At 41.9% G+C, this 57,671-nt stretch carries 44 protein-coding genes (1 of these 44 cut by a window edge); 18 read left to right on the top strand and 26 right to left on the bottom strand.

Annotated features, from left to right (window positions below; all coding sequences use genetic code 11):
* Positions 1-106 precede the first annotated feature (106 nt).
* Positions 107-616: a nicotinate-nucleotide adenylyltransferase gene (locus tag FG28_RS14235; RefSeq protein WP_036383863.1), complete on the top strand. Its 510-nt coding sequence runs from the start codon at positions 107-109 to the stop codon at positions 614-616.
* Positions 617-650: 34 nt separating this feature from the next.
* Positions 651-866 (top strand): dodecin family protein, encoded by a 216-nt coding sequence (locus FG28_RS14230; protein ID WP_036383861.1) that lies wholly within the window; start codon positions 651-653, stop codon positions 864-866.
* A 129-nt stretch (positions 867-995) separates the two neighbouring features.
* On the opposite strand, the gene FG28_RS14225 is transcribed toward FG28_RS14230, so the two are convergent.
* Positions 996-1,190, bottom strand: a complete 195-nt coding sequence (locus FG28_RS14225) for a hypothetical protein (RefSeq protein WP_036383859.1) — start codon at positions 1,188-1,190, stop codon at positions 996-998.
* A complete protein-coding gene (locus tag FG28_RS14220; RefSeq protein WP_036383856.1) occupies positions 1,187-2,371 on the bottom strand; it encodes a hypothetical protein in 1,185 nt (394 codons plus the stop codon). The genes FG28_RS14225 and FG28_RS14220 overlap by 4 nt, the downstream gene beginning before the upstream one ends.
* 160 nt (positions 2,372-2,531) lie before the next feature.
* Between FG28_RS14220 and FG28_RS14215 the strand changes: the two genes are divergently transcribed.
* On the top strand, positions 2,532-3,053 hold the full coding sequence (locus FG28_RS14215; RefSeq protein WP_036383853.1) for a flavodoxin domain-containing protein: 522 nt from the start codon (positions 2,532-2,534) through the stop codon (positions 3,051-3,053).
* 72 nt (positions 3,054-3,125) lie between these two features.
* On the top strand, positions 3,126-3,779 hold the full coding sequence (upp, locus tag FG28_RS14210) for a uracil phosphoribosyltransferase (RefSeq protein WP_036383851.1): 654 nt from the start codon (positions 3,126-3,128) through the stop codon (positions 3,777-3,779).
* Here upp and FG28_RS14205 read toward each other — a convergent pair.
* The 5 genes from FG28_RS14205 to FG28_RS14185 are packed head-to-tail and all read right to left on the bottom strand — an operon-like array spanning position 3,774 to position 8,601.
* Positions 3,774-5,144, bottom strand: coding sequence for an MBL fold metallo-hydrolase RNA specificity domain-containing protein (locus tag FG28_RS14205; protein ID WP_036383849.1), 1,371 nt, complete (start codon positions 5,142-5,144; stop codon positions 3,774-3,776). The two genes, upp and FG28_RS14205, sit on opposite strands and share 6 nt — an antisense overlap.
* A 9-nt stretch (positions 5,145-5,153) precedes the next feature.
* The gene (locus FG28_RS14200; RefSeq protein WP_036383846.1) at positions 5,154-5,996 is read right to left on the bottom strand and encodes an ATP cone domain-containing protein; all 843 of its coding nucleotides are present in this window, start codon (positions 5,994-5,996) and stop codon (positions 5,154-5,156) included.
* 58 nt (positions 5,997-6,054) lie between these two features.
* Positions 6,055-7,035, bottom strand: coding sequence for an MlaD family protein (locus FG28_RS14195; protein WP_036386677.1), 981 nt, complete (start codon positions 7,033-7,035; stop codon positions 6,055-6,057).
* Between the two features lie 4 nt (positions 7,036-7,039).
* Positions 7,040-7,822, bottom strand: a complete 783-nt coding sequence (locus tag FG28_RS14190; RefSeq protein ID WP_036383843.1) for an ABC transporter ATP-binding protein — start codon at positions 7,820-7,822, stop codon at positions 7,040-7,042.
* Positions 7,822-8,601, bottom strand: a complete 780-nt coding sequence (locus FG28_RS14185; protein ID WP_036383842.1) for an ABC transporter permease — start codon at positions 8,599-8,601, stop codon at positions 7,822-7,824. The genes FG28_RS14190 and FG28_RS14185 overlap by 1 nt, the downstream gene beginning before the upstream one ends.
* 143 nt (positions 8,602-8,744) lie before the next feature.
* Here FG28_RS14185 and FG28_RS14180 point away from each other — a divergent pair, with 143 nt between their 5' ends.
* The 10 genes from FG28_RS14180 (at position 8,745) to FG28_RS20195 (ending at position 26,729) form a co-directional block, all read left to right on the top strand.
* Complete coding sequence (locus tag FG28_RS14180; RefSeq protein WP_036383841.1) at positions 8,745-9,131, top strand: hypothetical protein; 387 nt, start codon at positions 8,745-8,747, stop codon at positions 9,129-9,131.
* A gap of 237 nt (positions 9,132-9,368) precedes the next feature.
* On the top strand, positions 9,369-10,445 hold the full coding sequence (locus FG28_RS14175) for an efflux RND transporter periplasmic adaptor subunit (protein WP_036383838.1): 1,077 nt from the start codon (positions 9,369-9,371) through the stop codon (positions 10,443-10,445).
* Entirely contained in the window at positions 10,442-13,528 is a 3,087-nt protein-coding gene (locus FG28_RS14170; RefSeq protein ID WP_036383836.1) for an efflux RND transporter permease subunit, read from the top strand. Before FG28_RS14175 ends, FG28_RS14170 begins: the two co-directional genes overlap by 4 nt.
* 1 nt (position 13,529) lies before the next feature.
* Positions 13,530-14,840, top strand: a complete 1,311-nt coding sequence (locus FG28_RS14165) for a TolC family protein (RefSeq protein ID WP_036383833.1) — start codon at positions 13,530-13,532, stop codon at positions 14,838-14,840.
* Between the two features lie 474 nt (positions 14,841-15,314).
* Complete coding sequence (locus FG28_RS14160; RefSeq protein ID WP_051947367.1) at positions 15,315-15,923, top strand: RNA polymerase sigma factor; 609 nt, start codon at positions 15,315-15,317, stop codon at positions 15,921-15,923.
* Positions 15,924-16,171: 248 nt separating this feature from the next.
* A complete protein-coding gene (locus FG28_RS20200; RefSeq protein ID WP_051947365.1) occupies positions 16,172-17,242 on the top strand; it encodes a FecR family protein in 1,071 nt (356 codons plus the stop codon).
* A gap of 124 nt (positions 17,243-17,366) precedes the next feature.
* Positions 17,367-20,738, top strand: coding sequence for a TonB-dependent receptor (locus tag FG28_RS14150; RefSeq protein WP_081894399.1), 3,372 nt, complete (start codon positions 17,367-17,369; stop codon positions 20,736-20,738).
* Positions 20,739-20,762: 24 nt separating this feature from the next.
* A complete protein-coding gene (locus tag FG28_RS14145) occupies positions 20,763-22,265 on the top strand; it encodes a RagB/SusD family nutrient uptake outer membrane protein (protein ID WP_036383829.1) in 1,503 nt (500 codons plus the stop codon).
* Positions 22,266-22,454: 189 nt separating this feature from the next.
* Positions 22,455-24,785, top strand: coding sequence for a PQQ-binding-like beta-propeller repeat protein (locus FG28_RS14140; RefSeq protein ID WP_051947360.1), 2,331 nt, complete (start codon positions 22,455-22,457; stop codon positions 24,783-24,785).
* A 27-nt stretch (positions 24,786-24,812) separates the two neighbouring features.
* The gene (locus FG28_RS20195; protein WP_197062605.1) at positions 24,813-26,729 is read left to right on the top strand and encodes an FG-GAP-like repeat-containing protein; all 1,917 of its coding nucleotides are present in this window, start codon (positions 24,813-24,815) and stop codon (positions 26,727-26,729) included.
* 109 nt (positions 26,730-26,838) lie between these two features.
* Here the strand turns inward: FG28_RS20195 and FG28_RS14130 are convergent, their stop codons facing one another.
* From FG28_RS14130 to FG28_RS14055, 15 genes are all read right to left on the bottom strand, one after another.
* A complete protein-coding gene (locus FG28_RS14130) occupies positions 26,839-27,219 on the bottom strand; it encodes a cupin domain-containing protein (protein WP_036383827.1) in 381 nt (126 codons plus the stop codon).
* Between the two features lie 6 nt (positions 27,220-27,225).
* A complete protein-coding gene (locus FG28_RS20190; protein WP_051947357.1) occupies positions 27,226-29,307 on the bottom strand; it encodes a transketolase C-terminal domain-containing protein in 2,082 nt (693 codons plus the stop codon).
* Positions 29,308-29,361: 54 nt separating this feature from the next.
* Entirely contained in the window at positions 29,362-30,117 is a 756-nt protein-coding gene (locus FG28_RS14120; protein WP_081894397.1) for an SDR family NAD(P)-dependent oxidoreductase, read from the bottom strand.
* Positions 30,118-30,142: 25 nt separating this feature from the next.
* Positions 30,143-31,213 (bottom strand): zinc-binding dehydrogenase, encoded by a 1,071-nt coding sequence (locus FG28_RS14115; protein ID WP_036383822.1) that lies wholly within the window; start codon positions 31,211-31,213, stop codon positions 30,143-30,145.
* Between the two features lie 17 nt (positions 31,214-31,230).
* Positions 31,231-32,262, bottom strand: a complete 1,032-nt coding sequence (locus FG28_RS14110; protein ID WP_036383820.1) for an SMP-30/gluconolactonase/LRE family protein — start codon at positions 32,260-32,262, stop codon at positions 31,231-31,233.
* Positions 32,263-32,272: 10 nt separating this feature from the next.
* Positions 32,273-33,745: a CoA-acylating methylmalonate-semialdehyde dehydrogenase gene (locus FG28_RS14105; protein ID WP_036383818.1), complete on the bottom strand. Its 1,473-nt coding sequence runs from the start codon at positions 33,743-33,745 to the stop codon at positions 32,273-32,275.
* 117 nt (positions 33,746-33,862) lie between these two features.
* Entirely contained in the window at positions 33,863-34,807 is a 945-nt protein-coding gene (locus FG28_RS14100) for a sugar phosphate isomerase/epimerase (protein ID WP_036383815.1), read from the bottom strand.
* A 24-nt stretch (positions 34,808-34,831) separates the two neighbouring features.
* Positions 34,832-35,281, bottom strand: coding sequence for a DMT family transporter (locus FG28_RS14095; RefSeq protein ID WP_081894395.1), 450 nt, complete (start codon positions 35,279-35,281; stop codon positions 34,832-34,834).
* Between the two features lie 313 nt (positions 35,282-35,594).
* Positions 35,595-36,116: a DUF5004 domain-containing protein gene (locus tag FG28_RS14085; protein WP_051947351.1), complete on the bottom strand. Its 522-nt coding sequence runs from the start codon at positions 36,114-36,116 to the stop codon at positions 35,595-35,597.
* Positions 36,117-36,230: 114 nt separating this feature from the next.
* The gene (locus FG28_RS14080; protein WP_036383808.1) at positions 36,231-36,449 is read right to left on the bottom strand and encodes a hypothetical protein; all 219 of its coding nucleotides are present in this window, start codon (positions 36,447-36,449) and stop codon (positions 36,231-36,233) included.
* 45 nt (positions 36,450-36,494) lie between these two features.
* On the bottom strand, positions 36,495-36,911 hold the full coding sequence (locus FG28_RS14075) for an SRPBCC family protein (protein WP_036383804.1): 417 nt from the start codon (positions 36,909-36,911) through the stop codon (positions 36,495-36,497).
* Between the two features lie 11 nt (positions 36,912-36,922).
* Positions 36,923-37,300: a DoxX family membrane protein gene (locus tag FG28_RS14070; RefSeq protein WP_036383800.1), complete on the bottom strand. Its 378-nt coding sequence runs from the start codon at positions 37,298-37,300 to the stop codon at positions 36,923-36,925.
* 21 nt (positions 37,301-37,321) lie between these two features.
* Positions 37,322-38,230 carry a VOC family protein gene (locus tag FG28_RS14065; protein WP_036383798.1) on the bottom strand — a complete coding sequence of 303 codons (909 nt, stop codon included), beginning with the start codon at positions 38,228-38,230 and terminating at the stop codon, positions 37,322-37,324.
* 36 nt (positions 38,231-38,266) lie between these two features.
* Positions 38,267-38,632: an iron chaperone gene (locus FG28_RS14060; RefSeq protein ID WP_036383795.1), complete on the bottom strand. Its 366-nt coding sequence runs from the start codon at positions 38,630-38,632 to the stop codon at positions 38,267-38,269.
* A 17-nt stretch (positions 38,633-38,649) separates the two neighbouring features.
* The gene (locus FG28_RS14055) at positions 38,650-39,054 is read right to left on the bottom strand and encodes a VOC family protein (RefSeq protein ID WP_036383792.1); all 405 of its coding nucleotides are present in this window, start codon (positions 39,052-39,054) and stop codon (positions 38,650-38,652) included.
* A gap of 111 nt (positions 39,055-39,165) precedes the next feature.
* Between FG28_RS14055 and FG28_RS14050 the strand changes: the two genes are divergently transcribed.
* The gene (locus tag FG28_RS14050) at positions 39,166-40,146 is read left to right on the top strand and encodes a GlxA family transcriptional regulator (protein WP_036383789.1); all 981 of its coding nucleotides are present in this window, start codon (positions 39,166-39,168) and stop codon (positions 40,144-40,146) included.
* A gap of 2 nt (positions 40,147-40,148) precedes the next feature.
* Here the strand turns inward: FG28_RS14050 and FG28_RS14045 are convergent, their stop codons facing one another.
* Positions 40,149-42,485, bottom strand: coding sequence for a TIM-barrel domain-containing protein (locus tag FG28_RS14045; RefSeq protein ID WP_051947350.1), 2,337 nt, complete (start codon positions 42,483-42,485; stop codon positions 40,149-40,151).
* A 231-nt stretch (positions 42,486-42,716) separates the two neighbouring features.
* Positions 42,717-42,860 carry a hypothetical protein gene (locus FG28_RS20830; protein ID WP_197062604.1) on the bottom strand — a complete coding sequence of 48 codons (144 nt, stop codon included), beginning with the start codon at positions 42,858-42,860 and terminating at the stop codon, positions 42,717-42,719.
* A 498-nt stretch (positions 42,861-43,358) separates the two neighbouring features.
* Here FG28_RS20830 and FG28_RS14040 point away from each other — a divergent pair, with 498 nt between their 5' ends.
* The 3 genes from FG28_RS14040 to FG28_RS14030 all read left to right on the top strand — a co-directional run bounded on the left by FG28_RS14040 (position 43,359) and on the right by FG28_RS14030 (position 51,290).
* Complete coding sequence (locus FG28_RS14040) at positions 43,359-46,367, top strand: TonB-dependent receptor (protein WP_036383786.1); 3,009 nt, start codon at positions 43,359-43,361, stop codon at positions 46,365-46,367.
* A 9-nt stretch (positions 46,368-46,376) separates the two neighbouring features.
* On the top strand, positions 46,377-47,864 hold the full coding sequence (locus FG28_RS14035; RefSeq protein WP_036383783.1) for a RagB/SusD family nutrient uptake outer membrane protein: 1,488 nt from the start codon (positions 46,377-46,379) through the stop codon (positions 47,862-47,864).
* 99 nt (positions 47,865-47,963) lie between these two features.
* A complete protein-coding gene (locus FG28_RS14030; RefSeq protein ID WP_036383780.1) occupies positions 47,964-51,290 on the top strand; it encodes an FG-GAP-like repeat-containing protein in 3,327 nt (1,108 codons plus the stop codon).
* Between the two features lie 9 nt (positions 51,291-51,299).
* On the opposite strand, the gene FG28_RS14025 is transcribed toward FG28_RS14030, so the two are convergent.
* Together FG28_RS14025 and FG28_RS14020 are read right to left on the bottom strand one after the other, a co-directional pair.
* The gene (locus FG28_RS14025; protein WP_036386660.1) at positions 51,300-55,409 is read right to left on the bottom strand and encodes a hybrid sensor histidine kinase/response regulator transcription factor; all 4,110 of its coding nucleotides are present in this window, start codon (positions 55,407-55,409) and stop codon (positions 51,300-51,302) included.
* A gap of 613 nt (positions 55,410-56,022) precedes the next feature.
* Positions 56,023-57,671, bottom strand: partial view of an ABC transporter permease gene (locus FG28_RS14020; RefSeq protein ID WP_036383777.1) — the 3' portion only. The gene runs 895 nt beyond the window's last position; the window shows 1,649 of its 2,544 coding nt (coding positions 896-2,544); the start codon falls outside the window, past its right edge — the gene reads right to left on this strand; the stop codon is at positions 56,023-56,025.

Genomic DNA, 57,671 nt, shown 5'->3' with positions numbered 1-57,671 from the left:
TGACATAAATCATTGTAAATGAATATAATACACAATACATTGAATCGTCTTGGGCAAAATGGTATTGTCCACGGATTCACTGAATTAATAATTAAAAATTTGTGCCATGAAAAAAGTATTCCTTGGTCTATTTTTGATGGGACTGACCATTCCGTCGTATTCCCAAATCATTAAAACTGAAGAGCTTTCAGAGGTAATTGTCTACGCTACCAACTACAAGTATCTCAGCAATGCAAACTCGCAAGAGGTTACGTCAATTCCAGTTACTGCATTGGAACGAAAAGTTGCGGCGTATGACATCAAGAACTCCGACATCTACATGGATGAGTATGATTATTATGAAGTGGCCTTCTACATCCCCGAAGGGAAAATTTTGGCTGCTTATGACAAAGACGGCAAGATTATTAGAACTGCCGAAAAATTCAAGGATATCAACCTCCCTGTTACCGTTAAGGAAGCCATATTGGAAAGATTTCCTGAATGGACCATTACCAAAGATATTTATTTGGTAACCTACCATGAAGACAAGGGCATCAACAAAAAGTACAAACTTAAGTTGGTCAACGGTGACAAAGTATTACGGGTAAAATTGGATGCTGGAGGAAACTTCCTGTAGTCTTTGCAAAACAATAACCTAAAAGGCGCAAACAATGTCAGTATTAAAAGTAATTGAAATCCTGGGAAACTCAACGGTGAGTTTTGAGGATGCCGTCCAGAACATTATCACGGAAGCATCAAAAACCGTGAGAGAGATCAAATCTGTCTATATCAAAGACATGCAAGTAACTGTGGATAAGAATAAAATTTCCCAATATCGTGTAAATGCGAAGGTCTCCTTCGCTATCTCTGAGGAGATGGATAATTAACCATTTTGGGCGCATTCTTTTTAGTTTGGAATGCGCCCCGATTTTTTTTCTGTGAATAAGCCCTATTATTTCTAATTGAGATTTCGCGATTCCTAAAAACACCGTATAAACACTTCATCCATTAATAAATCAAAGTGTGGCAAGGCCCTCTCTTTGTAATATCCCTACGACAAAGTTGTTTCTGGAACTGAACCTACCACTTCCGCTACCGTATGAAAAAATAACAATATCTGTGGCACCTTCTGAAATGCTGAGATTATCTTGCAGCACCAATCCATCCAACCTGATTGTCACGGAATATTTTTCTGTAGTTAGCGACATCATGCTACAACTGCTTTTCCATTACCTTTCTTCTGTACAAAGAGTAACATAATTCCTCCATAAGCAATGGCCAATACCACAACGGAAAGCAAAAACCCGAGGAAAGGCACCAATGTCAACAATCGTAGAACCATTGCAATGGCAAGAGAAAGGAATAAAACGCCCCAAAAACCCATGGAACCTTTGTTCACCAAATTCCAATAATGCGAAGCAATGGATGCGGCAACCAAATGTCCAAAAAAGATGCTGAACAAGTAGAATGACAATAAAAACAATCCAATGGGAATACCAATAATTAAGGCAAATGTAAGCCCTATCACTAATGGAAACCCAATAATGTAAATCAGTCCATACCCAAATCCTTTCCAAAAATTACCTTCCAAGCTGTCAGCAGCTCTTTTAAAATATTTTCTAAAGGCCAAGTGCAATACCAACAATACCAAGAATGCAGATAGCACATAAAAAATCCAGAAACCCAATGATGCAATTCCAAGTGCTTTCCAAGAAAATTCTTCGCGTTCTTTCATTAAGTCCTCATTGAAATTTGCAGTAGACCCGATCAATGCATTGCCAAAATCGATTTCCCCAGACTCTGTCCAGTAGTCCACATCTCCATAAAATTGGGCTCTGTCCCCTATCGTAACCTCATCGGCCACAATTTTGGATTTTCCATGTATTAGCCCATCAATACTGATATCTCCTCCGTAGACTTCCAAACCCTGACCAACCGAACCATTAAAATCCAAGTCCCCGCCATAGGCTTTTATCATACCGTCTACATCACCTTCCACAGTAATTTTTCCTGAGAAATTCACCAGATTTCCATGTATTTTGGCATTGTCCGTAACAAATACCTCTCCACCAAAAACAATGACATCGTCAGCCACGTCATTTGAAATGGTCAATTTTCCGGCCATGGCCCTGACATCATCCCCAATGGGTCCCATAATGAATACATCGCCCCCAGCCACCAAAAGGTCTTGTTGTAAGCTATCACGAACCCTGATTTCACTTCCGGCCACCACAAAATCACCATTGATTTTGGATTCCATGTTAATGATTTCGCCTGCTGCATAGAAATCATCATCCTGATTTTCTACAATGGTAATGGTTTCATCTGCCTTGAATTGCCCCCATAAGAACAATGGTGCAAAAACTGCCAAATAGACTAGTTGTGTTTTCATGAGTTTATTCTTTAGAATTCACCTTAAAGTTCCTGATAATGAGCTGTTAATGAAATGACCTGCATCAGTACAATGCTTTAATTATTCAATTGACGATTATCATTTCAGCAACAAACAACAGCTCTTACATTTACTATCATTCAATTAAAATCTTAACCCAATGAAAATTCTTATCGTTTACGCCACAAGTGAAGGACAGACCCGAAAAATTTCCCGTTTTATGGAAGAGGTCCTACAAGCAAAGAACCATAGCGTAGTGATTGCCGATGCCACCGAAGACCCACCATCTCCAGAAAAATTTGATGCTGTGCTAATTGGGAGTTCCATCCACATCCAGAAGTACCATTCCTCCATCAAGGATTACATCATGAAAAATCTGGATGAACTCAATATTAAGCATTCCGCTTTCTTTTCGGTTTCCATGGCCATAGCATCAGATATCGAAGAAGAACATAAGGAAGTGGAGAAAATAGCTCAGCACTTTTTGGACCAAACCGGATGGAAACCCAATGAAACCCATCATATTGCGGGTGCACTTAAATACACCCAATACGACTACTTTAAAAAGCTTATCATGCGTATGATTGCCAAAAAAGAAGGTGGGTCCACAGATACGTCCAAAGACCATGAGTACACCGATTGGGATGCGGTACGGTCTTTTGTCTTGGATTTTGCAAAATAAAGATGGTTTCCATTTTCTGATTACTTTTAGGGGCATTGTTCAATTTTTTGAACTTGCTTAAAACACCATTGCATGATAATCCATCGATTTGATCTTAAAAATTCCATATTAAACACCTTTATAGCTGAAATCCGGGACAAAACCGTTCAAAAAGATGGAATGCGGTTCCGAAGAAACATTGAGCGTATTGGTGAGGTATTGGGATATGAACTGAGCAAAACCTTGGATTATGAAGCTGTTGTGGTTGATACCCCTTTTGGTTCAAAAAAAAGTGCCAAAACCACAGATTCCTTGGTACTCTGCTCTGTACTTCGGGCGGGACTGCCGCTGCACCATGGACTTTTGAATTATTTTGATGGAGCTGAAAATGCATTCATCTCCGCGTATAGACACCATCCTGATGATGGTGATGCATTTGAGGTCATTGTTAAATATTTAGCCGCTCCTTCTCTGGAAGGCAAAACCTTGATTTTAACTGATCCCATGTTGGCAACGGGAAAAACCTTGGAAAACGTCCTTAAAGCACTTAGCGGCCACGGAACCCCAAAAAAAATCCATATTATTTCCGTAATCGGCTCAAAGGCAGGAGTGGCGCATGTGCAAGAAATTTTTCCGGATGAAACAGAATTATGGATAGCGTCGGTTGATGAAGAGCTCACCAGGAAGGGCTACATCATACCAGGTCTTGGTGATGCCGGAGACCTTTCGTACGGAGAGAAACTATAACAGGATTTCAACCATTTCGTGAAGTGAGGGAATATGGCAACGCCAGCCATACGTTTCGTGTATTTTGTCTTTGAAGGCATGCAATGCATCCGTTTCCCCATGTACCAAAAACACCTTTTCGGGAATATTCTTGATTTGCCCCATCCAATGTAGTAGTTCACTTTGGTCTGCATGCGCGGACAAACTTTCCAAGTGTTCAATTTTTGCGTTCACAGGTATATATTTTCCAAACATCTTCAATTCTTGGGCACCTTCCAATAACTTTCTGCCGCGGGTCTCTTCAGCCTGATACCCCACAAGCAAAACGGTAGTGGATTTTAAATCCATCAATTGCTTTAAATAGGTAAGCACCCTGCCCCCTGTGACCATACCACTTCCAGCAATCACAACCTTGGGCCTTGGGTCATCAATGGTTTCCCATGTTTCACGGTAGGAACTCACCAAGTTTACATGATTGCACATATTGTGATATTCGCTCATGGAAAGCTTGTGCCACTCTGGAAAACGTCCAAATACTTCCAAAACATTGGTGCCCATGGGACTGTCCACAAAAATTGGAATGTTGGGAATCTTGTTTTTGTCATACAGTTTCCAGAGCATATACATTAAGGATTGTAGTCGCTCCACCGCAAAGGATGGGATGATCAAAGTACCACGGTTTTGCAGCGTCCGCTCAACAAGATTCTTAAAAATACCCTCCAAATCTTCCACAGGATGATCTTTGTCCCCGTAGGTGCTTTCCACAAAAAGATAATCGGCCCATTCCGGTTGTAAAGGGGCATCCAACAAGTCATCTTTCAATCGGCCCACATCACCAGAAAAGACAAATACTTTCCCGTGCATGTTCATTTCAATAAAAGTAGACCCAATAATGTGTCCATTGTATTTAAAACATGCACTACAATCTGGAGCAAGTTCAATGTTCTCCCCTTCTTCTATACTCTTGAAATATCCCAAAGTCCGCTTTACATCCTCTTGATCGTATAGCGGCAATGCAGGATTATGTTTACTATATCCTTCCTCATTGGCCCGTTCAGCTTCTTCCTCATGTATTTTGGCGCTGTCCTTCAATATAATTTCTGCAATGGCCAAAGTAGGTGCCGTACCAAGAATATTTCCCTTAAAACCTTGTTTTACCAAAAGGGGTAGATACCCGCAATGATCCAAATGCCCGTGGGTCAATAATACCGCATCAATTTTGGGAACATCTATGGGAAGGGGCTGCCAATTTTGTTGCCGAAGCTCCTTTGCTCCTTGAAACACCCCGCAATCCACCAATATGTTAATGCCTTCTGTTTCTAAATAGAACTTGGATCCCGTTACGGTTTCCGACCCCCCTAAAAAATGGACTTTAAGTTTTTTCATAAAGCGCGTTTAAGCAATGCACAATGATTTCATTTCTTTTATAATTTTTTCCTTTCTTCCATTGGAAACGCCTAAATGATCCAGATAGAACATATCTTCCCATAATTGACGACAAAGCACCACATTTCTATCCAAAAGAAATTGCTTTTCCCTATTGGTCAGCAACGTGGAAACGGTTATTGGATAGAGCCCCAGTCGGTCAATCCGGTCCTTTAGCCCATCTTCTTCTGGATAGTCCCAACTCAATAGGTAAAGGCCAACACATTGACCATATTGTAAGGCATCAGCAGTGAATCGTGTATTGGTAACCACCCATCCCAAGGTATCTTCAAAATCCTTTTTCTTTTGGGCATGCAGGGGTCCTTTTACATCATTGTATCGAGAATTGATGTACAAAGGCACTTTAATATTACAGTTGAGGCTTTCTTCTCCATGGAATTTGCATTCAATGATGTTCAGGGTTCCATTTTTAATGGCCAGCACATCAATTTCATGGGAGACGCAATCTCCTTGGAGCACTTCGCCAACCTTGGTCCGGTACCCAGAATAATGCAAAATTCCAGCGACAAAACGTTCAAATGGAAAACCTGTGGGGCCTAACTCGTAGATAGCCTTTTTTAGTTTGTATTTGGATGCATAGACCGATTTGGCCTTTTTTAATAAGGCAAATGCCCTATTATAGATTTCGCGCGTGGTAATCTCTGGATATAATTCGTCCATTACTTGGTCCACAATATCGTTGACTACGTTATGGGTGGCGCCACTTGACTTTAGGGAGTTCCGCAGTTTTTCAACAGAAAATCGGGTCTTCTCCCCTGTGGATTTTATAATATCAAATTCCTTTTCTTTCATTCCTCTAAAATAGCATCAATTCCAATATGGTTTCAACAGCATGGCAATCCACAATGGTCTAATCTTTGTTTTCCTTGCTTGCCGCTTTTTCCTGCTTTCTAAAATACCTCCGGGTCAAAAAATTATGCTTTAGAGCTTCCATATTTTCATTAAAACGTGCTGTTCCTTCCTCAATGCTTTGCATGGTTCGTTCCAATTGGTCCACCAGAACGGTATCTGTAGCCAAGTAGTTTATGGTTCCTTTTCCCTTGGAAATCGTTGTGGAGAGACTGTCGAGCGTATGGGAAATTGATGCCATTTTTTGGCTCGAAGTCTCCAAGTTTAATAGGATACTTTTCATCTGCTGACCAGAAATGGAGTCACTCAGCAATACGTCGGCCACGCTATTTTCAAAATTAATGTCGGTTATGATGCCATTGAGTTTTTCAAGGGTAATGTTTGCTTCGGCACTTATCTTTTTTAAATTGATGGAAGTTTGCAAAAGGTTGTTGGACATCACCGAGTCATTGAGCAACCTTCCCAAGGTTCCCTTATTATGTTTTAACTTCTCTGTTATTTCCAATAAATCAGCTGTTAAAAGTGCCGCATTTTCGTTGGTAACGTTCAGGGTGCTCAACATATCATCCGCCCCTATCTTGCTATATGAAACAATTTGATCTCCGGATGCAATGGGCTCCCCTGCTCCACGTCCTGGTACAATGTTCACTATCATACTCCCCACCAAACCATCTGAACCAATACTGGCTATGGCATTCTTTCTAATATGCTGCAACATTTTCTCTTGAATGACCATTGTAACTACAATGGTGGTGTCATTAAACATTTCTATGGAATTTACCGTGCCAATATCAATACCAGAATATCTTACATTATTGCCTTTTTGAAGGCCGTTTACATTCTTAAAAACTGCATTGATGGTAAAGGTATTACCAAACAGATTTTGCCTATTCCCAATAAAGTAGGCTGCAAGAACCAGCAAAATGGTTCCCAAGGTGACAAAAACCCCTAGCCTTATTTTTTCTGTTGTTGTTTTATCCATTTCATTATTTTTTAAAGAATGCCTGCACTTTTGGGTCATTGGAATTGGTAAGATCCCGGAAAGTGCCCTCAGCATAATTAACGCCATCAACCAATAAAATCATCCGTTCAGAAATCACCCGGGCACAGTCCACATCGTGCGTGATGATCAATGAAGACGTGCCGTATTCCTTTTGGATGTTGCGCATGAGTTCAATGATTTCCTTTGAGGTGATGGGGTCCAAGCCACTTGTGGGCTCATCATATAAGATGATTTTAGGCCGCAATATGATGGCCCGGGCCAAGGCTACTCTCCTTTTCATACCGCCTGAAAGTTCTTCGGGCATTAAATCCATGGTATGTTCCAACCCAACACTTTTAAGAGCCTCCAGAACAAAGGGTGTAGTATCCGTAACCACACCCATTTTCTTTTGGTGCCTTCTCATGGGGAATTCCAGGTTTTCCCTAACAGTCATGGAATCGTATAGCGCGCTTCCCTGAAACAAAAATCCGATATCCGCCCTTAGAACATCAAGTGCTTCTTGGTTGAGTGCGCTGATATCCTGCCCCATGACAATGATTTTACCAGCATCAGGCTTTACCAGACCAACAAGACATTTAATCATTACAGATTTGCCTGAGCCCGATTTGCCCATGACCACCAAATTTTCCCCTTCATGCAGCTTCATGTTAAAACCATTGAGTACATGGTTGTCGCCAAAGCTTTTGTACAATCCCTCAATATGAATGACTTCTTTAAGAGGTTGCCCCGATTCAGTTGTTGTTGCTATTTTCTTTTCGCTTGACATCATAGTTCATAAAAAATATCGGATATAAACACGGCAATAAAGTCAATCACAAACAACAACATGGAAGTAAAGACCACGGCGGTATTTGCTGCCATACCTACCCCTGCAGTTCCCTTTTTGCTGTAATATCCTTTGTAACATCCTACAAGACCAATGGCAAAACCAAAAAAGAACGACTTTATGGTAGCAGGAATCAAATCTCCATAGGAAAGGGCACTGAAAACGGCATTAAAATACAGTTGAAAGGAGACATTGCCCTTAAAATTCTCCACAAGTGCCGAACCGTACAGTGCGACGGCATCACCCAAAATAACAAGAAGGGGAAGCATCAATGTAGTGGCCATGATTCTTGTAACGACCAAAAATTTGAAAGGATTGGTCCCTGAGACCTCCATGGCATCAATCTGTTCCGTTACCCGCATTGACCCTAATTCAGCTCCAATACCCGATGCAATACGTCCCGCGCAGACCAAGGCCGTAATCACAGGTCCAAGTTCCCTTACAATGGAAATGCCAACCATATTGGGCATCCACGAAACCGCTCCAAATTCAATAAGGGTGGGGCGCGATTGCAGGGTGAGTACCAAGCCAATGATAAATCCCGTGACCAACACCAAAATCAAGGACCGGTTCCCCATATTATAGCACTGCCGTAAAAACTCCTTGAACTCAAAGGGTGGCCTAAAACCAACTTTAAAGAAACGTCCGGCAAAATAAGACAGCTCCCCAATTTCCATGAAGAACTTTCGTATTCGAAAAGTAACCTGTGACGCATGCATGATTTCACCATTTGAAGCTAATCATTTTCAAATGTAAAACTTGAGATAGGTTATGGGAATGATTGAAATCATAATACTGACCGATATCATTTTGGCAAAAAGCTTTAGAAACTAACTTTAAGAATCCTATAAAAACGAGCAAGATGGAAACAAAAGCAATGTATAACTCTGATTTACACTTTGAGCACCAGCAATGGGAAAAAGAGCTTGAATTTTGGGAAGATGAGCTTAGATCTTTTCAAAATAGACTTGATGAATTGGTAAACCGCTGGACAGATGAAAAGGTCTTGGCGGAATTAAGTGAGTTCCAAAACCAATTTTTCATCCATAAATCCAAGATTGAAGAATTCAAGGAAAAAATTCAGGCCCATGAACTCAATATCTCCAGACATTTGGAAGCCCATGAGGATGTCATAAATCGATTGCATTTTGAGCACCATAAAAAAATCAGGGAGGGCATAGAAACAGAAAGGGGTATTTACCATGACCTGAAAAAACAATTCTTCCGTTTCCTTTCCAAATACCTGTAAAAAGAAGAAAATTTTCTGCAGAAGCATGCTATTTCCAGGGAATTTGACCTTGTGGTCATGTCACACCAAAATAGCTGCGGTTAAAGGCTTCCTTTTTGTCGTTGGCCCCAAACATTTGGCCGTTCGCCAAATTTTGGGAGTTTAATAACACTTCGTTTTTTAAGAAAATAATGCGTTCGGATTATATTTGCTGAAACCCGTTTTTGGCCCCAATGGTGTTTGCTTTTTTTCAACCGCATGAAAACAAAACATATCGTTTACACCCTAATGGGTATTGGAATTTTGGCCCTTATCGCCTACAGGATAAAATCCAATGCTGAAATTGGTAAAGTAGCGAATACTGGTCCTGTAATACCCACGGTCTCTGGGATTGTCCTAGAACCTCAAATATTTAAGGATAACATATCGCTTTCGGGTACTTTGGAAGCAGATGAACAAATAGATATCCGCAGCGAGGTTTCCGGTGTGATTGAAAGCATCAACTTTAAGGAAGGTGCCAAGGTATCGCAGGGACAAGTGCTTCTGAAGGTAAATGACATTGAACTGCAAGCACAGCTTTCCAAGGCGTTGACCGCAAAAAAGTTAGCTTCTGAAAATGAACGAAGAGCCAAATTGCTTTTGGAAAAACAGGCCATAAGCCAAGAAGAATACGATATTGCCAGTGCAGACTTTCAATCCGCTTCCGCAGAATCAGAACTGATTAATGCCCAACTGTCCAAAGCAACGGTTCGTGCGCCCTTTTCCGGTACCATAGGATTGCGTTCCATTTCAAAAGGAACCTATGTTACCCCCTCCACTACCATTGCCAAATTGGTGAACACTGATGAATTGAAAATCACCTTTTCCGTTCCCGAAAAATATGCTTCGCAAATTCGTGTGGGTACTGTCCTGACCTTTACCACCTCAGATTCGAACGAAGAATATGAAGCCACCATTTATGCCATTGACCCCGAGGTGGACATTGCCACCCGAACCCTAAGAATGAGGGCCGTAATGGATAACAGAAGCAAGGGGCTTTATCCGGGGGCTTATGCTAGTGTACAGTTACCCTTGGAAACTGTGGATGATGCTCTATTGGTACCCACCGAATCCTTGATTCCCGTACAGAATGGGAAGAAAATTTTCGTATACCGGAATGGGCTTGCCAAAGAAATCGATGTTGAAATTGGTGCCCGCACCGGCAGTGTTGTCCGGGTGTTGACCAACCTTCATTCTGGTGATACCGTATTGACCTATGGTGTAATGGCATTGAAGGACGGTGCACCTGTTGATGTAATACTAGAAGAGCTTGAACCCTTGACGGCAGTACAATGAATCTCTCAGCGATATGTATTAAGCGGCCCGTTCTTACCATAGTAATGAACATCACCATTATCCTATTCGGAATCATTGGATATACGTTTTTGGGTGTCAGGGAATTTCCCTCCATTGATCCCGCCATAGTTTCTGTCCGTACCAGCTATTCGGGTGCCAATGCGGATATTATTGAATCCCAGATTACCGAACCTCTGGAAAAGGCCATAAACTCCATTGATGGCATTCGCAATATTACCTCCAACAGTGTTCAAGGGTCAAGTTCCATAAACATTGAGTTTAATCTGGACAAAAATTTGGAGGACGCCGCGAACGATGTACGTGACAAGGTTTCCCAAGCGGTGCGGAGTCTACCCGATGATTTGGATGCTCCTCCCGTAGTATCCAAGGCAGATGCAGATGCCCAGCGAATCATTTCCATGACCGTTCAAAGCGATAATAAAAACATTTTGGAACTCTCCGACTATGCCGAAAATGTCATTGCGCAGCGTATTGAAACCATTCCGGGCGTAAGTGGGGTTCAAATATGGGGACAACGCAGGTATGCGATGCGATTATGGATAGATCCTATAAAACTCGCCTCTTATGGACTTACTGTTGCCGATGTGCGTGCGGCCCTTTTGGCCCAGAATGTAGAACTTCCGTCTGGAAAATTAACAGGTGATAATACCGAATTGACCGTAAAGACGATTGGAAACCTGAATACCGAGGAAGAATTCAACAATATTATTATTCTGGCCGATGGCGAAAAACTCGTTCAACTCCGTGATATAGGACAAGCTACTTTGGAGGGAGAGAACATGGAGACCAAAATGAGTGACTCAGGTCAACCCATGATTGCAGTGGCCGTAGTTCCACAACCCGGTACCAATTATCTTGAAATTGCAGATGCCTTTTATGAGGAATATGAAAAGCTTCAAAAAGACCTTCCCGAAGATTTTAAATTAAATGTGGTCATTGACGATACCGTTTTTGTAAAAAGAGCCGTCACCGAAGTGGCCGAGACCATATTAATTTCCATCATCTTGGTTATTCTGGTTATTTATCTCTTCTTCAGGAATTGGTCATTGGCCCTTCGTCCACTTTTGGATATTCCCGTCTCTTTAATTGCCACCTTCTTTTTTATGTGGTTGTTCGGTTTTTCCATCAACGTATTGACCCTTTTGGCCATCGTTTTGGCCACCGGGCTTGTGGTGGATGATGGAATTGTGGTCACGGAGAACATCTACAAAAAGATAGAAGAAGGGATGAGTCCTATTGAAGCGGCCATAAAAGGTTCCAAGGAAATCTTTTTTGCGGTCATCTCCATATCCGTTACACTCGCGGCTGTGTTCTTGCCCGTTATCTTTTTGGAAGGATTTGTAGGTCGCCTTTTCAGGGAATTCGGGGTTGTTCTGGGAGCTGCAGTAATGGTTTCCGCCTTTGTATCGCTAACGCTTACACCCATGCTCAATGCTTATTTGACCAAACCTGGCAAGCAAAGCAGATCGCGTTTTTATCAGGTTACCGAAAAATATTTTGTTGCCATGAACCAATCCTACGCCAGTGCCTTGGAAAAGTTCATGCAGAAGAAATGGCTGAGTTTGCCCATACTTTTTGGCTGTATTGGTCTAATAGTTTTATTCTATACCCTGCTTCAGAAAGAAACAGCCCCCTACGATGATAGAAGTTTTGTTAGACTGAACGTTACCGCCCCAGAGGGATCATCCTATGAATATATGGATCGTTTGATGACCGGAATCACAGAACTCATCAATGACTCCATTCCAGAAAAAAAGGTGAGTTTGGTCTTGACCTCTCCAGGATTTGGCTCCTCCTCCGTGAACAGTGGTCGGGCCAATATTGCATTGGTAGAACCTGGTGAAAGGGACCGTTCCCAACGCGAAATTGCCGATGACCTTGGAAGATGGGCCAAAGCCTTTGTGGGTGGAAAAACCAATGTATCGGAACGCCCCACCATCTCGGTGAACCGTCGTGGCGGACCTCCGATTCAATTTATCATACAGGCCAAAAATTTTCAAAAACTAGAAGAAAAAGTACCTGAGTTCATGGCCGAGGCCGAAAAAGACCCTACTTTTTCCTTTACAGATGTCAATCTAAAATTCAACAAACCGGAAATTTATGTCACCATTGATCGCGAAAAAGCGGAAAGCTTGGGCGTTTCTGTACGGGATGTGGCCCAAACGCTTCAACTGTCTTTAAGTGGCCAGCGCTTTGGCTATTTCTTGATGAACGGAAAACAATATCAGGTTATTGGTCAATTCGACAAGCAAGACCGTAACGAGCCTATGGACCTTACCTCCATATTTGTTAAAAACAAGGAGGGACGTCTTATTCAGTTGGATAATTTGGTGACGACCAGCGAGCACAGCAGTCCCCCGCAACTGTTCCATAACAATCGATATATGTCTGCCACAGTTTCGGCCAATTTGGCCCCCGGTATGAGCATTGGGGATGGAATAGATGCCATGAATGCCATAAAAGATAGAGTTCTCGACGATACCTTTACCACTGATCTTGGGGGTGAATCCCGTGATTTTGTGGAAAGTAGTTCCAACACCGCTTTTGCTTTTGCACTGGCCTTTTTGTTGATTTTCCTCATTCTGGCCGCTCAATTTGAAAGTTTCATCGACCCATTCATTATTATATTAACGGTGCCAATGGCCGTAGCAGGAGCTATGTTCTCGCTTTGGCTCTTTGGAGAAACATGGAATATTTTCAGTCAGATCGGAACCATTATGTTGATTGGACTGGTGACCAAAAATGGAATTTTGATTGTTGAGTTTGCCAATCAGTTGCAAGAAGAAGATGAAAGCATCTCAAAAATGGATGCCATTATGAAGGCATCCGTATCAAGGTTGCGACCCATCCTCATGACCAGTCTTACCGTTGCACTGGGTGCATTGCCCATCGCACTTTCACTTGGAGCCGCATCGGCAAGTAGAACTGGAATGGGAGTTGTGATCATTGGCGGAACACTGTTTTCATTAGTGCTTACCCTATTTGTTATCCCGGCATTGTATTTTATGTGGTCAAGGAAAAAAGTACAACGACCCGAATTCAAAATCCTCGAAGTTTCATAGTATGGGCAAATACCAACGTATCCTCATCCTATTGTTCAGTTTGGCAGGTATCATCTCTGGTGGTGCACAGAAACTTTTAACGGTTGAAGAAGCTGTTAAAATAGCTTTGGAAAACAATTATCAGATAAAAACGGCGCAAAACGAACTGAAAATAGATGAGTTGGGAGTTAGCCCAGGGCAAGCAGGGGTTCTCCCAAGACTAGGTGCCAATCTATCGGACAATAACAGCATTCAGAATTTATCCCAACTACGAAACGATGGCACCCTTCAGGAACGCGACAATGTAAAGAACAGTAGCTTAAATTATGGTGTAGCACTTGAATGGACAGTGTTTGATGGTCTTCGCATGTTTGCCAATTTTGAGCAGTTGAAGGAAACCAAAAAATTGGGAGAAGCTGAACTGAAACAGGCCATATTGACCACCGTGGGTGAAATCATGATTACCTACTACGACCTAGTTCAACAGCAACAACAATTATCGGCCTTGGACAGTACCCTCATCATTTCGGAACAGCGGGTGGAACTTGCACAGAACAGATTTACGATTGGAAAAGCGTCCAAACTGGAGGTATTGAATGCGCAAGTGGACTTGAACACCGACCAAACTCTGATGCAACGGCAGCAAGAACTGTATAAGAACACCAAAATCCAGTTGAACGAACAATTGGCGCGAGACCTGAAGGTTGATTTTAGTGTGATTCCTGACATCTTTGTGGACCATGAACTGACATTGGACGAACTTGAAAACATGGTAGCTTCGGAAAATCCCCAGTTACAGGCCGAAAAAATCAACAAGCGTATCAGTGAACTGGAACTCAAACAAATAAAGGCCGCTCGTTACCCTTCCGTATTTGTGTCCTCGGGGTACAATATAGGTAGTTCCAAATCCGAGTTGGGGTTTGCCATAAGTTCTGAATCAAAAGGTTTCAATTATGGATTTGGTGCCACGCTCAACCTATTTGATGGTTTTAACCAGAACAGGAGGGAGAAAATGGGAAAAGTAGCCTTGGAAAATGCAGAAATAGCCATTGCCCAACAGGAACAGGCCTTGAATTCGTTGGTAAACACCACTTATCAGACCTATCTGACCAATATCAGCCTAATGGAACTTGAGGAAAGAAACGAAGCCATAGCTAAGGAAAACTTGGACATTACGGTTGAAAAATATAGGATTGGAATTATTCCCACTATCGAGTTTAGAACGGCACAGTTGAACTACATCAATGCCAGGGTACGGCACAGCAATGCAAAATTTCAGGCCAAACTCTCCGAAATCATCTTAAAACAGTTGGCCGGTAATCTGGATCTCTGATTTTGTTTATAACAGAAACGACAAAACCACTGTTTGGCCATTTTACTATTACAACAAAAATCATTCATTTTGTGATATTTTTTGATGTATTCCACCTCACTCAAACGTTATAGTAAAGTCTTTTGTTTATAAAGTCCATCTATTTAAGGAATGCTATTTTTCCGATTTGACACAGCTACTTTAATGGTATTGTCTTATTCCACAAACACGGAATAAATGCTTTGACTAACAGCAACTTACTCAGGAATCAAGTTTTTGATTTACTGGAGTGATGGTACATTTTCTTGCAACTTTTAAGGCTATTTTATGGGTCAAAATAAGTTTGGAATGTAGTTGAAAACGGACAAAATTGTTCCCTTTAATTCGTCTTGTTGACGGTATTTGAAAAAAATTCAACCAAATAGACCTGCATTGCGTTATTGATAAAATATTGTATAATTGATGAAGATTTGCTAAAAAAACCCCGTAATATTTGTGCAGTTAAAATTCCAAAACAAGAATCAGTCCGAAATCCTAGGCAGTGATGCTTTGGGAAGTCTTTCAAAAGAAGACAACCAGATTATCTGGAAAGACTTCAAAGCTGGTGACGAAAAAGCCTTCATGCTTTTATATGAGCAGTACGCCAATTTGCTCTACGGATATGGTTGCAGATTTACCTCGGACAATGAGCTTGTAAAAGACTGCCTCCAAGATTTTTTTGTCTACCTGCGTGAAAAGAGAGAAGGTTTGGGAAATCCGGCATCCGTTAAATTTTACCTGCTAAAAGCGTTCAAAAGACGAGTCGTGGATTATTTGCGCAAGGGCAAAAAAGAAAAAGAGAAGAGCCAAGAAGTAATCAAGGATGGTTTCTACAGCAATAGAATGCATGAAACAGTGTTTATCCAACAACAGGATGAAACCAAACTGCTCAATCTTGAAAAAGCGCTTAAATCCTTAAATGCCAAAGAAAGGGAAGCCATCTATTATTTCTATTACCAGAATCTATCCTATGAACAAATCGCTGAGATTTTGGATTTTTCCTATATTTCTTCTGCACGTAGACTTATTTATAGGTCGCTGAAAAAAATGAAGGCCATCCTGTAAGTTTCAAGCCCAATAACACTCACCATTTTTTAAGATAAGGAGAGAATCCTCCCTCCTATTCTTGGATCACTTTTATTTTTCCTTTAAGTCGACATCCCATAGAATTCAAATCCATAGAACGGTTTCTTATGGTTCAAAGAGCACTTAAAAAACGCCTTTTTGAGATATTGATAATTTTTTCTGTTAAAAAATAACATTGTCGGTATCATTTGCGACATTTTCCCCTATTTATATATAAAAGGCTTTACGTGGCAGAACAAGATCAGAACATTTTCAACCATCTAATTCTCAATAAGGGCTTCATTGAATGGGTAAGAAATCCCAATGAGGCCAGCGATTTCTTTTGGGAAAAGTGGCTAAGGGAAAAACCGGCCCACACTCAGGAATTTTACAGGGCTAAAGCCTTTGTTGAAAAAATGTGGCATGAAGATGATAAACTCACCGATACGGAATTGGACGATTTGTTGGGCAAAATAATACAACAAGAGGCCACATCGAACTTAAAAAGAAGTAACTCGCGAAAAATTTTTAGCGCCCATGTAACCCCTGCTCTAAAAAAGTTTGCCAATTACGCAGCTGTTTTTGCCATTGTGATCACCACAGTTTTATTATACGATACCCTAACAAAAGAAACTGCAACTGAAGTTGCTGAAGTGGTTGAGTGGGAAATCATCTCCAATCCAAAGGGAAAAAGGTCTAAAGTGACCCTGCCCGATGGCACCTTGGTAGACCTCAACTATGAAAGTACATTAAAGTATCCGAAAAAATTTGATGCAAAAACCAGATTGGTGGAACTTCATGGAGAGGCATTTTTTGATGTGGTCCACATAGATGATCATCCCTTTGTGGTAAAGACCGGAATGCTGGAAACAGAGGTTTACGGAACCTCCTTTAACATAAACTCCTTCTCGTATTTGGATGAACTCGATATTTCATTGGTCACTGGTAAAGTAAAGGTGAGAAAGACCATTGAGGATGCACATGCTACGGACAGTATTTTTCTTAATCCGGGAGAACAGGTCCAGTTCAATAAAGTTTCCCAAGAAATGGTCAAGAATCAATTTGATGTAGAAAGTGCAATTGCTTGGAAAAATGGGACCTTAATCTTTGAGGAGGTAGGGTTTGAGGACTTTATAAGTAAGTTGGAGCGCTGGTACGGCGTAAACTTTTACATTGAAGGAACCCCTCCAAAAGACTGGTCTCTTAACGGTACCTATCAGAATGAAAAAATAGAAGATATTTTAAGAGGTGTAAAATTTATATATGGAATGAAATACAATTACGATCATGAAGGCAAAAACATAACAATAAGCTTTTGATCAAAGAAAAACGGCCAGCAATATAAATTGCCAGCCGCTGTAGTTAAATCAAAACCAAATTTCTGAATATGTGATGTGACGGTCAATATCCAGATTTAGTATTAATCAAAATCAACTCAAAATTATGAAAAAAAAATCAGTACTGCGCCAATCCAACATGCGTAGGTGGTTACTTTTGCTCATGGCATTTGTGTCCGTAACGCAAATGGCCTCAGGGCAAGACGATTTTACTGCTTTCAATGAAACGGAAGCGACCATCCAGAATGATGATGAACGACTGAATATCAGTCAGAAAAACATCGACACCAAAGAACTTTTAGAAAAATTGGAAGCCATTTCGGGCTACAAGTTCGTTTTTGACAAATCAATTCTTGATTACAAAAAACGGTTTACCCTAAAAGAAAAGGGTATTTCTTTTGATGCCCTGTTGAACAAAGTTTCCCAACAATCCAGATTACGGTTCAAAAAAGTCAATAACAACATTAATGTTAGACTGGCCGAACCTACTTCATCACAACCACAATCTTCCCCGGATGAGGCCCAAGCAGATGTAGTTGTCTCGGGACAAGTAACCGGAACAGACGGTGTGCCATTATTGGGCGTTTCTGTTGTGGTGCAAGGAGGCGATACGGGTACGGTTACCGATTTTGATGGAAATTATACCCTAACCGTTCCCGAAGGTTCCGTTTTGGTATTTTCCTTTATTGGGATGAGCTCCCAAAATATTCCCATTGGAAACAGGACGGTAATCAATGTGGTCATGGAAGAAGATGTTGCTGCACTTAATGAAGTTGTGGTTGTGGGTTATGGTAGCCAAAAAAGAAGTGATATCACAGGTGCCATCGGGGTGGTTTCTGCAGAGGAATTTGAAGATGAACCTGTTTTACAAGTGGGTCAGGCGCTTCAAGGTAAGGTTGCCGGTCTACAAGTATCCCAAAATTCCGGTGCTCCTGGGTCCGGCCTTTTGATTAGGGTACGGGGAACAGGTACCGTCAATAATTCGGAACCATTGTATGTGGTTGACGGAAATCCAAATGTGGATCCCATAGATTTGATTCCCGAACAGATTGAAAGTATCCAGGTACTGAAAAGTGCAAGTGCGGCTGCCATTTATGGTGCACAGGGTGCCAATGGTGTTATCTTGATCACTACCAAACAAGGTAGAGCGGGCAAGTCTACGTTGAACATCAACTTTTCGCAAGGATTCCAACAGCTTCAACGAAATATTCCCATGACCAATGCCACACAGTACGCCACCTTGTACAATGAGGGGTTGATCAATGCCGGGGATGATCCCATCTATCCCAATCCCGAATCTTTGGGTGAAGGTACTGATTGGCAGAAAGCTGTATTTAGAATGGCTCCCATGACCAACATTTCAGTTTCTGCCAGTGGCGGAAGCGAATCAAGTCGTTATTTTTTCTCAGGAGGTTATGTAGATCAGGAAGGGATTGTAAAAGGTTCTTCTTTTGATAGGGTCAATTTAAGGATCAACTCGTCACATGATATCACTCCTGCTATAAAAGTAGGTCAGAACCTATCTGCCAGCGTATCCACATACGATAACATATCGGAGTATAACTTTGGATCCATATTGGGCAGTACCCTAACGGCCAACCCAGAAATTCCAGTAAAGTTTCCAGATGGTTCTTGGGGCTATTCTGAAACTTCGTTGAACTCTACCAACCCTGCGGCAAATATTCATTTCACCAACAACGACACAAAAAGGTCTGTGGTGAATGGAAATGTGTATGCCGAAATCAAGTTCTTGAAGGATTTTGTGTTTCGTTCACAATATAATTTCAATTTGGGCTATTCCGAAAATGTTGTTTTTTTACCTGAATTCTTTATTTCCTCAAGAAACTTTAGGGATGTGGCAGATTTGACCGAGAACTCCACACGTTTTAACGATAACAGTTTTGCCAATACATTAACGTATGCCAAGACCTTTGGCAAACACAGTGTGGATGCACTTGCTGGTTTCACAACACAAGAATCAAACACCAAATTTGTGTCGGCATACGCAGCAGGTCTTCCTGCCAATGCCACGGACAATGAGGATCTGAGGTATTTGGACCTCGCTACCCAATCAGATAATGCGTCTGGTAATGCTGGTTCCTTTGGAATTTTATCTTATTTAGGGCGTATCAACTACAATTATGCCGGTAAATATTTTACTACCGTCAATTTTAGGGTTGATGGTTCATCAAGATTTGGTGAAAACAACAAGTGGGGGTATTTCCCTTCATTCTCCTTGGGATGGAAACTATCCGAAGAGAACTTTTTGGTGGACAAAGATTGGATCAACAACTTAATGCTTAGAGGAGGTTGGGGTTCTTTGGGTAACCAAGGATCTTTGCCCAACTATGCCTTTGCCAACCTGGTTACGCCAAACATCAACTATGTTTTTGGCGACACTCAGGTGGTATACAACGGTCAGGCCCCTACTGGTAAGGGTAACCCCGATTTGAAATGGGAATCCACGGAAGAAATAAACTTTGGGTTTGATTTCACCGGTTTTGACAGTAAGATAACGGCTTCCTTTGATTGGTATCGAAAAGAAACTTCAGACATGCTGTTGCAAGTACCTTTGGCAGGGTATTCCGGAATTCAGGAATCACCTTTTGTAAACGGGGGGAGTGTGCTTAATAAAGGTTTTGAGGTGATGCTTGGCTACAAGAACACTACACCAAGTGGGCTTACCTATAGTTTCTCAGGGAATTTGGCCCGTAACACCAATGAGGTTTTGGATTTAAGCAATGCAGGCTCTGCGTTGAATCAGTTTATTTCTTTTGTAGGTCTGGTAAATACAACCCAAGTTGGGGCACCTATAGCTTCTTTTTGGGGATGGAAGACTGATGGACTTTTCCAAACCCAGGAAGAAGTGGATAACCACGCATTCCAAAGTTCTGGAACAGCTCCTGGTGACATTAGGTTCGTAGACCTTAATGAAGATGGCGTTGTTGATGCAGAAGACCAGACCATTATAGGAAACCCTTGGCCAAAGTTCACCTATGGTTTCAATGGGTCTTTGTCCTATAAGAACTTAGATTTCAGTGTTCAAGTTCAAGGGGTGGCCGGAAACGACATCTTTATGGGATTGAAGTTCAGGACCGAGGGATCTAACTTCTTCAACTACACCAAAAATGTCTGGGACAATAGATGGACTGGGCCTGGAACCAGCAACACAGTTCCAAGAGTTAATACAAATGACCCCAACAATAACATGAGGTCATCTGAATATTACGTTGAGAGTGGCGATTATTTGAGGGTCAGAAACATTCAATTGGCCTATCGCTTCCCAGAAAATGTGTTCAAGGATGTGAATGTGAGCATTTACGGTTCGGTACAAAATGCCTTTACCATTACAAACTATCCTGGATTTGACCCTGAAATTGGTACCAATAATGCCAATAACCCACTGTACATTGGTATTGATGAGACCAATTATCCTGTTCCAAGAATTTACACCATAGGTTTAAAAGTAGGTTTATAACAAATCAATTATTAAAAGTAAATCATGAAAAATATATTGTCAATAATAACAGTTTTGTTAAGTCTGTTAACGATGGGCTGCTCAGACATCCTTGAAAAGGAACCACTGGCAGCAATTAGTACAAGCAGCGCCTATGTAACAGCTGAAGATGCAGAAAAAGCAGTTACGGCCGCTTATCACCCCTTGACCGGAAACAACTGGTGCTGCGGTAATTATGGAAATGGTGGGTATATGCACTGGGTTCTGGGAAATGTAGCTTCTGATGATACCGAAAAAGGAGGTGAGTCAGGATCAGACCAACTATATGCGCAACAAGTATCCCTATTTAACATTCCATCAGATAACGATGCAACACGTTTTGCATGGGAGAATCAATACATAGGAGTGCACAGGGCCAATCTAGTTTTGGATAACATTGGCGACATTGAAATGGATGAAGGATTAAAAAGTAGATACATGGCCGAAGCTAAATTCCTAAGAGCCTGGTATTACTTCAACCTTGTGAAGACATTTGGAGATGTGCCATTAATACTTAGTGATGATCTAGAAACGTATGACATGGCAAGAACTCCAAAAGCAGAGGTCTATGCACAGATCATTCAAGATTTGGAAGAAGCCAGCCAAGCACTCCCCAATAAAAGCGCATATAGCGATGCGGATAGAGGAAGAGCCACAAGAGGTGCCGCGTTGGCATATCTGGGTAAAGTATACCTGTATTTGGATGACTTTGTAAATGCTGAAAACTATTTTAAACAAGTCATAGACTCGGGAGAATATTCATTGGACCCTGACTATTTGGGCATGTTCCTTAGAGATGGCGAGAATAGTCCGGAGCATATTTTTCAGGTCCAGTTCTTGCATGACCAAGGAGCAACACCGGTTAGGAACATTTTAACCACTGTCTTTGGAAGTAGGGCCAGAAACGGCTGGGGCTTTAACCTGCCTACCCAAGATTTTGTGGATGCTTTTGAAGATGGTGATCCAAGGTTGGGACATACCGTGTATCAAAATGGTGATGTAATGCCCGATGGTGAAATAGCCAATGTAGGAAACAGCACAACGGGGTATATGAACAAAAAATACTATGTGCCAGGATATGAACGTGTGGGTGGTTCCATTCAAATTGGAAGGGACGATATCTATATGCGCCTTGGGAAAGTATTGCTTTGGTATGCTGAGGCTGCAAATGAAAACAACAAAACAGACGAAGCACTATGGGCACTGGAAGAAATTCGAGCCCGTGCAAGAGGCGGTGAAGCCGTGCTTCCAGAAATTACCGAAACTAATAAAGATGCTCTCAGACAGATTATTTGGCATGAGCAACGGGTTGAATTCGGACAGGAGTTTGAACGATTCTGGGAGCTTGTACGCCAAGGAAGAGCAGGACAAGTAATGCGAAACTACGCCGAAACATATGATACGGCCAAAGGAGCCGGTTTCCGTGATGGTGTCAATGAGATTTATCCCGTACCTCAGACTGAAATAAATTTGAGTGATGGAAAAATAACCCAAAATCCGGGATACTAAAATTAATAAAGGGTATGGAGGTTCACCTTTCATACCCTTTTTTACAACCAAAAACTAGTACGATCGAAGATTAACTTTCAACCCCTATGTTTCTGAGCTATATAGATGTAATTTTATCTACGACCCTTTAAACCAATACAGTAAAGTAAAGCATAAAACATAGTGTCATTCCTTGACCGGACAAAAACCATGAAGAAAAAAATCATCTTTATTCCATCTACAGTTGGGGATTGGCAAATCTCCTTCGCTTCCATAGGACCACTCGTTCTTTTAGCCCTCGTAAGTCTTTTCACAGCATGCACCGATTACGAAAAAGGTACAGCTACAATTAATCAACACAAAACATGGAGAAATTACGGTGGTGGAAATGACCAATCAAAATATACTGAGTTGAGCCAAATAAACAAATCTAATGTAAAGGATTTGGAAGTGGCTTGGTTCTATCCCAGTGGGGATAACAAAATTTACCAGTTCAACCCTATTGTGGTTGACACGGTGATGTACGTACTTGCCAAAAACAATTCTTTGGTGGCCCTCAATGCCAAAACTGGAGAAGAAATATGGATCCACGCCAATTTATCCCGAATTGCCCGAAGAGGTATCAACTATTGGGAAAGCGAGGATGGAAAAGATAAACGGTTGCTTTTTCAAATCAATAATTACCTGCAGGCCATCGATGCAACCACCGGAAAATCCATTCTCACCTTTGGGGATAATGGTTTGGTGGATTTAAGACAAGGTCTGGACAGGGACGCAAAAACCCTCAACAGGGCACAATCGGGTACACCAGGTCAAATCTTTGAAGATTTGATATTATTGGGAACAGGAACCGGGGAATCCTATCTTTCCACTCCCGGCTTTTTGCGCGCCTACAATGTTAGAACCGGTGAACTGGCTTGGACCTTTCATACCATTCCAAGACCGGGGGAGTTTGGGTATGATACTTGGCCAAAAGATGCTTACAAGTATGTAGGTGGTGTAAATGTTTGGGGAGAAATTACGGTGGATGCAAAAAATGGAATCGCATTCTATCCATTGGGTTCTCCCACCTTTGATTATTATGGAGCAGACCGAATTGGTAGCAACCTCTATGGTAATTCGCTATTGGCACTGGATGCCAGGACCGGTGAGCGTCTCTGGCATTTTCAAACGGTTCACCACGATATTTGGGATTATGATCTGACTTCTGCTCCACAATTACTTACGGTAAATCATGACGGTCAAGAAATTGAAGCTGTTGCCGTAGTCGGCAAAAATGGATTGGTCTATGTTTTCAACAGACATACCGGTGATCCTTTATTTCCCATAGAAGAAAAACCTGTACCTCCAAGTCATGTGGAAGGGGAAGAAGCTTGGCCCACACAGCCTATCCCTACGGTTCTGCCTCCTACAACGCGGTTAGCGGTTACTGAAGATGACCTCAGCGAAGTTTTCCTTACCAAAGAAGAACGTGCCGACTGGGCCCGAAAATTACGCGACAGTATTCAAACAGGATTGTTCACGCCTCTATCCAATAAATTTGAAACCTTGGCCATGCCAGGTGCTGTGGGCGGAGTAAATTGGGGAAATACAGCCGCAGACCCCAATAAAGGCATATTATATATCATAGCGCTGGATTATCCATCGGTCTATGACAAGCTGTTAACCTTGGAACAAATCGAGGCGAAAACAGCCAACATCGGTAGCTTTTTTGGAAATGCCCGATCCTACATTCAAAATTGTGCAGCGTGCCATGGACAAGAAGGTGAAGGACTCGTAGGTCCAGCATTGAGCAATATACAAGAACGAATGAATTTAAAAGACTTTACGGATATTATCGTGACAGGTCAAGGGGATATGCCTGCTTTTACAGATTTAACGAGTAAACAAATAGAGGATCTGTATGAATTTTTAGCCGAAGATGGTGCAAGTAGATATAGCTCACAGTTTGGAAGCAGTGAAGAGAGTCCAACAGAAGGCCCGGTGGTTGCTTCAGGTGGGGCTCCGGGAGGTCTTGAAGACAGGGTGCTTGAAGGTAATCCTGGAAGATATGGCGGACCATATCCTGAAGGTGTTGAAGTGGAGCATGAACGCCTATATCTATACCAGTGGGGTTTGGAATTTCCTTATATTATTAGCCCGCCCTGGTCCCAGATAATGGCGTATGACCTCAATGACGGTACCGTAAAATGGAAACGTCCCTTGGGTCAAGACCTTGAAGCCTTAAAAAAAGGCTTTGATAATACAGGTGTGCTAAGAGCTCAAAGAAATGGGATGATCATTACCTCAACAGGTTTGGTTTTCTCAACCTCAAAAGATGGCAGAGTCTATGCTTTTGATGCAGAAAATGGTGAGGAATTATGGAAATCCAAGCTTCCTAAAGGAAGTGAAGGCTTACCGGCCATGTATGAAGTGGATGGAAAACAATATTTGGCGGTAACGGCAGCAACTCCCATCAAATTTGGTCGAGAAGGTGTACCCGAGGAAGGTGAAGACCCAAATGCACAGGGTGGTTATGTAGTGTATGCTTTGCCTGACTAACTTTAAGAAGCAGTTAAAACAATGAAGATGAAAAAATACAGTATCCTTGGATGGTTCTTTTTCCTGATAGCGATTGTACATGCACAGGATTTGAGTAAACTACAAGACGTAAAAGCTATTACCTTTCTCCCAGACTACTTGTTTTCGGGTTCAACACTGGATCGATGGAAGTCTTATGGAGAAAATCAATGGTCGGCCAGCAATGGTGTAATTACCGGTAATGTCAATGGCACAAAACCCGGAATTTTATTGTTTGACCAATCTTTTCAGGATGTTTCTTTTCAGGCATCCATTAAACGGGAAAGCACTGTGGAAACTGGTTTTCTATTTCGTTTTGAGAAGAAAGGAGATAAAATTGATGCCGTCTTGGTTAGCATTTCAGCTGATGGGTCGGTAACTCCTTATAACATCAGTTTTGACACCCAAGGGAGTGAAACAAGTCGTACCAAACTGGCAAGAGCAGGAGGAATTTGGTACCGCGTAGCCCCTCCCATCAAAGAAGAAGAGGGGAACTCCTTTTCAGGTTATACAAGACCTGAACCCCCTAAAGACCTTCCGGTGACCCGACCCAACACAGACTTTGTTGAAGGAGAATGGAACCAGTTGGAAGCATATATGGACGTGAATGTCATCCGTTCCTTTTTAAATGATGGTGGTGAAGTGGGCGGAACCACGGGAGAAGAAACCAACAATGATGGTTATGGCCCTGTTGCACTTTATATTGGTGGCAAGGGTAAAGTGCAGTTCAAGAACATCATGCTCAAGGATGCATACGTCAAAAACACGCCGTTGGAAAAGGTTTCAGACCGATTTAAAATTCAACCTATTAGTGATATGTACTATTCATGGGGAACGGATACCGCCGATTTCAACAAAGATGGCGAAGTAGATATTGTAGCTGGCCCATATATTTATTTTGGACCTGACTTTACTGACCGTATTGAAATCTTTCCAGCTATTGCCGCAGGCCCTTCCAAGGAGTTTGCCTACAATCGTGTTCAGGATGCATACGATTTCAACAATGATGGCTGGCCCGATGTGGCTTCCAGTGCATTTGCCACTACCCTCTACATCAATCCAAAAGGAGCCCACAAGCGATGGGAAAGTTATAATGTCCTTCCAGATGGTGGCCAAAGTGAGATTACAGAGTTCACCGACATTGATAAAGATGGTAAACCCGAATTGGTTTATGGCGCCAAAGGCTTTGTGCGCTATGCCAAACCTGATAAAAATGACCCAACCAAACCGTGGACCGTGTACAATGTATCGGAGGCAGGACATGCTCTTGCACATGGCATTGGTACTGGAGACATTAATGGAGATGGTCGAGTGGACATTCTAAACGCATTGGGCTGGTGGGAACAACCTGAAATATTGGACAGCACCAAGACGTGGAAATATCACCCTGTAGCTTTTGGAAGATATGGCAAGCGAAGTACCAACATTGGAAGTAGCCACATGGCCGTTTACGATGTAAATGGAAATGGATTACTCGATGTGGTTGCCAATTTAAATTCCCATGGATTTGGGCTTGCATGGTATGAGCAAAAAAGAACCAATGGAGAAATTAGCTTTGTCCGCCATATGATAGCCGACGATTATGGCTTTGATAATGCAGGAGGTGTCACCTTTTCCCAACTTCATGGGGCCACCTCGGCCGATGTGGACAATGATGGACTTTTGGATTTTATTGTAGGAAAGCGGTTGTTTACACATTTAGACAATTATTATGATCCAGATACCTACGGTGCACCCGTTCTCTATTGGTACAAGACGGTACGGGATGCCAATGCTCCTGGAGGGGCAAGATTTGTTCCAGAATTGATTCACAATCGTTCTGGAGTGGGTTCGGAGGTGGATGCCGTTGATTTGGACAATAACGGAACTGTGGATATTCTTACGTCCACCAATACCGGAACCTATATATTTTGGAATAAGAAATAGAAAAGTAAAATTAACCCAGTAGGAGTTAGTTGAGTTAGTAGTTTTTTTAGTTCAAGTAAAAAAGAGAGGTGAAAACCTCTCTTTTTGTTTTGATTATTTGAACTTTTCTTTATTCAGGAAAATCAATCTCTTCGAACATCTTGTAGTTATCAATGGATGTGGCAGGCGCAAAAAAGCAAATGACTTTCATTTCAACATCGCCTGTATTTTTGAGCATGTGCACCTTTCCCTGTTCAAAAAGAATGGCGGAACCCGCTCTTACATCACCCACTTCGTTTTCAATCATTACTTTTCCTGAACCGGTGATAATGTATATCAATTCCTCACTTTTGGGATGGGAATGGGCCGGTCTAACCGCTTCTCCGGGCATTACCCGAATGACACACACCGAAAGATTATTGGCTTGCAAGGAGTCTTCATTGGCCAACCAACGCATAAACCGTCCTGGGTGTTTTACCTCTTCTACTTCACTTTCATGCAATATGGTCATGATTTCTTATTTTAATGTTTTTGATATCGTTTCACTGAGACTGGCCGCATCCAAACCAAAATGTGCTGCCAATTGTGGATATGTTCCGGAATGGACATAGTTTGTTTCTCCATTTTTGGACAAATTGATGGGATACAAATTAGCCGTATCAATAGTTGTCTTGGTTGAAAAAAGTACCCTTCTGAAATGTGTCCAAATAAAACCATTGTTCTGTTCTGCAATAAAAACAGGTTTTCCGGATTCATACAACGTATGGATGGTATCTGCATCAATAGAGGGCATATCGATGACCTCAACGCTCAAACCGTCTTTTTCCAAAAGTTTACTGGCTTCCAGAGCTTCTGATACTCCTCTCCCACTACTCACTATGTAGGCATCAATTTTTTTCTTAGGTGCTATGGTGTATGACTTTCCAAACTCGAAGGTAAAATCCTTATCATATAATACATTCGAAGGAGCTCGAAGGATTCGCAGGTAGATGATTCCCTTATTTCCTTCCATGATCCATTTCATGATGCCCAACAATTGCTGTGGACAGGACACATTGATGATTTTCACATGCGCTGTTTCATTCATGACCAACACGTCGTCGTTGCCCATGTGGGTAGCTCCATTGGATTGTGTTTCCAAATCCGCTGCGGTGGCCAACATGGTATAGTCAATACCGTGCCCTTCGGAGAGCCAGCCCTTTTCAGCAATGATTTCCAATCGTTCTTGGTGGCCAACGGCTATTCTCCGCAATACCTTCCAATCAAAGAAGGGACAAAAGGTGCTTACCCAAACATTGGAACCCAATATACCCAAGGCCTCCCCTATCAACATCATATTGGCTTCGGCAACTCCGGCATTATGCGCCCTTGCCTTATCCACAAATCCAATCCCCGCCTGAAGTCCACTGGTGGACGCCAAATCTGAATCCACGGAAAAAATCCGTGAGTCCTTGGCAAAAACCTTCATGGCACTCTCAATGACCTTATGGGCGGCGTGGGAACTTCCTTTTTCCAAAGTAGGAAGCGCACTGGAATCGTAGCTTATTTTCTTATCTCGTATAGGTGCCTTTTTGGTTTTGACTTTGGAAGGATTGGATTTCACCGCTTTGATTTCCTTGCCTCCAACCAACTCCAATCCCATGGAGGCAGCATGTTTTTTTATGACGGCTTGAATTCCACTTAGACCTTCCTCGGTTCCCAATGCATTAAAAAAATTGCAGAAATAGGCTACCCGCTCTTTTCGGACCTTTTCATGCTGGGTTGTTTCCTGATCAAGGATAACATTGTCGATTTTGGCCTTGTGGTTGTTCATCTGGTCCGAAAAACCACCATGTCCTTTGGTCGATTTACAGATAATTGCCGTGGGGCGACCATCCCTTGCACCGTATTTGAACAAATGCAAGGCATCGTACACGGCATGATAGCGTGTTGCATCCACCTCAATGACCCTCCAACCAAAACTTGCAAAACTTGCTCCTAAACCGTGGTAAGGGTAATGTAATCGAGAAACAGAATCCAATTGTCCACCATTGTTATCAACCATCACACAAAGATTCTCCAACTTTTGTGCACCAGCATACATGACCGCTTCCCAAATAGGCCCTTCCTGCAGTTCGCCGTCACCAGTAAGGGCAAACACATCAAACTTTTGCAAATGCTGCCCAGCGATGGCCATTCCTTGGGCAACTCCCATGCCTTGACCCATAGGACCTGTCGCTAAATGCACTCCAGGCAATAAAGGACCAGGATGCCCATTTAAAATACTTTCAATAGAACGGGAATTCTCCAATATCTTTTTGTCGAAATACCCCAAATCGGAATAGATGGAAGCCAATGTGGCCACTGCATGCCCTTTGCTCAACACAAATTGATCTTGTTGAATTGAGGTCGGGTTCTCCACATCAATATCTATGATTCCGCCATAAAAAAGGCCCACCATGGGAATGGTGGCCGAAAAAGCCCCTCCGATATGAATGGCATTGTCTATGGCATGCCTACATTGATACAGACTGAGCATCCGAATATCGGCATCTTTGATTTCCAGTAATTGTGTAATGCCCTTTCTAACAAGGGAATCTTTATCTTCTAAATACACCACGCGTTTCTTCTTCTTTAGATCTTTAGTTTATCCTTCTTTGGATTTGGTCAATTTTTAGAGCATGGACCATCCACCATCCACAAAATAGGTCGATCCCGTTACAAAGGAGGCTTCATCCGATGCCAAGAAATACATCACATTGGCCACCTCCCGCGAAGTACCCAATCTGTGGAACACACTCTTAGCGCCCAATACTTTTTCGGTTTCTTCCGGATCTGGTGAATCGTTGATGGAGCCTCTCAACAAAGGCGTATCAATAGCTCCCGGGGCCACACAATTGACTCTAATATTATTTTCGGCCAAGTCTAAGGCCATGCTTCTGGTTAGGGTATCAATCGCTCCTTTGGAAGATGAATAGGCAGCACGTTCCCCAACGGCCCTATACCCGAGAATAGAACCCGTATTCACAATGGCTCCTCCACCCTGCTCTACCATCATGGGAACAAAGGCATTGGACATGTAATAAATTCCTTTAAGGTTGATGTTGTACAATTTCACCCAATCTTCTTCGGTGCATTGCAGAATACTTCCGCGAACTTCCAACCCAGCATTGTTGATCAATACATCTGCCCTGCCAAATTTTTCTTTGGTCTTTTTGGCGGCATCCTGCACTTGTTCCTTGTTGGAAATGTCACAGTAGCAAAAAATGGCTTCTTTACCCAAAGCCGCTATTTTCTCGACCGCTATCTTCCCTTTTTCTTGATCAATATCAACAATCACAATATTGTATCCGTTTTCGGCAAATTTTTCAGCGGCGGCCAATCCTAGTCCGGATGCACCACCACTTACAATCATTACTTTACTATCCATGGGTATTGTTTTTTAATGTTCGTATTTATCCGTTTGGTTTTGTGGCAATCTTAATGGCTCCATCTTTTCGGTTTTCGAAAGTGTCCAGTGCCGTTGCAAAGTCTTTTAGGTCGAATCGATGCGTCATCAAAGACTTCAAATCAATTCTATTGTTCAGCAACATTTCTATGGTAGGTTGCGCCGTATTTGGGTTGGCCCTATTTCCCACCAGTTCCACTTCATCCAACACCATCCGTTTTATGGGGAGGGAAGGATCGGAATGCGGAATTCCAATCATGGAAACCACACCACCCTTACCAGCAGCCAAACAGGCCGTATTGATGGACTTTGCAGTTCCTGCACATTCCAGAACGGCTGGGACGCCTCTTCCGTTGGTCATATCTTTTACAACAGAAACTACATCATCGGTTCGGTAATCGATGGGAATGGCTCCCAACTCCTCAGCTTTTTTGAGTCGTTCACCGCTTCCGGCTGCAATAATTCTTCCAGCACCCAAAGCTTTGGCACAAAGAATGGCCATGAGTCCTTGAGGTCCCGTTCCCAATATCAGGATGTCGTCACCAGGTTTCAGCCTCGACCTTTCAACCGTATAGAGTGCAATACTCAATGGATCCACACAGGCGGCATATTCCAAGTCCATACCATCAGGTACTTTGAAGATGCTCTTTACCGAAGTCCGCATGAATTGTGCATAGGCTCCTGGGGTGTAGTGACCGTACTGCCGATGGCCCTTTTCTTCATGCCCATAATTAAGGCAGATGTTATATCGCCCTTTTTGACACATTTCACAATAACCACATCCGCAGTGCGATATCCCGCAGACCCTATCCCCTTCTTTCCAACCCAGTTCAGCGGATTTTTTACCCGTTTGTACAATCGTTCCTGACCATTCATGGCCGGGGATAAATGGAAATCCGGTAGGCCAAAATCCGGGGAAATCCCCATTGATAATGTGAGGGTCGGTTCCACAAATAAAAGTGGTATCCACTTTACAAATGACCTCATCCGCATCTGGTACGGGTACGGGAACAGTTTCTATTGAAAAATCTCTTACTCCCTTTAGGACAAGAGCGTTCATTTCTTTTGGTAGTTGCATAAATTTTCTTTTGTTTTTTATTTTTTCCAGTGAACCATGGGCAACCCTGGTACCGGAGATTTGAAATAGGGAATGTTCTTGCCTTTCAGGGAACCAATATAAACCGTGCTCAAATCTGGTCCCCCGAAGGTAACACTGGCCATCCAAGGTGCAATCCCTTGACCTGTGGCAAACAGCACATCTTCGGTAACATTATTGTTATAAAATGCCTTCTCCAATGCATCAACTTTTGTGGGATCTCCCTCATCCAATAGGGTTTTCATATCGCCCTCCGGGGTCAGCACAAATAACTTGTCTGAATACACCGTAGTTCCCCACAAATTTCCATAGGCGTCAAATGCGATACCATCGGGCCAAGCACCTTTTCCCAATTTGGAGGGTCCAAAAACTTCTCTATCCACCAAATCTCCATTTTCGGTAAGCCGCATTCTGGTAATACAGCCTCCAGTGGTTTCAACGATGTATAGGAATTCCTCATTCTTATCGAACCGGATTTCATTGGTAAAACCAAACCCATCGGCCATAATTCGGAAAGCGCCATCCTCATATCGGGCCACATACCCATCTTTTAGGTCATGCTTTAGGGCATGCATCCAATTCTTTGTTTTTGTGGAAATAGTTATCCAAATCCGGTTTTTTGAATCGCGTAACACAAAATTCACCTTTCCAATTTCCTCACCTTCAATAGTGTCAGCCAGAACTATTGTTTCTCCTGTTCGCGTCATACGCTCCAAACGGTCAGTTCCGAAATTTGAAATCAGGATGTCTCCGTTATCAGCGAATGCCAAGCCGTTGGGCAGGGTCCCTTCCAGATATCTGGTCGCTTCACTATCTGCTGCCTCAAAAAAATCAGACCCTGTTTGGGTAATCAATTCTTGGGTTCCATCAGATGCAATTTTCATCACTCCCCCTCTCGCATCAGCAGACCATAAGAATCCATCGGGCTCTGCCAAAATGCATTCGGGTCGTTGTAAATCGGTTCCTATGGTTTTTATATCTGATTTCAGTAATTCAAAATCATGAATGGGGTTTTCCTTGAATTTAGCCATGTAGTTGATTTTAAAATTTTCTGGACCATTCTTTGGGCCATCTCTCGATGACGATCTTGGTCTGTGTGAAAAACTCAATGGCATGCCTACCTTGTCCATGAAGATCCCCGAAGAAACTTTCATTCCATCCACTGAAAGGGAAAGGCGCCATAGGTGCAGCTACCCCTATATTGATTCCAATATTCCCTGCGTTGGCCTGATTCCTAAACTTACGTGCATTGGCCCCACTGCTCGTGAACATACAGGCCATGTTGCCGTATCTTCCACTATTGATAAAGTCGAGCGCGGCATCCACGGTGTCCAACTCCACCAAACTCATTACCGGCCCGAAGATTTCGGTCTTGATGACCTCTCCCCCTAAAGGAACATTCTCTAAGATAGTGGGTTTTATGAAGTTACCTTTTTCAAAACCTGAAATTTTGGCATCACGACCATCCAATAAGAGCTTGGCACCTTCTTTTACACCTTGATCGATCAATCCAGAAATACGGGCCTTACTTTCGGCGGTGATCACCGGACCCATTTCCACGCTTTCATCCAAACCATACCCTGTTGAACGGGACTTTGCTGCTTCATAAAGGGCTTCTTTTACTTTACCGTTATCCCCTACGGTGATGATGTTGGAGGCAGCCAAACAACGTTGCCCTGCACATCCGTAGACGCTATCCGCAATAATCTTAACAGACATGTCCAAATCAGCATCCGGGAGAATAATTACAGGATTCTTGGCACCACCCTGGGCCTGAACCCGTTTTCCGTTCGCGGCCCCTTTAGAGTAAATATATTTAGCAATATGGGTAGACCCCACAAAACTGATGGCCTTTACCTTTGAATGCTCCAAGAGTCCATCCACGGTTTCCTTGCCACCATGTACCAGATTGACCACACCTTCGGGAAGGTCCAATTGATCTATAAGTTCAAAAACCTTCATCATGGTCAATGGCACTTTCTCGGAAGGTTTTAGGATGAAGGTATTTCCACAAGCAATGGCATACGGAAGAAACCAAAACGGAATCATTCCTGGAAAATTAAATGGGGAAATACAGGCACAGACCCCTAATGGCTGACGAATCATAAACTCATCGATACCCCTCGCAATATTTTCGGAAAACTCACTCTGGCCAAGGGTAGGGATACCACAGGCCACCTCAACATTTTCAATGGCGCGTTGCAATTCTCCCCTGGACTCGCCAATGGTTTTACCACATTCCTTGGTAATGGTCTGTGCCAATTCTTCTCGGTGCTCCTCCAACAAGGCCTTAAGCTTATAAAGGGGCTGTACTCTTGTCATCACCGGAACCTCACGCCACTCTTTATACGCTTTTTCAGCAATTTCCACAGCGGTGTTCACATCCTTGGCCGTAGATGCCCCGTAGGGCACCTTTCCAAGAACCTCCTGTGATGCTGGGTTAATTACATCCGTGGTGTTTTTCTCCGCACTTGCCACCCAAGCTCCGCCTACATAATTCTTTAGTATTTCCATAAAGCATTAATTAATAAGGTTTCTAAATGCATATCTAGAAACCTTATATTTTCTATTGATTTTGATTTTGGTTTTTCGTCTATACTTATTTTTTCGGTCTATGATAACCTATCTATTTCAACTGAATTTATATCCAAGGTCCACCAAATAATCCCGGGATATTTTTGCGGCTTCAAAGGTGGAATATGCCGGCTTTATTTTGTTGTCATAATCCAACTCAAACATGATATCCCCTACCATCTTATCCCTGCCCCTTTCAAGCATTTTCAAGAGTTTCTTGATTTTAACCTGGCCTTCACCCAGAGGAGCATATCCCAAATAGCCATTATCTCCACCTTCATAGTCCTTAAGGTGTACATGTTCTATCAACGGCATAAAATCCCGGAAGATTTTAACCGGGTCCGCGCCCCCTTTTTCCAATTGCCCGGCATCAGGGCCGAATTTCATATAGGTGGTATCCACATTTTCCATTATGAAGTACACTTCCTCTTCGGTTTCAATGGGTGTTCCTGTATGTGGATGCAATGCGCACGTAAGACCAAGGTCTGTCACCGCCTTGGCATAATCGTTCATCGCCTCCACCATGGTTTTCTTGTGCTCCTTATAATCATAACCTTTTCGGTCTATGGATGATGGGCAGTATTCCACCAAGGTACCGCCTGCCCTTTTCAACAGCTTGGCCCAACTGGTCAATTTTGCCAACTCTTCCTTCCGTTTTGATGGGGATGGGTCAAGCACATCAGTCATACAAAAAGCAGAACGGATGGGAATATTGTTTTTGGCAATTACATCTTCCAACCGGATGCCCTTATCTTCCATTTCTTGAATGGTCCAACCGAAAGTCTCAAAACAATGGAAGCCCAATTGGTTCATTTCTTGTAAAGCAGGTTCCAAATTATCCAGACCATATCCCCAAAGAATAAAGGTGGCCCCTATCTGGAATCGCTCATTGATTTCCAAGCTATTGATGAAGTCCATATTGGGCAATGTCACCGCAGCAAGACCTACCGCACTGCTCTTTTTTATAAAATCCCGTCTGGAAAATTCATTCGATTTACGCATAACATTTTTTATTTGATATTTCTTCTATTTGGAGAAAGTAACCAATCCAGCACCTCCTATCAACATGAGTGCCCCCAAAATTTTGGTAATCGAGATGGGTTCAACCGGAGCACCCAAAAAACCATAGTGCGACATCACCATACCGGCAATGACCTGCCCTGCAATCATCAACAAAAATGCCGGGGCTGCACCTATCTGCGGAATGATCCATGCAATTCCAAAAACCAATGCTGCGCCAATGGCTCCTGCAGTCAATAGCCATAGGGGAACATCCTTTAATCGGGAAAATACTTCTGGCTCCCATTGGGTAAGGCCAATAATTACAGCGGTAACCGCGCCAATACACCAAAAGATGGCATTTCCCATCTGTGGGTTGTTCAAGGTTAATCCTACTTGTGAGTTCATCGCTAGGTGAACTGCCAACACAACGCCTAGTAGCAGCATTAAAACATATAGGTACATTTTTGCTTTCATTTTAGATTAATATTATTTGGTATCGATTCTAACTCGTGTTTCTAAAGCGTTTCTGTTTTGGCAAGTCACATTATAGCCTCAACCGCCTTCATTATATATAAGGGGGAAATCGTTAAAATGATACCGACATTCCTATTTTTTTTGGGCAATAATTATCAACTTTTTGATTTTGACTTCAAATTACTGAGGCAACGGCATAAGGATAAATATTGGAACCTACTTATTGGACAATTTAAAAGGTGGGGGATTTTGATAAAAAAAATGCTCCACTTTTGGGTGGAGCATCAGTATACTATTACTATTCTTTCTTAGGTTAAGGAGTCAAACTATAGGTGAAAGTGATGTTTACTTGGATGGTATTTCCGCTGATATCCGTAATATTAAAATCATCGGAAAACGAAAAGCTGGTTTCGCTCCCATTAAAAGTTAGGGTCAAATTTTGTTGAATGCATGCATCCACAAAACTCAAGGTGTTTGATGACAATTGCCAAGTACCATCAAAAGTACCTGAATTTTGGCAATTTGTTCCATTTAGTCCTTGTTCAAACGTGTATGTCCTGTTGGTATTAAAAGTATAAACTCCATCTTTTTGGCATTCTCCGTATTGTGCAAAAAGATCGGTACTTGGATTATCTTGGTCATCATCGGTAATATCCACAGCTTCATCTGCAAAAATAGCTGTAAGCACCCATTCCCCAACCAGTTTCTGTTCATTGGCCTCCAACGCTCCGGTAAAATCTTCGGGGCAATCAGAAGAACCATCATCTGTACTGCACGATGTCATAAATCCACCCATCATAAGCAATGTACCGATACTGAAAATTATTCGCTTCATAGTAAAAATCAAAATTTTAAGGTTTCTAGTTTGATGTAACAAACCCCAGAAGGTTGCATCAAATCTTCGGATTTTTTTTCAAATCTACCGTTTAGGGGTTGAACTTATCCAGAATCAATCAGGCAAAACCTTAATATGGTGGCCGTGGCCTTGAACCACCTCTATAATGGGTTCCGAATCAATACCACCCTTTGCGGATTCCACCCGTAAGATATTATCACAATCTTCCAAATCAAAATTAAAGGTAAAATCAGGAAACATAATATGGAGCTGTTCCAAAAGCTTTTTGGCCACCTTTCTTTTTGCTACACTCGTTTGGAAAACTTCAACCATTACCTATCTTAATTTAGTTGTCTCCCAAAAAAGCGGGATCTACGATCACAGATGTTCCACATACTTTTTAAAGTTGTTTAAAATGGCCTGCCAACCCTCTCTTTGCATGTCCAATGGGTTTTGGTCTTCGGGATCAAACGTTGTGGTGACTTGGGTGGTATCTCCCATTTCATCAAAAATGGTGATTGCCTGTCGCCCATCCGTCATGGTGTATGATATTTTTTCCAAAGGGATGATTTTATCATAGACTGCTTCAAAGTCAAATCCAAAACTGCCGTCTTTGGCTTCCATTCGGGCAACATACTTCCCGCCCACCCTTAGATCATTTTTAGCCTGCGGACAGCACCAATCTTCCGAGGCAAAGTTCCATTGGGTAATGTGTTCCGGCTGAGTCCAGCATTCCCAAACCTTTTCAAGGTTCGCATTTATTGTGGCGTCGATTTTAATCTTACTGTGTGCCATAGTATCATAATTTATCCAAAAATTGGTCTATACTTATCTCTATTCTCGTACATGATCCAGCCCAAAATGGCGGCCAGCACCAAGGCAATGATCAATCCACTGGTATTTACCACTGTGTTTACCAGTAAAATCCCCACCATGACCGGCAAAATAATAAGGGCTCCCAAAGCTCTGGTCTTGGGTATAATTATAAGGATGCCACCCACCAATTCTGCAAGAGCGACCAAGGGCAGTAACCAAGCTATCTCCATGAATGCCTGAAAATCACTGACCAACTCTTCTGGCATTTCCTCAGGCATGGGCATATAGTGGAAAAACTTGTCCAAACCTGCGTTGGTGAACATAAGCCCAAAAAGTAGGGCAAGAACGAATAAAATCTTTTTTTTCATTGTGATGATTTTAATGGTTATTTATTTGTTGTATGCTTCTTCAAGCTGTTGTACGTCCAGCTTTTGCATAGTGTACAGGGCAGCCATCATGTTTTGTACCCTAGACGGGTCACCATGGGCCACTTTTTCCAAAAGGAATTCTGGAACTATTTGCCAAGACACCCCATATTTGTCCTTTAGCCAACCACATTGGGACTCGCTTCCGCCATCTTTGATGAGTTCGTTCCAAAGATGGTCCACTTCTTTTTGATCTTTACAGTTTACAAATAATGAAATGGCCTCGTTGAAAGGAACATCCGTATCGGTCCCGTTGTCCATGGTCATAAAGGTTTGTCCTGCCAAGGTAAATTGGGCGTGCTTTACCATCCCTTCCGGGCCTGGTTCAGTGGCTTCATATCGTGATATTCCTTCCAAACTGGAATCTAAAAAAATGGAAATGTATTGCTCAATTGCTTTTTCGGCATTGCCCTGTTGGTCACCCGAAAACATGAGCAAGGGAACAACGGAATGATTTACGTCGTTGGGATTTCCCTGCATTATTTGCCAAGAAACTCCAAAGCGATCAGTGACCCATCCATAATGTTCACTCCAAGGATACGAATCCAAAGGCATCAACACCCTTCCGCCATCACTTAATCCTTCCCATATGGTATCAACTTCTTCTTTTGTTTCAAAAAGCGCAAAAAATGAAATGGATGGGTTAAGCTGAAATTGTGGTCCGGCATCAAAAGCATGAAAGGTTACCCCATTAAGATCAAAACTTCCGGTTTGGATTGTGTTTGATGGAAACGGACCGCCTTTGGGCCATCTCTTCATTGAATTGATCTTGGAATTGGGAAATAGGGACACGTAAAAGTTTATCGCTTTCTCCGCTTGATCATCAAACCATAAAAATGGCGTGATTTTCTGTTGTTTTTTGATTGTTTTCATGTTTGTTAATTTAATGATTTGTGTTGCTGGTCAACCTCAGGAGGCTAATTCGTCTTGTTTTTCCTTGTATCGATATGCTGTCATCCGCTTGATCAAATCCAACGGAAGCGGTTGGTCATTTGGAAATTGTACTGAGCCTTTTCCCGTTTTGTAGTTGGAAAGTTCTTTGCTGAAAGCTTTATGTGCTGATGGAATGGCGTAGAATCCGATATGTTTTTCATAAGCGGCATAATACACCAAGATTCCATGATATTTAAGCGCTGGCATGTTGTAGCTGATGACCTCTTGGGCCAAGGGAGCAATAGTTTTCAATGCTTGGCGAATAGTGTTCATCCGTTCCAATGCATGTGGTGGTACATTTTGAAAATAAGCATCCACCGCTTTATATTTCACTTTGTCCATATCATGAGTTTTAGTTGTTATTGTTTGCAGTGAAACAACCACTGATTTCCATATTTATCGACCAAGCCGCCAAAAAAATCTCCCCAGTGGGTTTTATCCAAAGGATACGTGCTTATTCCACCTTCCTTCAGATTATTATAATATTCTTGGATCTGGGCTGCATTGGGGACATCTACAAGAATTGAAATGGAATTTCCCCTGATCAATTCATCATTGGCCATATCGGTACCCATCAAAAGCATGTTGTCTTTTTTGAGCAAGGCCTGCACTACGTACTTTTTAAAATCCTTGGGAAGCTTTTTTGCTTCTGGAGTATCTTCAAGCGTTTCAATTTTTAAATCCCCTCCCAAGCATTCCTTGTAAAATTCCATCGCTTCTTTACAATTACCATTAAATGTAAGATATGTAATGATCTGATTCATCCTTTTAGTTTCATGCTTTACAAATTTGGTAATCCCAATACAGAATTATAGGGTGTAAAAACGGCGATTTCACGGGTTGATTCCGCCACTGTATTTTGTTACATTTGGATTGTGAAAACAATATCCATCTTAGTTCCCGAAACTGCTGTGGCCTCAGGGGTCACTGGTCCTCGCTATCTATTCACAACAGCCAATCAATTTTTACAGGCCGCCGGAAAAGACCCGCTGTTTAAAGTGCAAATGGTAGGGCAAACCAAAGAAGTCCGCATTCAGGATGGGGCCTATTCCATTACTGCGGATGTCCTCCTAAAAGATGCCCAACAAGCGGACTTGGTAATTGTTCCCCCTTTATTTGGGAGTATGGATACAGCTCTTTCCCTGAATAAGGCAACGATTCCCTGGATCATAGAACAACATGCCAAGGGTGCCGAAGTCGCCTCCCTATGTGTAGGTGCCTTTTTATTGGCTTCAACAGGACTTCTAAATGGTAAAAAATGCTCAACACATTGGGCTTTTTATTCTGAATTCAAAGCGCAATTTCCCGATGTTGAAGTGGTAGATGGTGGGGTTATAACAGAAGAAAATGGAATCTACTCCAGTGGCGGGGCCCACTCACTATGGAATCTACTACTTTACCTATTGGAAAAATACACGGACCGTGATACTGCCATCTTGGCTTCCAAATATTTTGCCATTGATATTGACAGGAACAGTCAGGCTGCTTTTATGATGTTCCGTGGGCAAAAGGACCATAACGACGAGGCCGTAAAACAGGCGCAGGAATACATTGAAAAAAACTATCAGGAAAAAATAACTGTGGATGACCTTGCACAACGAGTTGCCGTGAGCCGAAGAAGTTTTGAACGCCGGTTTAAACAAGCAACGGACAATACGGTGATCGAATACCTGCAACGGGTAAAGGTTGAAGCGGCCAAACGAAGTTTTGAGTCGACTCGAAAGAACATTTCAGAGGTTATGTTCGATGTGGGCTATACCGATTCCAAAGCTTTTAGAAACGTGTTTAAAAAAATAACCGGCCTCACCCCTGTTGAATACAGGAACAAATACAACAAAGACCTTATTTCCTATTAAATTTATTGGAATTTAACCTCTACTGCATCGCCAGAATAACTGACGGGCTTTTTTTCACCACTGGGCATCAATTCCACCATAAATTCTCTTTTTGGACTATTGTTCTGCTTGTCTTCTTTACCATCTTCAATGGTCAAAATTCTATCTGCATCGTTCCACTGAAACTTGGTGATCGCATATTCACCCTCAAGATAATCCAGACTTTTACCATCGTCGCTATATAGTTCAAATGTTCCATCGGCTCCTGTCCATATTTTTAAGGTTGTGGGTGCATCTACTTCCTCCTCAGTATATTGCCTGATGGGATCCATTGGTATAATGGCTCCAGCACTGACGTAAATTGGCATTGTGGCCAAGTCTACTTCTCTTTGGACGGTTTTTTCACCTTCTACCAATTTTCCGGTCCACCAATCGTACCAATGCCCTTCTGGAAGGTAAACCTCCCTTGACGTCGCCCCTTTTTCAAAAATGGGGGCTATAAGCATTTTTTCACCCCATAGATATTCATTCCCAACACTCTTTGCCTTGCTGTCATTTGGATAATGTAGCCAGAGCGATCTCATCATGGGCAGCCCTTTTTGCCGTGCCTCCCAAGCCAGGGTGTAATTGTAGGGCAACAATTGGTATCGAAGTTCGGAATACGCCTTGGTTATGGGTTCTATACTGTCATTGCTAAGTTCTGAAGCCAAAGGTGGTGTTTTCGTCTCCAACGGTCCCAATTCACTTAGTCCCCATCCCCATGGAAGATGTGTCCACCATGTTCTGCCATGCGACCTGAATGAGGGACAAAAAGCACCAAATTGAAACCATCTGGTGTACAATTCTGCAGTATATTCCTCATTGGGATAGAATCCTCCAATATCTGAACCCCAAAAAGGTGACAAGCTCATGGAAGAGTTGATGCCCACAGCAATTTGGGCTTCCAAGGTCTTCCATGAAGAATCGGTGTCCCCGGACCAAATCCAACCACCCCATTGTGCAATCCCCAAATACCCATTTCTATGCAAACTCCACGGTCTCACATTTGGCTTGGTGTGCAATGGTCTTTGGTAGTACATTTTGTGCCGTTCCAGCCGCTCAAACAGATTAAACCAATCCCCTTCATCGGGCCAAAATGCATCAATTCCCATGTTCATCAAGGGTACATGCTCTTTCCAATGGGTCAAGATATGGGAACTATCTACTTTCTCACCTACTTTGGGTGGTATTGAACCATGTAATGTTGGTAGTTTGTCCCTATCCCACGGTACCACATGCAATATCATTTTGGCATTTTCATTGTGAATTTCATCAATTACCGTTTGGGGTGATCTTTTAAAAACTTCGGGGTTAAATTCAAATGAAGGCTGTTCCTTGTTCCATCCCACAGGAGTGAAACCGGTACCCAGATAGATTACGGCATCCATGGGGATTTCCTTCTCACGGAATGTGTTCACAACTGCAACCATTTCTTTATCTGTATCCAATGTTCTATGGGATTGCATATAACCCATGGTCCATTTTGGAGGCATTACAGCTGGACCACTAAGAGTACTCATATCTTTCATCAATGCCTTTGGATCGTGGGCATCAAAGACATACACATCATAAAGTCCCTTCACATAGTTGGGAGGAATGCCTTTTCCGGTATTATCATGCTGATTTTTTTGGTTCTGTTGCACATAATAGCCTTCTTCTGGCGTAAATGGGGAATAAATTCCTTTAGTGTCATTGGTCAAATCAATCTGCCCCCAAGGGGTGACCATCCACAGCCCCCAACCTCTTGTTCCGACCAACATGGACACTGGGTTTCGGGAGCCATAGGCATTGGCCTGCCAACGGGGAAGCATTTTGTGTAATCTTCCTTTTCGGTCATATTCTACGGAATCCTCCCTCCAGTTGGTGTCTTTTTCGGGTCTTGGACCACCTTCACCCAAACCAAGAATGGGAGATTCATCTATGGCAAACGATACATTTCCTTCAGCCTCAAAAACCAGCTCTTGCACCAAATCACCCATATTATTTTTAACAGTGACTGTCAATGGATTTCCAGAAACGTTGACCTCCAATCCATTTATGCTTTTAGTCAATGTACCCTTGAACTCAGTGACATCAATGGCGTATTTCGTCTGTTTTTTATCCTCAAAAACAATATGCCCATAAGATTCCATATCATACTCCTGTGGTTTCAGGGTTACTCGAAGTGCATGATTTCCGGCTGCCCCAATCTGAAGTTGGGCAGGTTGCCCCATTGTGGTAATGGGTTGAGGCTGGGTACATGACCCAAAAATCATGCAAAGAATAATGCACGGTACAAGAGCAAATTTCCCATTTTGATTGGCCAAAAAATTCTTGAACATAGTTGTTATTTTTTTGTGTCGGATGTATTAAATATAGAAGATTAACCCAAATAACCATCAGATGAACCGCAAACTCGAGAATATAGGTTCATAGTCCGTTAATATTATATCAAGTCTCAGAGAATTAAAACCATAATGTTTTGCTGAAGGTCATCAATACTGTGGGATTTTTTTCCATAAAAAAGCCCCAATGTGTTGCATTGGGGCTTTTTGCTTTAGACCTTTAAACGGTTATTTTTTGTTTTGTTGGTCTTTAATGGTTTTTTCGTCAATATCATAGGTGTTAGTATCGATATTGGTATTCCCTGTTGGGTTAGTGGGATCACTCTGTTTTACTTTTCTCTTAAATTTTCTTTTGTCTACTGTCCTGCTCATAATCTTTTATTTTTCAAATTTCATTATCCGCTGCACAACTGTGCAACGCTATCCATTCTGGATTTACTTTAACTTACTAAATCTATCCCCCAACCCTTGACGCAAAAAAAACAGAAATTGACGCTGATGATAGGACAAATTGAACTTGATATCGTTTATCATTCCCCTAGCTCGGGGATGACCTAACCAGAAAATGGAAAATCCAACCATGTCCTCGCTTCATTTTCTACTTATCAACAATCCAAATTTTAACTGTAAATGCAATGAATGTTATGAACATAACATCTATGCCTAAAGTTAGACATTGCCATTTTTTAATATAAAAATTCAACAAAATAGCAATATCAAAGGTGTATATATGAGATATTCCAATTTTAAGGGTGCTTATGCATCATATTTTACATGATATGCTTCATTTCTTTTAGTGTCCGCAGAACACCTCCAATATCTTTGTTCAACAATGCATATAATACATTGACTAACTTAAACTTGTAGATTATGATTAAACTTAAACATGCGGTCATAACCCTATTAATAATGATTGGGCCTTTGGCATATTCGCAATCATTGACCGTATCGGGAACCGTTACCGATGAAACGGGGTCTCCACTTCCAGGTGCTTCAATAGTGGTATCTGGAACCACCAATGGAACCCAAACAGATTTTGATGGGAATTACACCATTTCCGATGTATCTTCCAATGCCACATTGGTGTTTAGTTACATAGGTTATTTGAATCAACAAATTCCTGTAAATGGTAGAACTTCCATCAATGTGAGCTTATCTGAAGATCTTGAAACGTTGGATGAGGTTGTGGTAGTAGGTTATGGTACCCAATCCAGGGCAGAAGTAACAGGGGCCATCACAACGGTGGGCGCAGAAGAAATATCTGCATTACCTGTAGCAACTGCCGATCAAGCACTTCAAGGTAGGGCTGCCGGTGTTACCGTATTAAATACAGGTTCGCCAGGTACGGCCCCAGTAGTGCGTATACGGGGTCTAGGTACCATGAACAACAATGATCCTTTGTATGTAATAGATGGGGTCATTGCCGGAGGTTTGGGCGATCTTAACCCAAATGACATTGAGTCCATCAACGTTTTAAAAGATGCCTCTACAACCGCTATTTATGGTTCATTGGGATCTAATGGTGTTGTAATGGTAACCACTAAAAAAGGTAGAAGAACAGGTAAAACAGTAGTTAATGTAGATTCATACACTGGTATTCAGTATACCAACCAACGTTATGATATACTGAACACACAACAATATCTCCAGTTTGCACAGCAAGCTTTTGGATTTACTCCGACTTCTCCCCTTTCTTCATCAGGCCTAAATACAGATTTTCAAGATGCTCTTTTTAGAACGGGTGTAATGAACAAAGTTGATTTGGGCATTTCTGGTGGTTCTGAAAATAGTGATTTCAGGTTTTCCGCAGGATACCAGGATCAAGAGGGCGCCATTATTGAGACCTCTTTTGAACGTTTCTCTTTCCGTGCCAATAGTAACTTTACCGTTGGGAAATTCAAATTCGGGGAAACCATGACGGTAGCCTTTAACAAGCAAAATCCCGAAAGAAATTTGGGAGCTCGCTCTCTATTGGAGCACGCTATTAAAATACCTCCATATCTACCTATATACAACCCGGACAACCTAGGAGGCTTTCAAGGCCCCAGTAGCGGTTTGGACGGGCAGGATGCGGAAAACCCAATACGGGTACAGACCCTTGGCGAGCATATTAACAAATCTTCTGCCATCATAGGCAGTATTTTCGGTGAATTTGAAATCTTGGATGGCCTAAACTTTAAGAGCCAAGTAGGTTTGGAATACCGAAATTCCAATACCGATATTTTCCGCCCTTCATACAATGATGATAGTGAGGGTGCCACACATGCCTCTGACTTTGCGGCCATCACAAAAAACTCAAGCATACGGAAATCGATTATACTTACCAATAGCCTAAACTATACCAAAACGTTCAATGACGTTCACAATTTGGAAGTGCTGTTGGTGGCTGAAAAACAGGAAAGAACTGATGATATTTTAAACTCAAACAGTCAAAATCCAATTACGGATGATATCAATCAGGTATCAAATGAGCAGTCATTTTTGCAATCAACATCATTTGAATACAATAGAATTGGATACTTGGCCCGTTTGAACTATAACTTTGACCAAAAATATATCTTTGCTGCCTCCATACGTCGCGATGCTTCGTCTCGGTTTGGTTCCAATAATAGATGGGGTACATTCCCTTCCCTTGCGTTGGGCTGGAATATTGCCAAGGAAGATTTCTTGTCAGATTCCTCTATTAATACCTTAAAGTTGAGAGGTAGTTGGGGTGTTACAGGTAACGATAGAATTGGTGATTACCAATATAGTGCCACACTTTTGGCCAACTTCTTCTACCCCATAGGAGGTGGATTGGGCACAGGTACCACTCCTGGTGGACTTGCCAACCCTAATTTGAAATGGGAGGAAACCACCATGGTTAATGTCGGTCTTGATTTTGGTCTTTTTGATGGTCAATTTACCGGTGCGGTGGAATATTACAACAATACCAGTGACGACCTTCTAATGAGCCGTCCATTGCCTGGTTCTTTGGGAATTCATTCCGGTGCCGTAACCGAAAATGTGGGAAGTGTTGAGACAAACGGTTTTGAAATCAGTTTGGGTTATAATGACTTTGAGGGTGACTTCACCTGGTCTGCCAATCTTAACTTGGGCACTACAACCAACGAGGTTAAATCATTGGGTGTAAATGAGTCCCTGTCAGGGGGTACTTTTGAGGCCCAGCAAATTTCTAGAATAGAAGTTGGTGAACCCTTGTTCTTTTTCTTTGGTCTAGAAACCGATGGTCTTTACCAAACCCAAGAAGAGGTAACCGCACACCTTGGAGCAGATTCAGATAAATTACCGGGTGATATACGATTTGTAGATCAAAATGGTGACGGAGCAATCAATGCGGATGACCGAGTAAAAATAGGAAACCCTTATCCAGACCTTACTTATGGTTTAAACTTAAACGCAAACTATAAGAAGTTTGATGTTAATATGTTTATTTCCGGTGTTGCTGGTGTAGATGTGTATAATACCAATATCTACGACTTGGAGGGGATGCCACGATTGTTCAATGCGGGTACCAATGTTCTAAATCGATGGACAGGTCCTGGTACTTCAAACTCAGTTCCAAGGGCAGATGGTTCTCCACAGAATTTTAACTCCATTTCAGATCGCTTTGTAGAAGATGGTTCCTACACCCGATTAAAAAACATCACTTTTGGTTATACTTTCCAGAGCCCATCTTTAGATAAGTACCTTACCAAATGTAGAGTATATGTGAGTGGTCAAAACCTGATTACCATCTCAGATTATTCCGGTTTGGATCCAGAGATTGGTAACCCTTTGACCAATAATGGTGGAGGAAGTCAGTACGAATTAGGAATTGATAGAGGAAATTATCCGCAACCAAAATCGATTTTATTAGGAGTTCAATTATCATTCTAAAAAAAAGTTATGAAAAAAAATAGATTAATATTAGCGATTCTGGCCACTATAGGCCTCGTGTTATCCTGTAATGAAGATTCGTTGGAGTTGAGCAATCCCAATGAACTATCACCAGATACCTTCTTAACAAATGCAACCCAAGTGGAATCTGCGGTGATTGCTGTGTATTCCAACTTGCAGACTAGAGGTCTTTTTAGCCGTCACATGTTCTTTATGATGGATAATATGGCCCATGAAAATGGTGGGAACAATCAGTTGGAAGCTGATAAACGTCAATATCTTGACTTTTCCTTTGACTCTAGCCACGGAGCTATTGGAGCCTATTGGGAAAGCTGTTACAGAGGTATCAACAAAGCAAACTATGTTATAGAAAACAAAGCGGCCATTGATGAAATTATTCCATCGGTAATGAGTAATGCTTCCAAGGCAAAAGCTATTGCCGAAGCTAAATTCTTAAGAGCCCTGTTTTACTTTTTCATTGTTACCCGATATGGCGATGCACCATTGATTACCACCCTACCACCAGATGATGGTGCAGGTTTTGGGAAGAGTCCAAAAGAAGAGATTTATGCTCAGATTATTCAGGACTTACAGGATGCCATACCTGATTTGCTTCCCAAAGGGCAAGAAGAAAATGGTAGGGCCACAAGAGGTGCAGCCCAAGCTCTTTTAGGTAAAGTATACCTTTTCTTAGAGCGTTATGATGATGCTTTGGGTATGTTCAATGCACTTCAAGGGTATGCTTTGGAAGACAATTATTTCGACAATTTCATGGAAGAGACCGAATTTGGGGTTGAGTCCATTTTTGAAATCCAATATGATGATGACCTCGGCTTTAGTGCCCAGTGGAATTCAGATAGAAGTGGTGAGGGACCCAACGAGGCAACCTTTAGAGGTCAAGAATATGGTTTCAACGACTGGTTCAATGTTTTCCCGTCCGATGATTTGTTGAATGAATATGAAGATGGTGACATCCGCTTTGAACAAACCTTCTATGTAAACGGAGACACTTTTGGACCCGATGGCAGCTTAACAGTTGACCACTTCCCAAGTAATGGCGGTGGTAATGCTGGTTGGCGTAAATATCAAAACTATTATAAAGATGCTAATGAAGACCAGACTTCTGGTATTAACTTCAAGTATTTACGATATGCTGATGTCCTTCTTATGATGGCCGAGTGCGAAAGCATGAGACCTGGGGGAGACCAAGATGTGGCCGTAGGCTATATCAACCAAGTTCGTGAAAGAGCTGAGTTGGCTCCTCTGCCCACAGGATTGTCTCCAGCAGAGGTTTTTGATGCTTTGGTCCACGAGCGTAAAGTTGAATTGGCAGGTGAACAGTGCAGGTTCAATGACATTATTCGTTGGGGCATTGCAGATACAGAATTGGCCGGAACCAATTTCCAAACGGGAAAACATGAGCTCTTGCCCATTCCCCAACCCGAAATTGATGCCAACATAAACCTAAGTTCTGCAGATCAGAATCCAGGATATTAAGATTTTAATTTTGAGTTAGTTTTTTTGAATTAATTTTAGTGAAACAGCGTGTAGGAATACACGCTGTTTTTATCTCTATGAATTTGCCTATTGTTTGAAATGTATTTTAGAAAGGTTTTTAAAAGTCCATATCTCATAGTTTTTGGTTTAATTAGTTTAATCGTATTGCACAACTGCAGTGAGAAAAAAGCATCGGTGGCAGACCCCGATTCAAAGATTTTTTCATCCCTTAGCAATACAGACACCGGAGTGGATTTTGCCAATCGCTTGACCGAAAATGATTCATTGAACTATTTTACCTACTCCTATCTTTATATGGGTGGCGGTGTGGCTACTGGCGACATTAACAATGACGGTTTAATAGACCTCTATTTTACAGGCAATCAAGTTTCAAATAAGCTATTTTTAAACAAGGGGAACCTTCAGTTTGAGGATATCACCCAAAACGCTGGTGTTGCCGGTGATGACCGATGGTACACCGGTGTAACCATGGCCGATGTGAATGGAGACGGATATTTGGACATCTACTGTTCCGTAAGCGGTAAGTTCAACCCCAAGAATAACCAATTGTTCCTCAACAATGGTGATGGTACCTTCTCGGAAAAAGCAGCTGAATACGGTTTGGATGATCCTGGAAACAGCGTTCAAGCAACCTTCTTTGATTACGACAAAGACGGTGACCTTGATTTGTATGTGGCCAACTACCCTCCCACGCCGTTCAGTTCGCCTACCTTTGTGTATACCTATAGAATGAACAATGTAAAGGATATGGAATCCGATCATCTTTACAGAAATGACGGCTCAACCTTTACTGATGTTACCACAGAATCCGGTCTTAGGGCCTTTGGTCTTTCTTTAAGTGCCACTGTTGGTGACCTCAACAACGATTCGTGGCCCGATGTGTATGTTTCAAGCGATTTCAATTCTCCAGACCTTATGTACTTGAACAATCAAGATGGTACATTTAGGGAAGTGGTCAAAGAAGCAACCTCCCAAACCGCCTTCTACGGAATGGGGGTTGATATTGCCGATTTTAACGATGATGGCAATCTGGATATTTTTCAGGTGGATATGGACGCTCAGACCAATAGGCGAAAAAAGGCCAATATGGCCAGCATGAATCCAAAATTGTTTTGGGATGTGGTCAATGCAGGCTTTCACTACCAGTATATGCACAACTGTTTCCAGATGAATTCTGGATTTTATGAAAATGGTGTACCCCATTTTTCCAATATTTCAAGGATTACCGGAACTTCTTCCACAGATTGGAGCTGGGGTCCTCTGTTTGCCGATTTTGATAATGATGGGCTAAAAGATCTTTTTGTTTCCAATGGCACCCGAAGGGAAATCAATAACAACGACTACTTCAACAAGCTCGAAGAAATGGATAACAAGGCAGATAGTCTACTCCAACTGAGTCTGCACATCCCTTCTGAAAAAATAGACAATTTCATCTTCCAAAATAAAGGAAACCTAAAATTTGAACGATCCAATGATAAATGGGGCATCCAGTACGAAGGATTTTCCAATGGTTCTGCCTATGCTGATTTGGACAACGACGGAGATTTGGAAATCATTACCAATAACCTTGATGATTTTGCTTCCATCTTTGAAAACAAAAGTGCAGAACGCAATAACTATTTAAAAGTGGCCTTTAACGGTCAAAAAGGAAATGGTTTTGGCCTGGGTACACGAGTCTATGTGACCACCGATGGGCACACCCAAATGCAGGAACTTACCACAACACGTGGATTCCAATCTTCGGTGGCACCAGAGCTTCATTTTGGATTGGGTACTTTTCAGAAAATAGATGAGGTCAAAGTAATTTGGCCCGATGGCAAAATACAGCAAATCAGCAGTGTTGACACTAATCAAAAATTAGTCTTCAATCATTCGGAATCCATTACTTTCAAAGAAAACACAGCGATTGTTTCAAATTTGTTCCAAGAAGATTCCACTCAATTTTTCCCTGAGCATGTACACAAGGAAAATAATAATGATGATTTTGCCCAACAGGTGTTACTGCCCCATAAAATGTCATCTTTTGGTCCTGCCCTCGCCGTAGGCGATATAAATGGTGACGGCTTGAGTGATTATTTTGTAGGGGCATCCAAAGGCAGTTCAGGTGCGCTTTTTATACAAACTTCAACTGGATTTGTAATGGGTGATTCGCAGTTTTTGGAACAGGATAAAATCAGTGAAGACAATGGTGCCTTATTTTTTGATGCTGACAATGACGGTGACAACGATTTGTACGTGGTCAGTGGCGGTTATGAGTTTGAGCCAAATTCAAATCAATTGGCAGACCGACTTTATATAAATGATGGAGCTGGAAATTTTACCAAAGCCGAAGCAACGGCAATGCCTTCTTTAAATGTAAGCGGGTCAAAAGCCTACCATGGTGATTTTAACAAAGATGGAAAAGAGGATTTGTTGGTTTTGGGCCGACAAGTGCCTGGAAATTACCCTTCCCCAGCCCAAAGCTATATTTTGATAAACAAAAGCACACCTGAACAAATTGCTTTTGAACCTGTGCAGAATATGCAACCCAAGGGTTTTGAAGCATTGGGCATGGCAACCAGTGCGGTTCTGACCGATTTTAACAATGATGACTGGTTGGATATTATCGTAGTTGGGGAATGGATGCCCATCAGAGCTTTCAAGAACACAGGCTCTGGTTTTGTGGAGACTTCCGAAGAAATGGGACTGACAATGGATACCACAGGTTGGTGGTGGAGCATTGAACAGGGCGATTTTGACAATGATGGCGATATGGATTATGTAGTGGGCAACAATGGTCTTAACTATAAATACAAGGCCACCGAAGACGAGACCTTTGATATTTTCGTGAACGATTTTGATAAGGATGAGAGTGTGGATATTGTACTCAGTTACTATAACGAAGGGAAACAATTTCCCCTCAGAGGAAGAGAGTGTTCTTCGCAGCAAATACCCGGAATAAAAAAGAAATTTGAAAATTATGAAAGCTTTTCTCAGGCAACTTTGGTGGATGTGTATGGTGAAAAGCAATTGGAATCTTCACTACATTATCAAGTAAAGTCGTTTGCGAGCATTTACTTGGAAAACAAAGATGGCAAGTTTGTCATGCACCAGTTGCCTAGAGAGGCACAACTTTCCAGCATCAACCAAATCTTGGTGGAGGACTATGACAAGGACGGTTTTCTGGATTTTCTGATTGCCGGAAATTTATATGTTTCCGAGGTGGAAACCCCTCGTAATGATGCCAGTCATGGACTCTTATTAAAAGGCAATGGAAAAGGAGGGTTTGAAGCGGTCAAGACTTCAGAAAGTGGCTTCTTTGTTAAGGGGGATGTCAAAAATATGGCCGCAATTGAGGTCAAAGACAAAAAATACCTCCTTGTGGCCAAGAATAACGATGCTATGCAACACCTACATATAAATTAAGCCCGAACGCTATTTTAATTCTGTGGGCAACATTCCAAATTGTGCCTTAAAACATTTGGTGAAGTAAGATGGTGATGAAAACCCGACTTTGTAACACACCTCACTTATCGACTCCGTTCCATTTTCGATAAATCGTTTGGCGTGTTCCAATCGTATTTTCCGCAAAAACTCGGTTACGGTCAGGCCAGTCATGGCCTTAATCTTACGATATAACTGGCTTCGGCTTAGATGTAACTCTTCCGCCAAGGATTCAACATTGAGGTTTTCATCGGCAATGTTTTTTGTAATATAATGCAACACCTGGGTCATGAAGTTCTTGTCCAAGGACGAGGTGTTATCGGGAATTTTAAAATTATCAGAATTACTTAGATATTTATTGAACAAAACCTGCCTACTCTGGATTATTTGCCGGAGCTGTGCTCGAAGAACTTTCATCTCAAACGGTTTTTGTAAGTAGACATCGGCCCCAGAATCAATCCCCTTGACCCAATCGTCCGTCATTGCCTTTGCCGTCAACATCAGTACCGGGATATGGCTGGTTTTTAAATCCTGTCTAATACGCCTACAGAATTCAAACCCATCCATTTCAGACATTACCACATCGGTAAGAATCAAATCCGGAGGTCTTTTAAAGGCTATTTCCAGCCCTTGCACCCCGTTGACCGCCTCAAATATGGCATACTCGCTTTCCAGTTCATTTTTAAGATAAGTCCGCAACTCAGCGTTGTCCTCTACAATGAGCAGCGCCCGGTTGGAACCAGCACTGGTATACCCAACCTCAACCGTATATTCTGGCACTGGTAGAACGGGTAAATTGTTTTCAGTTTCTGGAGACAACAAAAGTTCATTATCCTTAAAATGATGGTTGCCCAAGGGGAGGAAAATCCTAAACTTGGTGCCAACGCCTTCTTCACTCTCCACAATGACTTTGCCCTTTAATAGATCCACAAAGCTCTTGACCATTTCCAAGCCAATACCTGTGCCACCATAATATTGACTGTTCATTTCCTTTACTTGATAGAATCGCTCAAATATTTTTTCAAGCTCCTCTTTTTTAATTCCATGCCCTGTATCTTCAATATAAATTTCCAAAGCCTGTACGTGCTCTTGATCACCTATCAATGGAAAAACGATGTCCTGCCCACATCTAAAGACACCAATCGTAATAAATCCGTTATCCGGGGTAATCTTAAACGCATTGGAGAGAATGTTGAATATTACTTTTTCCAAAAGTGAGGGGTCGCTCCATAGCGTTATTTGGTCATCATCTGATTCTACCATAAGGATAATGTTCCGCAATGCGGCTTCTTCCTCAAAATGCCCAGCAATCTCGGTAACAAAAGATATGGCCTCAAGTTCTGAGGCTTTGGCTGAAAATTTATTGATTTCCAGTTTTCTAAAATCCATCAGCTCATCAATAAGGCGCTTTAACCTTGAGGTATTTTTATGAATGGTACGCAGTTTTTGATGTGTCATTCTAGACAATTTGTGCCTTGTATCTGAAAGTACATCTTCCAGCGGATTTAAAATGAGCGTCAATGGGGTCCTAAACTCATGTGATATATTCGTGAAGAACTGTATCTTTTTATCGTTCAGTGCCTCTTCTTGAATTCTTCTTTCCCTTTCTGCTTCCACTGCTCTTTTTTCACGAATTCGCTGCGATATGAACTTGGCCAAGAAATACGAAATAAGGAGTATAGCCAATATATAAGACATCAAAGCCAGATTGGTTGCCCACCATGGACTAAGAATGGTTATTCCCAAGGTTTTTGGTGATTCGTTCCATACCCCATCATTATTCGCGGCCTTTACCTTAAACGTGTAGTTTCCCGGCGAGAGGTTGGTATAGGTGGCACTACGGGTTTGACCAACATAGTTCCATGAATCATCAAAACCTTCTAAAATATAAGCGTACTGGTTTTTTTTGGGTCGCGTAAAATTGATGGCGGCATACTCTATGGTAAACACAGATTGATTGTGTTTCAATGTAAGTTTATCGGTCTGACCAACTACTTTGTCCAGAGGGGATTCTTCATCATTTGGTACCACTCGTTTGTTGAAAAGTCTTAAGCCAGTAAAGTATATTTCAGGCTTATTGGTGTTGGTCTTTACATGATCTGGATCGATATAATTGATTCCTCCGTAGTTTCCAAAATAAAGCAATCCATTATGGTCTTTGAACGCCGAATTAAAATTAAAGTCGTTTGCCAATAGTCCATCATTGGTATCGAAATTTTTAAATGACTGATTTTCAAAATCCAAGTGTGACAATCCATTGTTCCCACCAATCCAAAGATCTCCATTGTCGTCTTCCAAGATTGAGGCAATGGTTTCTTGTTTTAGACCTTCATTTTGTCCATACCACGAAAAACTGTCACTATAGGGATCGTACTTACAAAGACCTGCACCGTCCGTGCCTATCCAGATGTTGCCCCGGCCATCTTCGTACAAAGACACTACGGCATCAACCACTAGGGGGTTGCCCAAGCTTTTATACATGGGGCCTCTAAGTGGAATTGCTTTTTGTTCTTGGATGGGCGCATCATTGCCTTCAAGTTTATAGAGCCCTGCCGTGGTTCCCATCCAAATGGTTTTGTTTCTATCAACCAATACTATGCGCATGGCCCCCTCCCCTGGACTTGGGTCATCAAATATCAGCTCATTATGGTGAACAAACTTTTTCCACTTTGGGTCATAAGAGTGCAGCCCCTGCTCATAAGATGCAATCCAAATAATTCCTTGCGAATCTTCTGTAAAGTTCATAATCCGATCGGACTTTAGACCTCCATCAGAATTTGAAGACGTGTAATTGACAAAGGTTTTGGAACCGTTGGGCAGATAATAAATTCCCGAATTCCAAGTACCTACCCATACATTATTGTCATTATCAATAAAAAGGGCAGTAACATCCTCTGCATTTAAATAGGCCCCAAGGGAATTTCTTGGATTGGTCAGGTGCACTATATTCCCTGTTTTGGGATTGTACACGTCTACACCGCCTCCATCCAGCCCAATCCACATGTTCCCATTTTTGTCACCTGCAATGGCACTCACTGATGGAGACTGTAAAGAATTGTTCACGTTGGCAAGGCTACGTATGTCCTTGAACTTGTCATAAAGTTTATCATAGACCCCTACCCCATTATTGTAGTAGCCAATCCAAATACGGTCTTGGCTATCTACAAATATGGACCATATTGAATTGGCCTTTATACTGTTTACATCAAATTTATTGTACCGATAGTGCTTCACCAGATCTCCATTCTTTTTCAATGCAAAAAGGCCATCGTTTTCGGTACCGCACAATATGTTTCCGTCCGGTGCTTGTGCAATGGACAGGATACGCTCACTGCTTATTCTGTAGTTATGTGCTTTAAAGGAATTAAAAGGGTTTAGTTCAACTTTTACCAATCCATTCTGAAATGTTCCTATCCATATTGATCCCTCATCATCTTTGATCATTGATTCAATATCATAGGGAGCATTGTCATTACCTCTAGGCTTGTGAAGATGTAAAGGAACTTGGGTCACTTTTCCTTCTTCGTAAGAAAAAAGGCCTTTATTGGTACCAATCAATAGCTCCTTTTCCTTATTCTTTATAATACTGTTTATCTCCAGGGAAGAAATGGTGGTCTCACCCATGGAAACATTGTGCCCGACCAAGGTTTCTGGATCAACCAAAAAAAGTCCATTATAATGGGAGCCTACCATTAGTTTTCCTGTTACACATTCATGTATGGCACGGATAGGGACATTTTCCAAGGCAACCGAATCCCGATATAATGTTACTTGTTTAAATGTATCGTAATCACGGTCATACACATTTAGGCCTGCTTCTGTGCCCACCCACAATCGATTGCGTTGATCGACAAATGCTTTATAAATTAGGGAGCTGTTAAGTGATGTACAATCCGTAAAATCCTGCTTATAGGAAACAAAATCGAAACCATTGTATTTTTGAAGACCAACCCCATTGGTCCCCATCCAAATGAGGCCCAGACTATCTTGCACAATGGTGGAGACGGCACGCTGTGAACTTCTTTGATCAATGTTCACAAAATTGTATTCATTGTCTGAAACCTGTGCGCTTAAACCGGCACATTTCAAGAATACAAACACAAGTGTAATCTTTAATAGTTTAGTTGTTTTCACGAGGTTAACGAAAAATAAATTTTAGTTTCAATTGGTACAAAATTTACAGATAAAATTCACAAAAAATGGTGCCTAACACTTTTACTTTTTGATATTGACGCTTTCAGGGCATCACAATCTAGGTTTTTAAATGTAACTTTTGCCTGTATTCGTTACATCAATATTTACAGTTTTTCTTGTAAATTAAATCTGATTTTGAATACAGTTAGGATAACAAAATTTGGATAGATCACCATACCTAAAAATTCCTAAGTTCTTAATAGCTAATAGGTTGATGGGTTAATTTCTTTACCGCCCATATTATGTAATGCCAGTGGGATAGCATGAAGGAAATAATGCCAGCCTTGAAAAATGGAGTTTCATGTGAGTTTGTTTTTAGTTAACGTTAATTAATTTTAGTTATTCAATTTAGTCATTATTCTGAAATAGTCGAAATCTGTATATCCTTGGATTTTATAATGAGGATTATGGAAATCACATTTATGGCCGTACTACTCCTGTAATTCATGCCTTTCCACACACATATCATGAACATAACCGGGACATCTGTAAAAATGATAGAATTTGGTTTTTTCCTGTTTTATTCCTTTTCTTTTCTCAATACAACAAGAGGAGAGTTTCTAACGATTGCCAAACTGTTCCCAATACCCAGAAGAAATACCAGCAAGATTATAAATGGCATAATCACAAGGAAAGGTACCAACGAAGGGGCAAATGTCATATCAAACAGTGTCCAGGCCAATAAAAAGTTAGCCAAAACGGCCAGTATCACTCCCATAAAAGCCCCTAGAAATCCCAAAACGGCATACTCAATAGCAATTATGCTCAAAATCTGTGACCCTTTAGCACCCAAGGTCCTTAACAAAGCTCCCTGTTTTACACGTTGGTGCTTACTGCTATAAATGGCTCCCATAAGAACAGCTACGCCAACAAAAATGCTAAAAAAGGCCATAAAGTTTATCACCCAACTGATTTTGCCCAAAATATCCTCCAAAAGCGTCAACATACGCTTCAGGTCCAAAATAGAAACGTTGGGAAATGCTTTCACCAGTTTCTGTTGCAGCTGTGCTGAACTTTCATCGTCCCCCGTTCTGGTTGTCATAACTTTAAATTGAGGGGCATTCTCTAGAAAACGGGATGGAAAAACAATGGAAAAGTTGGGTTGCAGCCTGCTCCAATCCACTGCCCTGATACTTACCACAATAGTCTGCATAATCCTTCCTTGCACATTGAACGTGACCTCGTCCCCCAATGTTACCTGAGACCTGTTCGCAAAATCTTCACTTACCGAAATTGGAATAGAAGAGTATCGCCTTGAAGCTGGCCATTCACCATTTATAGTTTGTTCAGAATTGATAAGACTGTCGCGATAGGTTACCCTGAACTCATGGTTCAATATCCAACGGCTTACCTGCGATGTGGTATCTTTTCGAATTTCCTCCACAGGCCTTCCTTTTAAGCTTTCGACCCGCATGGTCACAATGGGAATCAAATCTATCACCGGCATTCCCGAAGCTTTGATGGTATTGGATACTGCATCGGCCTGCCCATTTTGAATGTCCATTAAAATCATATTGGCACTATTGGCATTGTCCTCAATGGAGGCCTTCTGCAGGAGCATATCCTTTGTAAAATACAGTGTGCTGATCAAAAAGGTTCCAATTCCTATGGACAGGACCAGAATAAGGGTCTGGTTTTGCGGTCTGAACAAATTCTGTAATCCGTGTCTGGCAGTAAAACTCCACGAGTAGGGAAAAAATCGTTTCAACAATGCCATAAAGAATTTAGCCACCCCGGTAAGAATCAAGAACACAGTACTTAAGCCAATCACAAAATAGAGAGATCGTTCAAAATCTCCTAGAAGCCAAAATGAAAAACCTAACACAAAAAGGACAATGCCCGCCCCTACTGCTACGGTTACTTTGGATGAGCGAGGCTTTCCTTCTTCAACTACGCGCAAAGCTTGCAAAGGAGAAACATACAAAGTCCTGATCAAAGGATATAGTGCAAATAATACGGACATGGTAATCCCTAAGGCGAGTCCCAAAGCGACATCTTGAAAGGAAAGGGATATTCCAACATCAATGGGCAATAGATCCCCAAGAAGTATTGGGAACAGTTGCTGGATAAAATATCCGAACAAAGTGCCCAAGAGACCGCCGATTATACCCATAAAGGCTATCTGAACAAAGAAAATGAGGTAACTCTGGTATTTTGTTGCTCCCAAAC

The sequence above is a fragment of the Muricauda sp. MAR_2010_75 genome (assembly GCF_000745185.1).
Classification (GTDB): Bacteria; Bacteroidota; Bacteroidia; order Flavobacteriales; family Flavobacteriaceae; genus Flagellimonas.
The sequence above is the reverse complement of the archived record's forward strand: the minus strand, read 5'-3'. Positions and strand labels throughout refer to the sequence as shown.

Excerpts from the sequence above, each read along its gene's own strand:
- FG28_RS14140 (WP_051947360.1), top strand. The coding sequence starts at position 22,455 with ATGAAGAAAAAAATCATCTTTATTCCATCTACAGTTGGGGATTGGCAA.
- FG28_RS14055 (WP_036383792.1), bottom strand. The coding sequence starts at position 39,054 with ATGAATCAGATCATTACATATCTTACATTTAATGGTAATTGTAAAGAA.
- FG28_RS14120 (WP_081894397.1), bottom strand. The coding sequence starts at position 30,117 with ATGGATAGTAAAGTAATGATTGTAAGTGGTGGTGCATCCGGACTAGGA.
- FG28_RS14200 (WP_036383846.1), bottom strand. The coding sequence starts at position 5,996 with ATGAAAGAAAAGGAATTTGATATTATAAAATCCACAGGGGAGAAGACC.
- FG28_RS14095 (WP_081894395.1), bottom strand. The coding sequence starts at position 35,281 with ATGAAAGCAAAAATGTACCTATATGTTTTAATGCTGCTACTAGGCGTT.
- FG28_RS14040 (WP_036383786.1), top strand. The coding sequence starts at position 43,359 with ATGATTAAACTTAAACATGCGGTCATAACCCTATTAATAATGATTGGG.
- FG28_RS14220 (WP_036383856.1), bottom strand. The coding sequence starts at position 2,371 with ATGAAAACACAACTAGTCTATTTGGCAGTTTTTGCACCATTGTTCTTA.
- FG28_RS14190 (WP_036383843.1), bottom strand. The coding sequence starts at position 7,822 with ATGTCAAGCGAAAAGAAAATAGCAACAACAACTGAATCGGGGCAACCT.
- FG28_RS14175 (WP_036383838.1), top strand. The coding sequence starts at position 9,369 with ATGAAAACAAAACATATCGTTTACACCCTAATGGGTATTGGAATTTTG.
- FG28_RS14170 (WP_036383836.1), top strand. The coding sequence starts at position 10,442 with ATGAATCTCTCAGCGATATGTATTAAGCGGCCCGTTCTTACCATAGTA.
- FG28_RS14225 (WP_036383859.1), bottom strand. The coding sequence starts at position 1,190 with ATGATGTCGCTAACTACAGAAAAATATTCCGTGACAATCAGGTTGGAT.
- FG28_RS14150 (WP_081894399.1), top strand. The coding sequence starts at position 17,367 with ATGAAAAAAAAATCAGTACTGCGCCAATCCAACATGCGTAGGTGGTTA.
- FG28_RS14115 (WP_036383822.1), bottom strand. The coding sequence starts at position 31,213 with ATGCAACTACCAAAAGAAATGAACGCTCTTGTCCTAAAGGGAGTAAGA.
- FG28_RS14035 (WP_036383783.1), top strand. The coding sequence starts at position 46,377 with ATGAAAAAAAATAGATTAATATTAGCGATTCTGGCCACTATAGGCCTC.
- FG28_RS14070 (WP_036383800.1), bottom strand. The coding sequence starts at position 37,300 with ATGAAAAAAAAGATTTTATTCGTTCTTGCCCTACTTTTTGGGCTTATG.
- FG28_RS20195 (WP_197062605.1), top strand. The coding sequence starts at position 24,813 with ATGAAAAAATACAGTATCCTTGGATGGTTCTTTTTCCTGATAGCGATT.
- FG28_RS14185 (WP_036383842.1), bottom strand. The coding sequence starts at position 8,601 with ATGCATGCGTCACAGGTTACTTTTCGAATACGAAAGTTCTTCATGGAA.
- FG28_RS14065 (WP_036383798.1), bottom strand. The coding sequence starts at position 38,230 with ATGAAAACAATCAAAAAACAACAGAAAATCACGCCATTTTTATGGTTT.
- FG28_RS14080 (WP_036383808.1), bottom strand. The coding sequence starts at position 36,449 with ATGGTTGAAGTTTTCCAAACGAGTGTAGCAAAAAGAAAGGTGGCCAAA.
- FG28_RS14145 (WP_036383829.1), top strand. The coding sequence starts at position 20,763 with ATGAAAAATATATTGTCAATAATAACAGTTTTGTTAAGTCTGTTAACG.
- FG28_RS14215 (WP_036383853.1), top strand. The coding sequence starts at position 2,532 with ATGAAAATTCTTATCGTTTACGCCACAAGTGAAGGACAGACCCGAAAA.
- FG28_RS14180 (WP_036383841.1), top strand. The coding sequence starts at position 8,745 with ATGGAAACAAAAGCAATGTATAACTCTGATTTACACTTTGAGCACCAG.
- FG28_RS14205 (WP_036383849.1), bottom strand. The coding sequence starts at position 5,144 with ATGAAAAAACTTAAAGTCCATTTTTTAGGGGGGTCGGAAACCGTAACG.
- FG28_RS14060 (WP_036383795.1), bottom strand. The coding sequence starts at position 38,632 with ATGGACAAAGTGAAATATAAAGCGGTGGATGCTTATTTTCAAAATGTA.
- FG28_RS14030 (WP_036383780.1), top strand. The coding sequence starts at position 47,964 with ATGTATTTTAGAAAGGTTTTTAAAAGTCCATATCTCATAGTTTTTGGT.
- FG28_RS14105 (WP_036383818.1), bottom strand. The coding sequence starts at position 33,745 with ATGGAAATACTAAAGAATTATGTAGGCGGAGCTTGGGTGGCAAGTGCG.
- FG28_RS14085 (WP_051947351.1), bottom strand. The coding sequence starts at position 36,116 with ATGAAGCGAATAATTTTCAGTATCGGTACATTGCTTATGATGGGTGGA.
- FG28_RS14230 (WP_036383861.1), top strand. The coding sequence starts at position 651 with ATGTCAGTATTAAAAGTAATTGAAATCCTGGGAAACTCAACGGTGAGT.
- FG28_RS14195 (WP_036386677.1), bottom strand. The coding sequence starts at position 7,035 with ATGGATAAAACAACAACAGAAAAAATAAGGCTAGGGGTTTTTGTCACC.
- FG28_RS14100 (WP_036383815.1), bottom strand. The coding sequence starts at position 34,807 with ATGCGTAAATCGAATGAATTTTCCAGACGGGATTTTATAAAAAAGAGC.
- FG28_RS20830 (WP_197062604.1), bottom strand. The coding sequence starts at position 42,860 with ATGAGCAGGACAGTAGACAAAAGAAAATTTAAGAGAAAAGTAAAACAG.
- upp (WP_036383851.1), top strand. The coding sequence starts at position 3,126 with ATGATAATCCATCGATTTGATCTTAAAAATTCCATATTAAACACCTTT.
- FG28_RS14235 (WP_036383863.1), top strand. The coding sequence starts at position 107 with ATGAAAAAAGTATTCCTTGGTCTATTTTTGATGGGACTGACCATTCCG.
- FG28_RS14075 (WP_036383804.1), bottom strand. The coding sequence starts at position 36,911 with ATGGCACACAGTAAGATTAAAATCGACGCCACAATAAATGCGAACCTT.
- FG28_RS14130 (WP_036383827.1), bottom strand. The coding sequence starts at position 27,219 with ATGACCATATTGCATGAAAGTGAAGTAGAAGAGGTAAAACACCCAGGA.
- FG28_RS14165 (WP_036383833.1), top strand. The coding sequence starts at position 13,530 with ATGGGCAAATACCAACGTATCCTCATCCTATTGTTCAGTTTGGCAGGT.
- FG28_RS14045 (WP_051947350.1), bottom strand. The coding sequence starts at position 42,485 with ATGTTCAAGAATTTTTTGGCCAATCAAAATGGGAAATTTGCTCTTGTA.
- FG28_RS14110 (WP_036383820.1), bottom strand. The coding sequence starts at position 32,262 with ATGGCTAAATTCAAGGAAAACCCCATTCATGATTTTGAATTACTGAAA.